The sequence below is a fragment of the Microtetraspora sp. AC03309 genome (assembly GCF_020826795.1).
Classification (GTDB): Bacteria; Actinomycetota; Actinomycetes; order Streptosporangiales; family Streptosporangiaceae; genus Microtetraspora; species Microtetraspora glauca.
This window is the reverse complement of the sequence record NZ_JADDIL010000031.1, coordinates 1-57,052: the sequence shown is the minus strand read 5'-3', so window position 1 is coordinate 57,052 and position 57,052 is coordinate 1. Positions and strand designations below refer to the sequence as shown.

At 68.6% G+C, this 57,052-nt stretch carries 54 protein-coding genes, 2 tRNA genes and 1 riboswitch (1 of these 57 cut by a window edge); of the genes, 34 read left to right on the top strand and 22 right to left on the bottom strand.

Translation table 11 applies throughout. The annotated features are described in order from the left end of the window. Positions 1 to 1,640, bottom strand: partial view of a prolyl oligopeptidase family protein gene (locus IMZ11_RS19820; RefSeq protein ID WP_228643584.1) — the 5' portion only. The gene continues 418 nt to the left of window position 1, outside the view; the window shows 1,640 of its 2,058 coding nt (coding positions 1-1,640); it begins with the start codon at positions 1,638 to 1,640; its stop codon lies off the left edge, out of view. A gap of 316 nt (positions 1,641 to 1,956) precedes the next feature. On the opposite strand from IMZ11_RS19820, the gene IMZ11_RS19815 reads away from it, so the two are divergent. Together IMZ11_RS19815 and IMZ11_RS19810 are read left to right on the top strand one after the other, a co-directional pair. Further along, positions 1,957 to 2,466: an HNH endonuclease gene (locus tag IMZ11_RS19815; protein ID WP_061260520.1), complete on the top strand. Its 510-nt coding sequence runs from the start codon at positions 1,957 to 1,959 to the stop codon at positions 2,464 to 2,466. A 12-nt stretch (positions 2,467 to 2,478) separates the two neighbouring features. Next, positions 2,479 to 3,306 (top strand): GNAT family N-acetyltransferase, encoded by an 828-nt coding sequence (locus IMZ11_RS19810; protein ID WP_228643582.1) that lies wholly within the window; start codon positions 2,479 to 2,481, stop codon positions 3,304 to 3,306. 11 nt (positions 3,307 to 3,317) lie between these two features. Here the strand turns inward: IMZ11_RS19810 and IMZ11_RS19805 are convergent, their stop codons facing one another. Beyond that, entirely contained in the window at positions 3,318 to 4,505 is a 1,188-nt protein-coding gene (locus IMZ11_RS19805; protein ID WP_228643580.1) for an MFS transporter, read from the bottom strand. Between the two features lie 128 nt (positions 4,506 to 4,633). Between IMZ11_RS19805 and IMZ11_RS19800 the strand changes: the two genes are divergently transcribed. After that, the gene (locus tag IMZ11_RS19800; RefSeq protein WP_228643578.1) at positions 4,634 to 5,083 is read left to right on the top strand and encodes a MarR family winged helix-turn-helix transcriptional regulator; all 450 of its coding nucleotides are present in this window, start codon (positions 4,634 to 4,636) and stop codon (positions 5,081 to 5,083) included. A 21-nt stretch (positions 5,084 to 5,104) separates the two neighbouring features. After that, complete coding sequence (locus IMZ11_RS19795) at positions 5,105 to 5,314, top strand: zinc ribbon domain-containing protein (protein WP_082777529.1); 210 nt, start codon at positions 5,105 to 5,107, stop codon at positions 5,312 to 5,314. Positions 5,315 to 5,320: 6 nt separating this feature from the next. Here IMZ11_RS19795 and IMZ11_RS19790 read toward each other — a convergent pair whose 3' ends face one another. From IMZ11_RS19790 to IMZ11_RS19780, 3 genes are all read right to left on the bottom strand, one after another. Next, entirely contained in the window at positions 5,321 to 5,803 is a 483-nt protein-coding gene (locus IMZ11_RS19790; protein ID WP_228643576.1) for a YafY family protein, read from the bottom strand. Positions 5,804 to 5,973: 170 nt separating this feature from the next. Further along, entirely contained in the window at positions 5,974 to 7,812 is a 1,839-nt protein-coding gene (gene ilvD, locus IMZ11_RS19785) for a dihydroxy-acid dehydratase (RefSeq protein ID WP_228643574.1), read from the bottom strand. Positions 7,813 to 7,878: 66 nt separating this feature from the next. Beyond that, positions 7,879 to 8,583, bottom strand: a complete 705-nt coding sequence (locus IMZ11_RS19780; protein WP_228643571.1) for a nuclease-related domain-containing protein — start codon at positions 8,581 to 8,583, stop codon at positions 7,879 to 7,881. 259 nt (positions 8,584 to 8,842) lie between these two features. Between IMZ11_RS19780 and IMZ11_RS19775 the strand changes: the two genes are divergently transcribed. Genes IMZ11_RS19775 through IMZ11_RS19765 form a run of 3 tightly spaced genes read left to right on the top strand, consistent with a single transcriptional unit; the run spans position 8,843 to position 10,974 of the window. Then, the gene (locus IMZ11_RS19775) at positions 8,843 to 10,264 is read left to right on the top strand and encodes an amidase (protein ID WP_228643569.1); all 1,422 of its coding nucleotides are present in this window, start codon (positions 8,843 to 8,845) and stop codon (positions 10,262 to 10,264) included. 51 nt (positions 10,265 to 10,315) lie between these two features. Next, positions 10,316 to 10,609, top strand: coding sequence for a hypothetical protein (locus tag IMZ11_RS19770; RefSeq protein WP_061260503.1), 294 nt, complete (start codon positions 10,316 to 10,318; stop codon positions 10,607 to 10,609). Between the two features lie 5 nt (positions 10,610 to 10,614). After that, entirely contained in the window at positions 10,615 to 10,974 is a 360-nt protein-coding gene (locus IMZ11_RS19765; protein WP_228643567.1) for a DUF5130 family protein, read from the top strand. Here the strand turns inward: IMZ11_RS19765 and IMZ11_RS19760 are convergent. The 4 genes from IMZ11_RS19760 to pepN all read right to left on the bottom strand — a co-directional run bounded on the left by IMZ11_RS19760 (position 10,971) and on the right by pepN (position 16,704). Continuing rightward, positions 10,971 to 11,945, bottom strand: coding sequence for a hypothetical protein (locus tag IMZ11_RS19760; protein WP_228643565.1), 975 nt, complete (start codon positions 11,943 to 11,945; stop codon positions 10,971 to 10,973). The genes IMZ11_RS19765 and IMZ11_RS19760 overlap by 4 nt on opposite strands. A 25-nt stretch (positions 11,946 to 11,970) precedes the next feature. Beyond that, positions 11,971 to 13,389: a DUF2207 domain-containing protein gene (locus IMZ11_RS19755; RefSeq protein ID WP_228643563.1), complete on the bottom strand. Its 1,419-nt coding sequence runs from the start codon at positions 13,387 to 13,389 to the stop codon at positions 11,971 to 11,973. A gap of 2 nt (positions 13,390 to 13,391) precedes the next feature. Beyond that, the gene (locus IMZ11_RS19750; protein WP_228643561.1) at positions 13,392 to 13,943 is read right to left on the bottom strand and encodes a LemA family protein; all 552 of its coding nucleotides are present in this window, start codon (positions 13,941 to 13,943) and stop codon (positions 13,392 to 13,394) included. A gap of 196 nt (positions 13,944 to 14,139) precedes the next feature. Then, a complete protein-coding gene (pepN, locus tag IMZ11_RS19745) occupies positions 14,140 to 16,704 on the bottom strand; it encodes an aminopeptidase N (RefSeq protein WP_228643559.1) in 2,565 nt (854 codons plus the stop codon). Between the two features lie 163 nt (positions 16,705 to 16,867). Between pepN and IMZ11_RS19740 the strand changes: the two genes are divergently transcribed. Both IMZ11_RS19740 and IMZ11_RS19735 read left to right on the top strand, forming a co-directional pair. Further along, a complete protein-coding gene (locus tag IMZ11_RS19740; RefSeq protein WP_228643557.1) occupies positions 16,868 to 17,488 on the top strand; it encodes a DsbA family protein in 621 nt (206 codons plus the stop codon). A gap of 128 nt (positions 17,489 to 17,616) precedes the next feature. Then, a complete protein-coding gene (locus tag IMZ11_RS19735; RefSeq protein WP_228643555.1) occupies positions 17,617 to 19,023 on the top strand; it encodes an aldehyde dehydrogenase family protein in 1,407 nt (468 codons plus the stop codon). Here IMZ11_RS19735 and def read toward each other — a convergent pair. Continuing rightward, entirely contained in the window at positions 19,020 to 19,508 is a 489-nt protein-coding gene (def, locus tag IMZ11_RS19730) for a peptide deformylase (protein WP_061260486.1), read from the bottom strand. The genes IMZ11_RS19735 and def overlap by 4 nt on opposite strands. Positions 19,509 to 19,628: 120 nt before the next feature. Between def and IMZ11_RS19725 the strand changes: the two genes are divergently transcribed. Continuing rightward, positions 19,629 to 20,096, top strand: coding sequence for a ribose-5-phosphate isomerase (locus IMZ11_RS19725; RefSeq protein ID WP_061260588.1), 468 nt, complete (start codon positions 19,629 to 19,631; stop codon positions 20,094 to 20,096). 6 nt (positions 20,097 to 20,102) lie between these two features. Here the strand turns inward: IMZ11_RS19725 and IMZ11_RS19720 are convergent, their stop codons facing one another. Continuing rightward, positions 20,103 to 20,264 (bottom strand): hypothetical protein, encoded by a 162-nt coding sequence (locus IMZ11_RS19720; protein WP_228643553.1) that lies wholly within the window; start codon positions 20,262 to 20,264, stop codon positions 20,103 to 20,105. A 9-nt stretch (positions 20,265 to 20,273) separates the two neighbouring features. After that, positions 20,274 to 21,521 (bottom strand): GNAT family N-acetyltransferase, encoded by a 1,248-nt coding sequence (locus IMZ11_RS19715; protein ID WP_228643551.1) that lies wholly within the window; start codon positions 21,519 to 21,521, stop codon positions 20,274 to 20,276. 121 nt (positions 21,522 to 21,642) lie between these two features. On the opposite strand from IMZ11_RS19715, the gene IMZ11_RS19710 reads away from it, so the two are divergent. From IMZ11_RS19710 to IMZ11_RS19645, 14 genes are all read left to right on the top strand, one after another. Further along, on the top strand, positions 21,643 to 22,755 hold the full coding sequence (locus IMZ11_RS19710; RefSeq protein ID WP_228643549.1) for a PP2C family protein-serine/threonine phosphatase: 1,113 nt from the start codon (positions 21,643 to 21,645) through the stop codon (positions 22,753 to 22,755). A 75-nt stretch (positions 22,756 to 22,830) separates the two neighbouring features. Next, on the top strand, positions 22,831 to 24,135 hold the full coding sequence (locus tag IMZ11_RS19705; RefSeq protein WP_228643547.1) for an RIP metalloprotease: 1,305 nt from the start codon (positions 22,831 to 22,833) through the stop codon (positions 24,133 to 24,135). 520 nt (positions 24,136 to 24,655) lie between these two features. Continuing rightward, positions 24,656 to 26,182, top strand: coding sequence for an FGGY family carbohydrate kinase (locus IMZ11_RS19700; RefSeq protein ID WP_228643545.1), 1,527 nt, complete (start codon positions 24,656 to 24,658; stop codon positions 26,180 to 26,182). Continuing rightward, positions 26,179 to 26,985: an SDR family NAD(P)-dependent oxidoreductase gene (locus IMZ11_RS19695; protein ID WP_228643543.1), complete on the top strand. Its 807-nt coding sequence runs from the start codon at positions 26,179 to 26,181 to the stop codon at positions 26,983 to 26,985. Before IMZ11_RS19700 ends, IMZ11_RS19695 begins: the two co-directional genes overlap by 4 nt. Before the next feature lie 48 nt (positions 26,986 to 27,033). Further along, positions 27,034 to 28,053: an ABC transporter permease gene (locus tag IMZ11_RS19690; RefSeq protein WP_228643541.1), complete on the top strand. Its 1,020-nt coding sequence runs from the start codon at positions 27,034 to 27,036 to the stop codon at positions 28,051 to 28,053. A gap of 62 nt (positions 28,054 to 28,115) precedes the next feature. Continuing rightward, positions 28,116 to 29,072: a substrate-binding domain-containing protein gene (locus IMZ11_RS19685; protein WP_228643539.1), complete on the top strand. Its 957-nt coding sequence runs from the start codon at positions 28,116 to 28,118 to the stop codon at positions 29,070 to 29,072. Beyond that, positions 29,072 to 30,565 carry a sugar ABC transporter ATP-binding protein gene (locus IMZ11_RS19680; protein WP_228643537.1) on the top strand — a complete coding sequence of 498 codons (1,494 nt, stop codon included), beginning with the start codon at positions 29,072 to 29,074 and terminating at the stop codon, positions 30,563 to 30,565. Before IMZ11_RS19685 ends, IMZ11_RS19680 begins: the two co-directional genes overlap by 1 nt. Positions 30,566 to 30,626: 61 nt before the next feature. After that, positions 30,627 to 31,598: a sugar-binding transcriptional regulator gene (locus IMZ11_RS19675; RefSeq protein ID WP_228643534.1), complete on the top strand. Its 972-nt coding sequence runs from the start codon at positions 30,627 to 30,629 to the stop codon at positions 31,596 to 31,598. A 113-nt stretch (positions 31,599 to 31,711) separates the two neighbouring features. Beyond that, positions 31,712 to 32,695, top strand: coding sequence for a thiamine pyrophosphate-dependent dehydrogenase E1 component subunit alpha (locus tag IMZ11_RS19670; RefSeq protein ID WP_228643532.1), 984 nt, complete (start codon positions 31,712 to 31,714; stop codon positions 32,693 to 32,695). Next, positions 32,692 to 33,699 (top strand): alpha-ketoacid dehydrogenase subunit beta, encoded by a 1,008-nt coding sequence (locus tag IMZ11_RS19665; RefSeq protein ID WP_228643530.1) that lies wholly within the window; start codon positions 32,692 to 32,694, stop codon positions 33,697 to 33,699. Before IMZ11_RS19670 ends, IMZ11_RS19665 begins: the two co-directional genes overlap by 4 nt. A gap of 34 nt (positions 33,700 to 33,733) precedes the next feature. After that, positions 33,734 to 33,973 (top strand): biotin/lipoyl-containing protein, encoded by a 240-nt coding sequence (locus IMZ11_RS19660; protein ID WP_228643528.1) that lies wholly within the window; start codon positions 33,734 to 33,736, stop codon positions 33,971 to 33,973. 4 nt (positions 33,974 to 33,977) lie between these two features. After that, the gene (locus IMZ11_RS19655; protein WP_228643526.1) at positions 33,978 to 34,649 is read left to right on the top strand and encodes a dihydrolipoamide acetyltransferase family protein; all 672 of its coding nucleotides are present in this window, start codon (positions 33,978 to 33,980) and stop codon (positions 34,647 to 34,649) included. Continuing rightward, entirely contained in the window at positions 34,541 to 35,461 is a 921-nt protein-coding gene (locus IMZ11_RS19650) for a hypothetical protein (RefSeq protein ID WP_374462383.1), read from the top strand. Before IMZ11_RS19655 ends, IMZ11_RS19650 begins: the two co-directional genes overlap by 109 nt. 37 nt (positions 35,462 to 35,498) lie before the next feature. Continuing rightward, positions 35,499 to 36,077, top strand: coding sequence for a 1,4-alpha-glucan branching protein (locus tag IMZ11_RS19645; RefSeq protein ID WP_228643522.1), 579 nt, complete (start codon positions 35,499 to 35,501; stop codon positions 36,075 to 36,077). Positions 36,078 to 36,140: 63 nt separating this feature from the next. On the opposite strand, the gene prfH is transcribed toward IMZ11_RS19645, so the two are convergent. Next, a complete protein-coding gene (gene prfH, locus IMZ11_RS19640; protein ID WP_228643519.1) occupies positions 36,141 to 36,800 on the bottom strand; it encodes a peptide chain release factor H in 660 nt (219 codons plus the stop codon). Beyond that, positions 36,797 to 37,987 carry an RNA ligase RtcB family protein gene (locus tag IMZ11_RS19635; RefSeq protein WP_228643517.1) on the bottom strand — a complete coding sequence of 397 codons (1,191 nt, stop codon included), beginning with the start codon at positions 37,985 to 37,987 and terminating at the stop codon, positions 36,797 to 36,799. Before IMZ11_RS19635 ends, prfH begins: the two co-directional genes overlap by 4 nt. Before the next feature lie 389 nt (positions 37,988 to 38,376). On the opposite strand from IMZ11_RS19635, the gene IMZ11_RS19630 reads away from it, so the two are divergent. Next, on the top strand, positions 38,377 to 39,360 hold the full coding sequence (locus IMZ11_RS19630; protein ID WP_228643515.1) for a hypothetical protein: 984 nt from the start codon (positions 38,377 to 38,379) through the stop codon (positions 39,358 to 39,360). A 180-nt stretch (positions 39,361 to 39,540) separates the two neighbouring features. On the opposite strand, the gene IMZ11_RS19625 is transcribed toward IMZ11_RS19630, so the two are convergent. From IMZ11_RS19625 to IMZ11_RS19615, 3 genes are all read right to left on the bottom strand, one after another. Beyond that, on the bottom strand, positions 39,541 to 40,203 hold the full coding sequence (locus tag IMZ11_RS19625; protein ID WP_228643513.1) for a hypothetical protein: 663 nt from the start codon (positions 40,201 to 40,203) through the stop codon (positions 39,541 to 39,543). Between the two features lie 286 nt (positions 40,204 to 40,489). Then, a riboswitch (cyclic di-AMP (ydaO/yuaA leader) is annotated at positions 40,490 to 40,668 on the bottom strand. Positions 40,669 to 40,739: 71 nt separating this feature from the next. After that, the gene (gene galT, locus IMZ11_RS19620; RefSeq protein WP_228643511.1) at positions 40,740 to 41,831 is read right to left on the bottom strand and encodes a galactose-1-phosphate uridylyltransferase; all 1,092 of its coding nucleotides are present in this window, start codon (positions 41,829 to 41,831) and stop codon (positions 40,740 to 40,742) included. After that, on the bottom strand, positions 41,828 to 42,631 hold the full coding sequence (locus IMZ11_RS19615; RefSeq protein WP_228643509.1) for a DeoR/GlpR family DNA-binding transcription regulator: 804 nt from the start codon (positions 42,629 to 42,631) through the stop codon (positions 41,828 to 41,830). Before IMZ11_RS19615 ends, galT begins: the two co-directional genes overlap by 4 nt. Positions 42,632 to 42,780: 149 nt before the next feature. Here IMZ11_RS19615 and IMZ11_RS46740 point away from each other — a divergent pair, with 149 nt between their 5' ends. Then, a complete protein-coding gene (locus IMZ11_RS46740) occupies positions 42,781 to 42,858 on the top strand; it encodes a 50S ribosomal protein bL37 (RefSeq protein WP_373282358.1) in 78 nt (25 codons plus the stop codon). Between the two features lie 117 nt (positions 42,859 to 42,975). Here IMZ11_RS46740 and IMZ11_RS19605 read toward each other — a convergent pair whose 3' ends face one another. From IMZ11_RS19605 to IMZ11_RS19595, 3 genes are all read right to left on the bottom strand, one after another. Continuing rightward, the gene (locus IMZ11_RS19605; protein ID WP_228643505.1) at positions 42,976 to 43,671 is read right to left on the bottom strand and encodes a hypothetical protein; all 696 of its coding nucleotides are present in this window, start codon (positions 43,669 to 43,671) and stop codon (positions 42,976 to 42,978) included. A 93-nt stretch (positions 43,672 to 43,764) separates the two neighbouring features. Then, complete coding sequence (locus IMZ11_RS19600; RefSeq protein WP_228643503.1) at positions 43,765 to 45,498, bottom strand: SpoIIE family protein phosphatase; 1,734 nt, start codon at positions 45,496 to 45,498, stop codon at positions 43,765 to 43,767. A gap of 94 nt (positions 45,499 to 45,592) precedes the next feature. Beyond that, positions 45,593 to 46,480 (bottom strand): LLM class flavin-dependent oxidoreductase, encoded by an 888-nt coding sequence (locus IMZ11_RS19595; RefSeq protein ID WP_228643501.1) that lies wholly within the window; start codon positions 46,478 to 46,480, stop codon positions 45,593 to 45,595. Between the two features lie 165 nt (positions 46,481 to 46,645). Here IMZ11_RS19595 and IMZ11_RS19590 point away from each other — a divergent pair, with 165 nt between their 5' ends. Beyond that, positions 46,646 to 47,335, top strand: coding sequence for an SDR family NAD(P)-dependent oxidoreductase (locus tag IMZ11_RS19590; RefSeq protein ID WP_228643499.1), 690 nt, complete (start codon positions 46,646 to 46,648; stop codon positions 47,333 to 47,335). 110 nt (positions 47,336 to 47,445) lie between these two features. Here the strand turns inward: IMZ11_RS19590 and IMZ11_RS19585 are convergent. Beyond that, positions 47,446 to 47,519: transfer RNA gene (locus tag IMZ11_RS19585), tRNA-Pro, on the bottom strand. An 89-nt stretch (positions 47,520 to 47,608) separates the two neighbouring features. On the opposite strand from IMZ11_RS19585, the gene IMZ11_RS19580 reads away from it, so the two are divergent. Then, positions 47,609 to 47,679: transfer RNA gene (locus tag IMZ11_RS19580), tRNA-Gly, on the top strand. Between the two features lie 229 nt (positions 47,680 to 47,908). Here the strand turns inward: IMZ11_RS19580 and IMZ11_RS19575 are convergent. Continuing rightward, positions 47,909 to 48,385, bottom strand: a complete 477-nt coding sequence (locus IMZ11_RS19575; RefSeq protein ID WP_228643497.1) for an ATP-binding protein — start codon at positions 48,383 to 48,385, stop codon at positions 47,909 to 47,911. Positions 48,386 to 48,649: 264 nt separating this feature from the next. On the opposite strand from IMZ11_RS19575, the gene IMZ11_RS19570 reads away from it, so the two are divergent. From IMZ11_RS19570 to IMZ11_RS19545, 6 genes are all read left to right on the top strand, one after another. Then, positions 48,650 to 49,516 carry a helix-turn-helix transcriptional regulator gene (locus IMZ11_RS19570; protein WP_228643495.1) on the top strand — a complete coding sequence of 289 codons (867 nt, stop codon included), beginning with the start codon at positions 48,650 to 48,652 and terminating at the stop codon, positions 49,514 to 49,516. Positions 49,517 to 49,714: 198 nt separating this feature from the next. Beyond that, positions 49,715 to 51,085 carry a trigger factor gene (tig, locus tag IMZ11_RS19565; RefSeq protein WP_228643493.1) on the top strand — a complete coding sequence of 457 codons (1,371 nt, stop codon included), beginning with the start codon at positions 49,715 to 49,717 and terminating at the stop codon, positions 51,083 to 51,085. A 200-nt stretch (positions 51,086 to 51,285) separates the two neighbouring features. Beyond that, positions 51,286 to 51,930: a ClpP family protease gene (locus tag IMZ11_RS19560; protein WP_228643491.1), complete on the top strand. Its 645-nt coding sequence runs from the start codon at positions 51,286 to 51,288 to the stop codon at positions 51,928 to 51,930. Beyond that, a complete protein-coding gene (locus IMZ11_RS19555) occupies positions 51,927 to 52,589 on the top strand; it encodes an ATP-dependent Clp protease proteolytic subunit (protein WP_061260451.1) in 663 nt (220 codons plus the stop codon). The genes IMZ11_RS19560 and IMZ11_RS19555 overlap by 4 nt, the downstream gene beginning before the upstream one ends. A gap of 194 nt (positions 52,590 to 52,783) precedes the next feature. Next, a complete protein-coding gene (clpX, locus tag IMZ11_RS19550; protein WP_061260449.1) occupies positions 52,784 to 54,067 on the top strand; it encodes an ATP-dependent Clp protease ATP-binding subunit ClpX in 1,284 nt (427 codons plus the stop codon). Positions 54,068 to 54,140: 73 nt separating this feature from the next. Continuing rightward, a complete protein-coding gene (locus tag IMZ11_RS19545; protein WP_228643489.1) occupies positions 54,141 to 56,729 on the top strand; it encodes a valine--tRNA ligase in 2,589 nt (862 codons plus the stop codon). The last annotated feature ends 323 nt before the right edge of the window (positions 56,730 to 57,052 follow it).

Here is a 57,052-nt window from a genome sequence, read left to right as displayed (position 1 = left end):
ACCAGGAGACCACCGTTGGAACCCCCGGAGATCCCGAGCCGGTCGGCCGTGGTCACGCCGGTGGCGATCAGGTGCTCTGCCGCCGCGTGCAGGTCGTCGAAGACGTTCTGCTTGTCGCCGAGCATGCCGTCACGATGCCACTGCTCGCCCTGTTCCCCGCCGCCGCGCAGTTGGGCGATGGCGTAGACCCCGCCCGCCTCGACCCAGGCCAGGATCGCCGCGGAGTAGCCCGGGGTCATGGTGATCCCGAAGCCGCCGTAGCCGTACAGGATGGTGGGCCGGGGGCCGGAACCGTCACGGGAGATCACCAGCATGTGGACCTCGGCGCCGTCCTTGGACCGGTAGACCACCTGCTCGGTGGTGACCGAGGGCACCTCCACCGCTCCCGGAGAGGCGGCCCAGAGCGTGGTCTCGCCCGTACGCGCGTCGAACCGGCGGATGCTCGGGGGCGTGGTGTTGTCCGTGTAGGAGAACCATGCCTCGTGGCCGCCCTCGGGCCGCTCGGTGATGCCGCCGATGGAGCCGAGCCCCGGGGTCGGCACCTCGCCGATCCGGACGCCCGTCTCCAGCGAGTGGATCGAGATCTCGGAGATGGCGTGCCGGGTCCAGCCGGCGAGCATGACCGGCTCGTCCAGGTCGTCGAGGATCGCGAAGTCGGAGAGCACGGCCTCGGGGTCCTCGGGGATGAGGTCCCGCCAGTTCTCGAACGCGGGGGTCTCCGGGGACGTCACGCAGATGCGGGCACGCGGCGCGTCACGGTCGGTGAAGACGTACAGCCGGCCGTCGCGGCCGAAGTACAGACCCGTCTGCGCGTCGACGTCCTCCTGGACGGTGACCAGTTCGGGCGCGTCGTACGGCGTGGCGGACAGGTCGGCCACCCACAGGTCGTTGCGCGGGGCCGTGCCGCGGGACGCGGAGACGGTCAGCCAGCGTCCGTCACGGGAGACCGAGACGTTGTAGTAGTTCGTCTTCTCCAGCCCGTCGCCGAAGATCAGCACGTCGTCGTCGGGTGAGGTGCCCACCCGATGCAGGTAGACGCGCCGGTGGAACTGCTCCTCGCCCTCGGGGACCTCGGACGGAGCCAGCTTGCGCACGTAGTAGAACGCCTCACCGCCGGGCAGCCACGCGATGGGGGAGTAGCGGCACCGGTCGATCGGGCCCTCGATGACCTCGCCGGTCGAGACGTCCATCACGTAGAGCCGCGACTCCTCGTCGCCGCCGACCGAGATCTGGTACGCGAGGCGCCGGCCCTCCTTGTCGGGCTGATAGGAGTCCAGCGTGGTCAGCCCCGACGCGTCGAGCGCCATCGGATCGAGCAGCGCCCGCTCGCCCCGCTCGTCCGCGACGTACAGGACGGCGTGCTCCTGCTCCGGGGTGCGGCGCATGAAGAACCGCAGGTCGCCGCGCCAGGTGGGCGGCCCGACCGAGCCGGACTTCAGCAGCGCGGCGACACGCTCGCGGAAGGCCTCGCGGCCCGGAAGCTCTGTGCTCTTGAAGAGGACGTCCTGCGCGTCCAGCCACTCCTTGGTGGCCGGATCGTCCGCGTCCTCCAGCCAGCGGTACGGGTCGGGGACGGAGGTTCCGTGCAGGTCATCGACGATGTCGTCACGCTGGGCGGGTGGGTAGGACTGTCGGGTCATGCCTCGCACTTTAAGGCAGGTCGCCGACAGGAGCGTGCGGCTCGGCGGGAGTAAAAAGAGCCCCGAAAGGGGATAAACAGCAACAGGCGTCCCAATCGTGAACCTCGCTCGCGCTTTATGGGGTGGCGGATGGGCCGCAGCAAAGGCCACACTTTGGTGGAGGGCGGTGCCGTGGTGACCATCCGCTGGACCGTCCGGCGGAGGTCCCTGTGACGGAAGCACCCGGGTCCCAACCGACGGGACCACAACCAGGGCGCACAGCTGTGCTCCCGCGCCATCTCATCCCGGCTCCCGAGATGGCGACGGAGGTCGGCTGATGCGCCAAGTACTCCTTCTCAACGCCACCTACGAACCGCTCACCACGCTGTCCCTGCACCGGGCGGTGATCCTCGTCCTGCGGGACAAGGCGGAGGTCGTGCACCGGGACGGCCGGGGCGCCGTGCTCCGTTCGGCGTCCCGCACGCTCGACGTCCCGTCCGTGATCCGGCTGAGACGCTATGTCCGCATCCCCTACCGGTCCCGTATCCCGCTCACGCGGGCCGCGCTCATGCGGCGGGACGACTTCCGCTGCGCGTACTGCGGCCAACGCGCGGAGACCATCGACCACGTCATCCCGCGCTCCAAGGGAGGCCCCCACACGTGGGAGAACTGCGTCGCCTCGTGTATGCCGTGTAACCACCGCAAGGCGGACAGGTTGCTGGAGGACCTGGGGTGGACGCTGCGCGTCGCCCCGGTGGTGCCACGCGGCGCCCATTGGCGGCTCATCGGAGCACAGCTCGACGGTGATCCGCAGTGGGCGCCCTACCTCGCCGAATCCGCCGCCTGACGCCGGATCCGGATGATCGACGGCCTGACCTGGACGTTCACCGCCGACGCGGAGGTGTACGCGGCGGCAGCCGAGCCCTGGCTGCTCCGTGACCCGGTGCGCAACACGGTCCTGCTGACCGTGCTCCGGGGTGTGCGGAGCGGCCAGTTCTCGGAGGATCCGCTCATGGCGTGGCGCACCGAGGGCGGCTCCGTGGAGGGGGCGGTCATCCATACCGCCCCCTATCCGCTGCTGCTCGGCGTCGTGCCCCTGGACGCCCTTCCGTCGCTGGCGACCGAGCTGATCGCCCTCGGCAGATCGCTGCCGGGTGTCACCGGTCCCCTCGACCAGGCGGAGGCGTTCGCCCGAGCATGGTGGGAGCCGGAGCGGGGCCGCCGGTCCGAGCGCCTCTACCGGCTCGGTTCCCTCGTCCCGCCCTCCGTCCCCGGAGTCGCCCGTACGGCAGTCGTCGCCGACGCGCGGCTGGCCACCCAGTGGTTCCGGGAGTTCCAGGAGGAGGCCGACGTGGACGTGGCGGCCGACGCCACTCCCGTCGTCTCCGCCAGGATCAACAGGAACGAGCTCGTGTTCTGGGAGGACGGCGGCCGTCCCGTCTCGCTCGCCGGCGTCTCGGCGCCCATCGCCGGGATGTCACGCGTGGGGCCGGTCTACACCCCGCCGGCGCTGCGCCGCAGGGGGTACGGCGCGGCCGTGACGCACGCCGTCACCCGTAAGGCGTTGGACGAGGGGGCCACCGAGGTTCTGCTGTTCGCGGACCTGGCCAACCCACGGTCCAATTCCGTCTACCAGGCGCTGGGCTACGAGCGGGTGGCCGACTACGCCAGTCTCCGCTTCCGCTGACGGCCCGGGGCTCAGACGGGCTGGGCCTCGCGCCGCCGGATGCCGGTCACCGCCGTGGCGCGGCGGTCGAGCAGCCCGGAGATCACGGCCACGCCGAGCGCGGTCGCGGCGAGCAGGGCGCCGACCCAGTTGGGCGCCGTGTAGCCGAGCCCGGCGGCGATGACCAGCCCGCCGAGCCAGGTGGCCAGCGCGTTACCCACGTTGAAGGCGGCGATGTTCACCGCGGAGGCGAGCGTGGGCGCGCTCCTCGCGTTGTCGAGCATGCGCGTCTGGAGTGGCGCGACCGTGGCGAAGCCGAATCCGCCGAGCAGGAAGATCGTGATCATGGCGGGAATCCGTGCCTGCGATGTGAAGGTGAAGATCCCGAGGACAACGGCGAGGCCCGCGAGAGTGCCGTAGAGGCTCGGCATCAGCGCCCGGTCCGCGAGCCGCCCGCCCAGCAGGTTGCCGATCACCAGTCCCGCCCCGAAGAGCACGAGCAACCAGCTCACCGCGCCCTCGGAGAACCCCGCGACCTCCGTCATCATCGGCGCGATGTAGGTGAACGAGGCGAAGACGCCACCGAAGCCGAGTACGGTGGCCGCGACCGCCAGCCACACCTGGGGATTACGGAACGCGGCGAGCTCCGCGCCGACGTGGGCCGTCTCCGGCCGCCGGCCGCTGGGAACGAGCGCCGAGATGCCGATCAGGCCGAGGACGCCGAGCGCGGTCACGACCCAGAAGGTGGCACGCCAGCCGAAGCTCTGCCCGATGAAGGTCCCCATGGGGACGCCGATGACGTTGGCCAGGGTGAGGCCGGTGAACATCAGCGCGATGGCGCTGGCACGCCGGTCCGGCCGGACCAGGTCGGCCGCGACGACGGAGCCGACTCCGAAGAAGGCCCCGTGGGTGAGGGCCGCCACGATCCGGCCGGCCAGCATGATCCCGTACGTCGGCGCGAGCGCGGAGAGCGCGTTGCCCACGATGAAGATCGCCATCAGGGTGAGGAGCAGGTGCTTGCGCCGCATCCGGGTGCCCAGGACCGTCATCGGCAGGGCGCCCGCGGCGACGGCCAGCGCGTACCCGGAGATCAGATATCCGGCCACGGGGATCGTGACGTGGAAGTCCGACGCGACGTCGGGCAGCACGCCCGCGATGACGAATTCCGTGGTGCCGATGCCGAACGCGCCGATGGCCAGCGCGATCAGGGCGAGTGGCATGAGCCCTCCAGTGCCGTGCGACAAGTACAGGCGCCGACAATAATTGCACGCGCCTGATATTTGCAAACGCGGGCTATTGTCGTTGTGGGCTATATTCGGGACGGCGGCAACGGACAGGGAGGCGCAGGATGGCGATCTCGGATGACGCCGTGGAGGCCCGCGCACAGGGCTGGCGCGTTCTGGCGGCGCTGCACGCCCGGCTGGAAAGCCGCATCGAGCGGGCTCTGCAGGCCGGACACGGGCTGGGGGTCAGCGAGTACACCGTGCTGGACGTGCTCGCCCGGCAGGACGGCTGGCACATGCGCATGCAGCAGCTCGCGAACGCGGTGGTCCTGAGCCAGAGCGCGACGACGCGTCTGGTGTCCCGGCTCGAAGGTCAGGGGTATCTCACCCGCTATCTCTGCGACACGGATAGGCGCGGCATCTACACCGAGGTCAGTGAGGCCGGCCGGAGGCTGCTCGCCGACGCGCGCTCGACCCATGACAGGGCACTGCGCGAGGCGCTCGACGAGGCGTTCGATCTGCCCGAGTTGCGGCCGCTGGTCCAGGCGCTGACCCGGCTCGACACCACCGCCTGATCGAGGCCGTACGCTACGGGCATGCCTCGTTATGACTATCGCTGCCGTGCCTGCGGATCGACCTTCGAGCTGAACCGGCCCATGGCCGAGGCGAACGCCCCGGCGTCCTGCCCCTCCGGGCACGAGGACACGGTGAAGCTGCTCTCCACCGTCGCCGTCACCGGCGGCGCCGCCGCCCCGCGTCCCAGCGGCGGCGGCGGCGGTTGCTGCGGTGGCGGTTGCTGCGGCTGACCGGCCCTACGCCGCCTTGCGGCGCTGGAACGGGAGGTACCGCTCGGGAAGGTGCGGGCGGGACGGGAGGTCGGTGGGTTCGACCGCGACGATGCGGTCGAACCGGAACGCCCGGATCCCGCCGCGCATGCGGCACCAGCCCACGAGGTACCAGTAGTCACGGTGCGCCAGGCAGGTGACCGGCTCGATGTCGCGCGTGGTCATCCGTCCGGCGGCGTCGTGGTACTGGATCCGGATCACCAGCCGGGCGGTGATCGCGTTGGCGATCACCCGCGCGCGCCTGGCGACGTCGGTGGCGAGCGGGGTGGTCAGGGTGGTCAGAGTGGTGGCGATGACGTCGTCGTCCAGGTCGAGATGCTGGAACGCGTGGCGCAGCCCGCGGCGGGCGGTGACGGACTGCGGGCCGGCCCCGAGGTGGGCCAGGGACAGGGCCAGTGCGGCGAGCTCTGCGGTCGTCAGGGATTCGGTGTTCCTAATGACGTTGGCCATACCAGAATTTTAGATCTCAGGACTGACATTTTTCGAACGCGTTGTCGGCGGCGACGGGAATGTACCTCCCAAGAGACCCCGTACAGCCGGCCCTCTGAACGCCGAAGGGGATCGAGGTGGTCGCCTCGATCCCCTTCGATGAACGTGAACGGTGATGACCTGACGCGGCCCTAGCGCGAGAGCTGCGAGAGATCGCGCGAAGCGCCGGTGGAGGCCGAGGTCGTCAGCGCGGCATAGGCCTGGAGCGCGGCGGACACCGGGCGCTGGCGGTCACGCGGACGGTAACCGCCGAGCTCGGCGAGCAGCTTCTCGCGACGGGCGGCGAGGTCGCTCTCGGCCACCTTCAGCTCGATGGACCGGCCGGGGATGTCGATCTCGATGAGGTCGCCGTTCTCGACGAGCGCGATGACGCCGCCCTCGGCCGCCTCCGGAGAGGCGTGGCCGATGGACAGACCGGACGTGCCACCGGAGAAACGGCCGTCGGTGATCAGCGCGCACGCCTTACCGAGGCCCTTGCCCTTGAGGAAGCTCGTGGGGTAGAGCATCTCCTGCATGCCCGGGCCGCCCTTGGGGCCTTCGTATCGGATGACGACCACGTCACCTGCGGTGACCTTGCCGGTGAGGATGCCGTCGACGGCGTCCTCCTGCGACTCGAACACGACGGCGGGGCCGGAGAACCTCCAGATCGACTCGTCCACGCCGGCCGTCTTCACGATGCAGCCGTCCGGGGCGATGTTGCCGTACAGGACGGCGAGGCCGCCGTCCTTGGTGTAGGCGTGCTCGGCGTCGCGGATGCAGCCCTCGGACCGGTCGAGGTCGAGCGAGTCCCACCGGGCGTCCTGCGAGTACGCCTTGACGGTGCGGACGTTGCCGGGTGCGGCGTGCCAGAGCTCGATCGCGTCCTCGCGGACGTCGGGGGACGTGGGATCCCAGGCGGAGAGGTAATCGGTGAGCGAGGAGGCGTGGATGCTGTGCACGTCGCGGTGCAGCAGCCCGGCCCGGTCGAGCTCGCCGAGGATGCCGGGGATGCCTCCGGCGCGGTGCACGTCCTCGACGTGGTACTTCGCGGTCGCGGGAGCGACCTTGCACAGGCAGGGCACTCGCAGCGAGAGCTCGTTGATCTCCTTGAGGCCGAAGTCCACACCGGCCTCGCGGGCCGCGGCGAGCAGGTGGAGGATCGTGTTGGTCGAGCCGCCCATGGCGACGTCGAGGGCCATGGCGTTCTCGAACGCGTCGCGAGTGGCGATGCTCCTCGGCAGCACCGACTCGTCGTCCTGCTCGTAGTAACGCCGGGCGATCTCGACGACCGTTCGGCCGGCATCCTCGAACAGGGCCTTGCGCGCCTTGTGCGTGGCCAAGGTCGTCCCGTTGCCCGGCAGGGCCAGGCCCATCGCCTCGGTGAGGCAGTTCATCGAGTTGGCGGTGAACATGCCGCTGCAGGAGCCGCAGGTCGGGCAGGCGTTCTCCTCCATCTCGAGGAGGGCCTCGTCGCTCACGCTCTCGTCGGCCGCGGCGATCATCGGGTCGATCAGGTCGAGCTTGCGGCCGGGAGTCTTGCCGGCCTCCATCGGGCCGCCGGAGACGAACACCGTCGGGATGTTGAGCCGGAAGGCGGCCAGCAACATGCCCGGGGTGATCTTGTCGCAGTTGGAGACGCAGATCAGCGCGTCCGCGCAGTGGGCGTTGACCATGTACTCGACCGCGTCGGCGATGAGCTCGCGCGAGGGCAGGGAGTACAGCATGCCGCCGTGGCCCATCGCGATGCCGTCGTCGACCGCGATCGTGTTGAACTCGCGGGGGATGGCCCCGGCCTCGCGCACCGCGGCGGCGACGACGTCGCCGACCTCGCGCAGATGGACATGGCCGGGGACGAACTGCGTGAAGCTGTTGGCCACCGCGACGATGGGCTTCCCGAAGTCACTCCCGGCTACACCGGTCGCCCGGAGCAGGGCCCGGGCACCGACCATGTTTCTGCCGTGTGTGACCGTACGAGACCTGAGGGCTGGCATGACGTCGCTCCCATCGAAGACAGTGAGTCCTCAAATGGTACGGCCGCCGCCGGGGAAACCTGACCCTCAGCTCTCCGGATAACGGGCAGGCAGGACGCGCTCCGCGGCCCGGTAGATGGATTCGATCTCCGCCGTCGTGAGGGACTTCTCCCGCTTGGTGATCCACTTGCGGACCAGGCTGCCGGAGAAGACGTCCACCTCGCGTACGTTGAGGATCCGCCACGGGATGGCCGGCCCGTAGATCGCCAGTGAGGGGACCACTGGGATCTCGCGGCCGAGGGCCTTGCCGATCAGCTCGCTGGCCTGGGACGCCTCCCAGCGCGCCTCGTCGAGACGCGGTTTCTGGTTGAACGGCCCATGGAACAGCTTGCGGTGCGACTGCACCCGAACCGGCAGCCGCTTGTCCCACTTCTCGGAGTCGACGGCGTACACACCGGTCGGGCCGATCACGAGATGGTCGATCTGCGCGTCGCTGCCGGGGACGGCGCGGGCGTGGAGTGTGCGGTAACCGCCGCGTTCCAGCCGTTTGAGCTGGGCCTCGGTGCGCCGCTCCGCCGCCGAGGGACGCCGCCACGCCGGCACGGAGGAAACGCTCCTCGCGCGGTACGCGGTGTCGGCGATGGCCGCGACGATGGCGGCGGTGAGCCCGATGCGCCAGCCGCCGAGCAGGAACCCGACGACCACACCGGCGGCGAGGGCGATCAGAGCGCGTCGCCGAAGGTGGTGGTATTGGGGCTGCCGGACGAGACTCTTCAGCGAGGCCCGCTCCACCGGGGCGTATGTGGACGCAGGAGCTTCAGGCTGCGTCGAGGGTCGCTCTGACGACTGGTCACTCACCCAGATCGGTGACGTATCGTGACCGTCTTCTGGCGCTAGGCCGGTATCCACATCACTCACGGTAGTTGAGCTCTCGGCGGGTTGCCTAGTGTTGGGTGGTTCATACTTTTGTGGCTGGCTTCATCGGATTGGCGGGCCCGACAGATGGGTATCGTCTCTAGATATCTTCGCGCCGCGGGCCTACCGTTTGGTAGTGGCCCACATTCACGATCTTACTGCGCTGGAGCAGGCGGCAGCCGTACGAACCCGGGAACTGTCGCCGGTCGAGATCACCGAGCACTATCTGGAGCGAGCCGATCGGCTGGACGGCGAGGTGGGCGCCTTCGTCACCCTCACCGCGGACCGTGCTCTGGACGAGGCGCGCAAGCAGGAGGCGCGGGTCCTGGAGTCCACCGACCCGCCTCCGTTCCTCGGCGTGCCGATCCCCATCAAGGACCTCAACCTGGTGAAGGACGTGCCGATCTTCTTCGGCTCCGCCGCCTATGAGGGCTTCACCGCGCCCGTGGACGACAGCGTCGTCGAGCGGCTGCGCGAGGCCGGCACGATCATGCTGGGCAAGACGAGCACGCCCGAGTTCGGGCTGCCGTGCTACACCGAGACCGCCGTGAGCCCGCCGGCGCGTACCCCCTGGGACCTGTCGCGGTCGGCCGGCGGGTCGAGCGGGGGCGCGGCCGCCGCGGTCGCGGCCGGTCTCGCCCCGGCGGCGCAGGGTAGCGACGGCGCGGGCTCCATCCGCATCCCCGCCTCGGTGTGCGGCCTGTACGGCATCAAGCCGACCCGGGGTCGCATTTCGTTCGCGCCGATCATCCCTGACCTCGCGGGCCTCTCCACCAATGGCCCCATTTCACGAAATGTCGCCGACGCGGCGGCGTTGCTGGACGTGATGGCCCACAACAATCCCGGCGACCTGTACTGGGCCCCGCCGCCGCAGCGCGGCTCCTTCTCGGCCTACGTCGGTGCCGACCCGGGCCGCCTGCGGATCGCGAGATACGCCACCCCGGTCGTGCCCGACGCGGACGTGCACCCGGAGGTGTTGGCCGCGTACGAGAGCGCGTCGGCGGTTCTCGAGTCGCTGGGACACGAGGTGGTCGACATCGCGCCGCCGTTCGGCCCCGACGTGGTGCCCGAGTTCGTGAAGATGTGGTTCACGTTCGCCTGCATGCACCCGGTGGCCGAGGGCATGGAGTCCCGGCTGCGCCCGCTCACCGCGTGGTTGCGGGAGCGCGGGTTCGCGACCCCGGCGCCGGACTTCCTCAAGGCGCAGTCCGCCCTGCAGCTCGCCACCCGTTTCGCGTTGCTCGTCACCGACGAGTACGACGCCGTGCTGACGCCCACCGTCACCCGGCCTCCGGCCCCGGTGGGCTGGTTCGAGGACGTGGACACGCCGGAGGAGACCTTCGAGCGGATGAAGCGCTTCGCCCCGTTCGCCGCCCCGTACAACATCAGCGGGCAGCCGGCGGTCAACCTGCCGCTGTACTGGACGCCGGACGGCCTGCCGATCGGCGTGATGCTGGCCGGCAGGTTCGGCGACGAGGGGACGCTCATCTCGCTCTCGGCCCAGATCGAGGCGTCCGTAGGAGGTTTCTGGGGCGAGCGCCGCCCGCCGATCTGGTAACACGCCGAGGGCGGCTCGACCCGCTCTCACGTGCGGAGTTACGTTGATGAGGTGCACAGTGCGCTTCAGATCGCCGGATTCCTCATCGGGGTGTCGATGGGACTGTTCCTGCTGATCACCGTGCTGGTCCTCGCGCTCGGGCGCCCGGCCAGGAGCCGGAGCGCCTCGGACGGGGTGGTCTGGTTCGGTGGTCCCGGGAAGACCGAGCACGGCGCCGACACCTCCATCCTCGTGCTCACCGGTCGGCCGCCGCACTGGCTGCCGTCCACCGACGTCCACTGGAGGGCACTGGCCAGGGCCGCGGAGCCGCGCGCCCATACCGGTGGCGCCTCCGCGGGGTGGTGATGGCCGTGCGGGCGCTGACCTCATTGCAGAACGACGACATCCGAGCCGCGCTGAAGGCCGCCGAAGCCCGCACCGGGCTGCGCTTCGCCGTCTACATCGGGCCGGCGGAAGGTCCGAGGCGGGAGTACGCCGAACGGCTCCACGCCGCGCTGGGCGAGGTCGCCGAGCGGGCCGTGCTCATCATGGTGGACGTGAACGACCATGGCCTGGAGATCGTGACGGGAGAGCGGGCCAGGAGGTTCATCCCGGACGGCGAGTGCCGCCTCGTGGCCGTCTCCATGGCGGGCGCCTTCGGCGCGGGCGACCTCGTCGGCGGTCTCGTCACCGGCATCGCCGGCCTCGCGGAATGCGCCGCGCGGGTCTAGCGCTCCTCGAGCAGCTTCACCAGGTGGGCCGACACGTCCGCCAGCAGCGTGGCCGGCCGTACGGGCGAGGCCGCGACGGCGGAGAACAGAGCCGGCAGGCCGGGCAGGGCGAAACCGTCCTCCTCGGTGGCCCGGTGACCGACGTCGTTCTTGTCCAGCGCCGAGCGGCTGCGCTGCCACGCGTCCAGGACCTCTTCGGGGGACGGCACGCCGAACCCGTGGCCGACCGGTGCCGCATGGCGCAGCCGTACGAGCGGGGTGTCGGCGAAGGCCAGCGCCACGCGGGCGCGGAGCGCGAGATCGTCCGGGTCGGGCACCCAGTCCATGGCCGTGCAGGGTGTGCGGCATCGGGCGACGCAGGTGGCGAGGGCGCCGGCGACCTGGCTGTGCTGCCGGTCGAAGTAGGCGCGCCAGCCCTGGCCGGGTTCGAGCGCCACGCGGAGCGAGCGCTCGACCGCCGACTGCTCGGATCGGGTGTGGTCGCAGTCCCGGTCACCGATCGACCCGAACCTGCTGTCCGGCGCGCGCAGCCCCTCGGGCCAGCGCACGGGGTCGCCCGCGTGGCCGAGGGCGGGCTCGAAGGCGAGCAGGGGGAGATACTCGCTGGCGATGTGGACCGCCGAGATCATGGCGCTGAGGTCACGCCGCTTCCAGCGGATCTCGATCACTTCGAGGAGCAGCGCGTACGAGGGGCGCAGCGACTCCAGGGCGCCGCGCGGCTGCTCGCGGGGCGTCTGTGGCATGTGGCAGGCCCGGGCGCGGCGGCGCAGGTCACCGGGGACGCTGCGGGCGTCGTTCTCGTCGGCGAAGTCCTCCGCGTCCAGGGTGAGCAACCGCTGGCCGAACTCGCAGACGGAGGCCACCGCGTCGGTGACCTCACCGGGACCGAGCACCTCGGGGACCAGCGCTCCCACATCACCGAACGAATACCGCTGCGCGAGCGCGATCAACAGGTCCCTGGCCGACTTCACCGAATCACCTTCTCATGGGCCGCCGTCACTCCTGTCCGGGGTCGAAGATCCGGACCTCTCCGAGGTTCTCCGGCGCGTCGATCCGGTGCTCTCCGGTGTCGTCGTACCTGGCCGTCCCTTGCAGCCGGGAACGCTCGACGACCTCGATCGCGTCGATCCAGCCGAGCTTCCTGCCGACGCGGGCGCGCACCTTCTCGCCTTCCGAGAGGGGATGCCACATGGCGGCGCTGATCCCGTACGCCTTGACCTCGCGAGCCCGGCCGTCGTCGATCGCGCACCAGTAGGCGTACTTGGGGTCGTTGTTGCCCTTGGTGCCGGCCTGGAACCGGCGGAGCCGGACGATCTGGCCCTGGATCTCGGCCTTCCCGGTAAGGTCCATGATCGCGTAGACCAGGGGCACACCCGCCACGACGGCCCCGACGGCGAGGAACCCGGGCCGGACGAGCGTGTCCGGCCACAGGTCGACGGCGGACAGGACCAGCAGCACGATCCAGGTCCAGAATCCGGCGAAGAAGCCCGCGACCAGAGCGTAGAACAACATCGGCAGCGGCTCCCTCGCCCACAGCAGGCGCCGGGGGTAGCGGACGTCCACCACGTGCCACATGCCGCCGTAGTCGGACCAGGCGCGCCTGTCGTCCGCCGGAACGCTGACCGGGAGACTGGTCACGGCACGCGGCGCGAGGCCGAGCGCCGCCGCGTAGGCGAGGTGCCGGCCCCAGATCGTGACCGACGCGGCGGGCTGCTCGGAGAACCTGCCGGTGCCGGCCAGATGCTCGCGCACGCCCAGCCACTGTCCCGCGGCCTCGGCGCCGCGCCGCGTCCCGCGCTCGCCGTTGAGTCGGCCCATCAGCGCCACGAGCGCGCCGAAGGCCAGGATGCCCGCGCCCAGCCCGCCGTCGTGCTCCTTGTCGCTCACCGTCACGGCGACGGCGACCGCCACAGCGGGTACGGCCGCCGCCGCGGTGAGCAGCACGGCCTGCGCCCTGCTCCACCGGGATCGGGACAGGCCCTCGGCCCTGGCTTCCGCGATGACCTTCTTGCGGAAGCTCTTCCACCACCGGCCGAGGTTCCGCGAGCCCTCGGCGAGCGCGCCGGTCGCCACCACGCCGTCGACGGCGAGTGATCGGACGTGGTCGTAGACGAGCTTCTCGTACGGCCTCAGGTCGCCGGGGTCGCGGCGGAGCCGTACGAGGGAGAGTTCGGGCCCGATCTCCTCGATCCGTACGGCGCCCCTGGCGGCGAGGTCGAGCAGCGTGGCCGAGGTGGCCTCGTCGCACAACCGCCAGTCGCCCGTGATCAGGTCGACGACGGCGGGGGAGTGCGCGGCGAGCTCGGCGGTCGGCGGGACCGGCACGACGTCGGGGTTGCGGGTGGCGACGGCCAGCGCCGCCAGGAGCAGCAGCCAGAGCGCGACGGCCGCCGCCGCGGCCAGCCAGGGGAGCACGGCTAGAACCGCACCTGGACGGAGCCACGCTCATCGCCGGGGGCCTGGAAGTACTCGCGGGCGGCGAATCCGGTCATGCCCGCGACGATGTTGGCCGGGACCGTCTGGATCGCGTTGTTGTAGGTGAGGACCGCGTCGTTGTAGTACTGCCGGGAGTAGGCGATGCGGTTCTCGGTGTCCGACAGCTCCTCCTGGAGCTCGGAGAAGTTCTGGCTGGCCTTGAGGTCGGGGTAGGCCTCGGCGAGCGCGAACAGGCTCTTCAACGCGCCGGAGAGCGCGTTCTCGGCCGCCGCCTGCTCACGGGGCGTCTGGGCGCCGACCGCCTGCGAACGCGCCGCGACCACGGCTTCGAGCGCCTGCCGCTCGTGCGAGGCGTATCCCTTGACGGTCTCGACGAGGTTGGGGATCAGGTCGTGGCGGCGCTTGAGCTGCACGTCGACCTGAGCCCACGCGTTGTCGACCGCGCCGCGTTTCCTGACCAGGCCGTTGTAGAGGGATATCGCGGCGAGCACGAGCAGCACGGCCACGACGGCGACGACGATGAGCGTGATCACGGAGGGCCTCCTGGGGGTCGGGCACACGGTAGACGCGGCCCGCCGCGCTGTAAACGGCTCGACTTCGCAATGTCACCCCCGGCGGCTTGCATCGCGCTTGCGCCGGGCTTTCACCACCCGCCCGCGGCACGCACGCGAAAGGCCCCGGCGGTGAGGCCGGGGCCTTTCTACGTCGAACCGGCAGGCGGATCCGCGATCAGGCGGAGGCGTCCTTCGCGCGGGCGCGCAGCGCCCGGCTGATGCCGTCCGCACCTTCGAGGACCAGTCGGCGCAGGGCGTGCGGCGGCTGGTCCGCGGAGATGTAGTCCTGGGTCCGCGCCACTGTCTCCGGCCGGATCAGCATGGCCGGGTAGCAGCCGATCACGAAGTTCTGGGCGCTGTCGGACGTCCAGGACTTCCAGATGCGGCCGACCTCGTCGAAGTACTTCTCGCCGTACGGCTCGAGCAGTTCGACGTGGGCCGGGTCCATGAAGCCCGCGATCGTGGACCGCAGCACGGCGCCGCTCAGGGTGCCGCCGGTGATGGCCGACCAGGTCCCGGCCTTGGCCTCCGGCGTCGGGATCGCCGCCCGGCACATCGCGGCCGAGCGCTCGCCCTTGGCCGTGGCGTCCCGCTGGAGCTCGGCGTCGATGTCCGCGGCGTCGAGCACGCCGCCCGAGACCAGGGAGTGCGTCAGGGTCCAGCGCAGGTCGGCGTCGACCGCGAGCCCTTCGGGGGTGGCGGTGCCGTCCAGGATGCCCTTGACGAACGCCAGGTCCTCGGTGGAGGTGGCCACCGAGGTGAACGCGGTGACGTAGGCGAGCTGGTGGTCCGAACCGGGTGCCGCCGAGGCGATCAGGCCGCGCAGGGCCGTGGCCAGCTCGGTGAGGCCCTCCTCGATCCACGCGGGGTCGGCGTACTGCTGCACGGCGAGGCGGGCCTGGCGCAGCACGGCCTGCACGACCGTGATGTCCTTCACCGAGTCGATGCCGGAGACGACCAGCTTGACGTAGTCGCGGGTGGCCATCTCGGCGTCGCGGGTCATGTCCCACGCGGCCGACCAGCACAGCGCGCGGGGCAGTGAGTCGGCGAACGCGGTGATGCCGCCGTTGATGAGGGTCTCGAGCGACCGCTCGTCGAGCCGGATCTTGGCGTAGGTCAGGTCGTCGTCGTTGACGAGGACCAGGTCGGGACGGGCCTCGCCGACCAGCTCGGGGACGGCCGTGCGGGCGCCGACCACGTCGAGCTCGACCCGGTTGGTGCGGGTGAGCACGCCGTCGACCATCGAGTAGAGGCCGATCGCGACCCGGTGCGAGCGGAGCGTGGGGTGCTCCTGCGGGGCCTCCTGCAGCACGTCGAACGTGAGGAACCGGCCCTCGTCGTCGGTCGTGAAGGACGGGCGCAGCGTGTTGACCCAGGAGGTCTCCAGCCACTCCTTCGACCAGGAGGACAGGTCGCGGCCGGAGGTGCGCTCCAGGGCCGAGAGCAGGTCCTGCAGGGAGGTGTTGCGCCAGGCGTGCTCGTTGAAGTAGTCGCGGACCCCGGAGAGGAAGTTGTCCAGGCCGACGTAGGCCACGAGCTGCTTGAGCACCGAGGCGCCCTTGGCGTACGTGATGCCGTCGAAGTTGACCTCGACGGCCTGCATGTCCGGGATGTCGGCGGCGATCGGGTGCGTCGAGGGGAGCTGGTCCTGCCGGTAGGCCCAGGCCTTCTCGACGTTGGCGAAGGTGGTCCACGCGCCCTGGCCCCAGCGGGTGGCCTCGGACTGGCACAGGACCGACATGTAGGTGGCGAACGACTCGTTCAGCCAGAGGTCGTCCCACCAGCGCATGGTGACCAGGTCACCGAACCACATGTGGGCCATCTCGTGCAGGATCGTCTCGGCACGGCGCTCCACCATGGCGTCGGTGACCCGCGAGCGGAAGACGTAGTCCTCGAGGAAGGTGACGGCGCCCGCGTTCTCCATCGCGCCCGCGTTGAACTCCGGCACGAAGAGCTGGTCGTACTTCCCGAAGGGGTAGCGGACGTCGAAGACCTGGTGGAAGAAGTCGAAGCCCTGCTTGGTGACCTCGAAGATGTTGTCGGCGTCGAGGTACTGGGCCAGGGACTGGCGTACGTAGATGCCGAGCGGGATGCCGTCGTGGTCGTCACGGACCACGGCGTACGGGCCGGCGATCAGGGCCGTGATGTAGGTGGACATGACCGGCGTGGGCGGGAAGTGCCACCGCCGGGACGCCTGCAGCACGCCGTGACGGCCCTCGTGCGCCTCCAGTTCCTCGACGGAGTCGGGCGCGCCGTTGGACACGACCTCCCAGTCCGCGGGGGCGAGCACGGTCAGCTCGAAGGTGGCCTTCAGGTCGGGCTGGTCGAAGCAGGCGTACATCCGGTGGGCGTCCGCCGTCTCGAACTGGCTGTGCAGGTAGACCTTCTGGTCCACCGGGTCGACGAACCGGTGGAGGCCCTCGCCGGTGCGCATGTAGGACGCGTCGGCGTCGACGCGCAGCTCGTTGTGCTCCGCCAGTCCCGGCAGCGGGAGACGGCCCTTCTCCTCGTCGTAGGTGCTCACGTCGAGTGCCACGCCGTTCAGCTTGGCCGACCTGACGTGCGCGCCGTGCAGGTCGATGAACGTGTCCGCCCCGGGCCGGTTCGAGGTGAAGTGGACCGTCGTGATGCTCTCGAACCGGTCCTCGCCCTCTGTCAGGTCGAGCTCGACCGCGTAGGACTGGACGGTCAGCAGCCGGGCGCGCTCCCGGGCCTCGTCACGGGTCAGATTGCCTGCCACATCCGCTCCTCATCACACGTCCCGCCGCGCCTTCGCGGGGGGATGACCTGATCCTGCCATGCCATGACGACGAAAATCGCCTTCAATTCGCCCGCTGGAATAGCGAGATCCGGTTTCCGGTTACGGACCGATGCAACCACATTGCCCAGTGAGAGGCTCGTTCATGTCTGACAGGAAGATCGTCGACTTCTGGTTCGATCCCTTCTGCCCGTGGGCCTGGGTGACGTCTCGCTGGATGATCGAGGTGGAGAAGCTGCGCCCGGTGGATACGCGCTGGCGCATCATGAGCCTCGCCGTGCTCAACGAGGGCAAGGACATCCCGCAGGAATACCGGGAGAAGCTCGCCAGGGCGATGGAGCCGGTGCGGGTGCTCGCCGCGGCCGCCGAGAAGTACGGTGACGAGGTCCTCGGCGCCCTCTACACCGAGCTCGGGACCCGGTTCCACAATGAGGGCAGGCGCAAGCGGCCGGAGACGTGGACGGACACCTTCGTGGAGTCGCTCACGGCCGCGGGGCTGGACCCGGAGCTCGCCGGGGCCACGGAGTCCGAGGAGTTCGACGACGCGATCCGCGCCTCCCACAACGAGGGCATCGAGCTGGTCGGCCAGGAGGTCGGCACGCCGATCATCGCCGTCGACGGTGTGGCGTTCTTCGGCCCGGTCGTCTCGCCCATCCCGCGGGGCGAGGACGCGGCCCGCCTGTGGGACGGCGTCCTGCTCGTGGCGGGCACGGACGGCTTCTTCGAGCTCAAGCGGTCCCGTACGCGCGACCCGATCTTCACCTGACCTCATATTTCGGGGTAATGCGGATTTTGATGTCCTTGTCAGGCTCTGTTGTGCTTTCGCGTTAGCCTGGACGCCGCGCCGGGGGCGCACCCTCACTACCTGACTGTTCTCGCGCAAGGATGAGGTTCATGCGTCAGCTGTACGTGAACGGAGCCTGGGTTTCGTCCACCTCGGGTGAGGGGGTCGATGTGATCAACCCCGCCACCGAGGAGATCGTCGACCGCGTCCCCGCCGGTTCACCGGCCGACGTCGAACCGGCGGTGGCCGCGGCCCGTGCCGCCTTCCCCGCCTGGTCCCGTACACCCCCCGCCGAACGGGGCAAGATCCTCGCGGCGGCCGCCGGGCTGCTGAGGGAACGGGCCGACCAGGTGGCCACGACGATCGCCACCGACATGGGCGCGCCGTACCCGATCGCGTTGCGTGTGCAGACGCTGATGCCCGCCGGCGTGCTCGCGACGTACGCCCAGCTCGCCGAGGAGTACGACTTCGACGGGTCGAGGATCGGCAACTCTCTGATCGTCAAGGAGCCCGCCGGGGTCGTGGGCGCGATCACGCCCTGGAACTATCCGCTGCACCAGGTGATCTGCAAGGTCGCCCCGGCGCTGGCGGGCGGATGCACGGTCGTGCTCAAGCCGAGCGAGGTGGCTCCGCTCGCGGCGTACGCGCTGGCCGACGTCTTCCACGAGGTCGGCCTGCCGCCTGGCGTCTTCAACATGGTGAGCGGGCACGGCCCCGTCGTCGGCGAGGCGCTCGTCACCCACCCGGACGTCGACATGGTCTCCTTCACGGGCTCGACCAGGGCCGGCCGGCACGTCGCGGCACTGGCCGCCGAGACGGTCAAGCGGGTCGCGCTCGAACTCGGCGGCAAGTCGGCGAACATCATCCTCCCCGACGCCGACCTGGAGGCCGCGGTCAAGGTCGGCGTGGCCAACGCCTTCCTCAACTCGGGCCAGACCTGCTCGGCCTGGACCCGGATGCTCGTCCACTGGGACCAATACGACGAGGCGGTGCGGCTCGCGGTCGAGGCCGCGCGCACGTACACAGTGGGCGACCCCTTCGCGGAGGAGACCCGCCTCGGGCCGCTCGTGTCCGCCGCCCAGCGCGACCGGGTGATCCGCTACATCAACAGAGGCCAGGAAGAGGGGGCCCGCCTCGTGCTCGGCGGCACCGACGCGCCCCTCGAACGGGGTTACTACGTCGAGCCCACGATCTTCGCGGGGGTGGCGCCCGGCATGACCATCGAGCAGGAGGAGATCTTCGGGCCCGTCCTGGCGATCGTCCCCTTCGACTCGGAGGACGAGGCCGTCCAGATCGCCAACGGCACGCCGTACGGGCTGGCCGGGGCCGTGTGGGCGGGCACCGAGGAACGTGCGCTCGGTGTGGCGCACAGGCTGAGGACCGGCCAGGTGGCCGTCAACGGCGGCAGGTTCAACCCGCTCGCGCCGTTCGGCGGGTACAAGCAATCGGGGATCGGGCGCGAGATGGGCGAACTCGGCCTCGAGGAGTACCTGGAGACGAAGGCGATCCAGCTCTAGGGGGTCTGCAGGAGGATCTTCCTGCGGTCGTCCTTGGGCAGCCTGTCCACGTAGAGCAGGCCGTTGAGGTGGTCGAACTCGTGCTGGAAGCAGCGGGCCAGCATGCCGCGGGCCTTGACGGTCACGGGCCGGCCGAGCCGGTCGAGTCCGCGCAGGGTGACACCGGCGGCCCTGGCGGTCGGCGCGTACAGCGGCTTGCCGGTCTCCCTGCCGGGAACGGACAGGCACCCTTCCTCCTCGACGACCTCCTCGGGGTCGTCGATCGTGAGCTCGGGGTTCACCACATGGCCCTTGCGGTTGCTGATGTCGTAGACGAAGAGCCGCTTGCCGACGCCGATCTGGGGGCCGGCGAGGCCCACGCCGTCGGCCATGTACATCACCGAGAACATCTCGTCGATGAGGCGGCGCAGCTCCCGGTCGAAGTCGGTGACCGGCTCGGCCGGGGTGCGCAGGACGGGGTCGCCCACATAACGGATCTCGCGCATGACTCTCCTGGTCTGTCGGCCTCCGCGTCGTCCCGGTAAGGAGTCACGGGGGTAGTGAGTTGTTACTTTAGTGGAGGCCCCTGAGTCATGTCTTCGGCGAGCACCTGCGAGACTGAGGGGGTGCGTGTCTACATCGGTGCCGACCATGCCGGCTACGAGCTCAAGAACCACCTCGTCTCCTGGTTGAAGGAGCAGAACCACGAGGTGGTCGACTGCGGTCCGTTCGTCTACGACGCCGAGGACGACTATCCGGCGTTCGTGCTGCGCGCCGCCCAGGGGGTGGCGGGCGATCCGGGCAGCCTCGGCGTGGTGCTCGGCGGCTCGGGCAACGGCGAGCAGATCGCGGCCAACAAGGTCCGAGGCATCCGCGCGGCCCTCGCCTGGAACGACGACACCGCGAAGCTGGCCCGCGAGCACAACGACGCCAACGTGATCAGCCTGGGCGGCCGGATGCACCCCGTGGAGGACGCGGTGCGCTTCGTCGAGATCTTCCTCTCCACGCCCTTCACGGGCGCGGAGCGGCACGCTCGCAGGATCGCCCAGCTGTCCGACTATGAGACGACGGGCGAGTTGCCGCCGCTGCCGTAGCCGGCGTTACTCTCCCAGCCGTTCCTTGCCGCGGCGCACCTCGCGCCGCGGCATCTCGTCGCGCAGGAGGCGCCGCTCGGCGGCCTCCTGCTGTTCGGGCGTGGGACGGGACACGTCCCGTGCCCGCATCGCGATGACCGCCGTGATCTGCAAGCTCTGCAGCGCCATGCGGCAAGCCTAGAAGATGAGACTGCCCCATGGGCGAGGCTCCCACGACATGGCGGTGGACAGCTCGCGCAGCGCGCCCTCGCTATGCTCGGTGACCAGCCCCGCGGCCCCCACGGCGAGAAGCGGCCGTCCGCCCAGGTAGGCGGCGCCGAGCGCGGTGACGGGCACGGTCAGGTCGGCGGGGTCGCCGGTCCGCTCGCAGGACGCCTTGCCGGTGACCGGTCCCGGGCTCGCGACCAGCCGGTAACGACCCGCGTTCCACGGGCACAGCCGGTCCTCGACCTCGATCACGACGTCCACTGGAGCGGCGTAGGCACGCCCGGCGAGCGCCCGGCCGACGTCCACGAGCCGGATCCAGAGGTCGTCCAGCCAGCCCGCGTTCAACTGCCGGGGCTCGGCCAGGAGATGCATGAGCGGATCGTCCACCGGACGGCCCCACGCGTGCAGCCGGACGCACAGATCCCGGTCCAGCACGCTGCGCCACACCAGCGCGTACGCCGCCGGATCGGTGGCGAACAGATCGTCCACCAGGACCTCGCCGTCGGGGACGTTGTGGTCGGTCCATCCGCCCTTGACGCGGAAGAGGGCGTAGCCCCGCGGCCCGGAGTCGTCCTCGACGATCAGGCAGCGAAGCGGGCCCGCGCCCCTGCGCTGGAACTCCTCGTCGCCGAGGACGTCGAGACGCCAGCGCGCGTCGGACCTCGCGTAGAGGCCCGGCCGGGTCGTCCGTACCGCCTCGAAGACCCGCTCCACGTCGGCGCGGGCGGCCTCGGCGGGTACGGCGAGGCGCACACGGAGGGAGGGGTCCACCGGCGCGTCGCGTACGAACGCCGAGCGGTGCGTCGGGATGCGGAAGAAGAGGTTGTCGGCGGCCCTGCCGTACCCGAAGCGGCCGTAGATCGCCGCCTCGGAGGCGTAGAGGGCGGCGACGGACTCGCCGCGCTCGTGGACGTCGTTCAGCTGGCGGGTCATCAGCGAGGTCAGGATCCCCCGGCGGCGGTGCGAGGGCAGCACCGCGACCGCCGTGACCCCGGCGACCGGTACGGGACCGCCGGGCACCGTCATCGTGAGGCTGGCCACGGCGGTCGCGCCGACGATCAGGTCTCCGTCGAAGGCGGCCAGCGAGCGGTCCAGCTCGAGGAACTCCCGAAACCGATCATGCTGCTCGGGAGACAGGGGGGAGTTGAAGGACTCCCGATCGACTGTGGCGAATGCCGGCCATTCGGACTCTGTGATGGGACGAATCTGGACAGTCACCCGCTCACAGTAGGAGCGTGTAAAGGGTGAGGGCCAGCGAATATCCCTCCGTGCTTAGTGATCTAGGCATTGGTCAAGTGGCTGCCCTCATCGCCGACGGGCGGATACAGTCGAGGTCATCATGAGTTCCCGTCGGGCGCCGCTCATCCCTCCACGGCTCCGTGCGTTGCTAGTGCGTGTGCCGCTTCTGGTGCCGCTTGTCCGCTTTCTAAGGAAGAGTTCGTCGAAGGATCGCCACCGCCTGATCATCCTCGTCGTCGCCACGCTGCTCATAGGCGTTCTTGACGTCGAGGTCTCCGCGCACTGGTTCTCGCCGGCCCTGCTGGTGCCCGTGATGCTCATCGGCGGCCTCCAGCTCCGACTGCGCAGCCTGGGCGTCCTGCTCTGCGCGGTCGTCGCCTCGCTCGCCTACATGGCGGTGGCCGGGGGCGTCATGCAGCTTGGGCCGGGGACGCTCATCACCGCCGGCTTCACCGCGGTGCTCGCCTGGATCATGGCACGTACCCGCGGCAAGCTCGGCGTCCTGGGCCTGCGCGGCGACGCGATGCTGCTGGAACTCCGTGACCGGCTCAAGCGGCAGAGCGAGTTGCCCCACCTCCCCAAGCACTGGGGCGGCAAGGTCGTGCTCAAGCAGGCCGGGGGCTCGTCCTTCGGCGGTGACTTCGTGGTGTCCGTACGGCAGGGCGACCGGGTGGAGGTGGCGGTCGTCGACGTCTCGGGCAAAGGCGTGGACGCCGGGACCCGCGCGCTGATGCTCTCCGGCACCTTCGGAGGGCTGCTCGGCTCCGTCGACGACTTCCTGCACGCGTGCAACACCTACCTGCACCGGCAGCGCGGCGACGAGGGGTTCGTCACCGCCGCCCACCTGAGCCTCGACCTGTCCACGGGGGAGTACGTGATCACCTCCGCGGGCCACCCGCCCGTGGTCAAATTCGACGCGGGAACGGGCACCTGGCACGTCGCCACGGCCAAGGGCGTGGTGCTCGGCGTGGTGCCCGACCTCCATTGCGAGCCCGACAGCGGGGTGCTGCGCAAGGGCGACGCGCTCATGCTCTACACCGACGGGCTGATCGAGCAGCCGGGCCGCGACATCGACGCCGGCCTCGACCGCCTGCTCGGCGAGGCCGAACGGCTGCTGCCCACCGGATACCGCGAAGGCGCCCGGCAACTCGTCAACTCCATGTCGGCCGGGCATAACGACGACTGTGCCCTCGTCCTGATCTGGCGCCCCTGACGGCGGGGACGGTGGGCTACCCTCAAAAAGGCAACGCAGGGAAAGAAACCTTCTCCTCCACGGGGGTACGCGCTGATGAACTGGCTATTCTTAGCCGGATTCCTTGTCCTCTTCGGAGGGCTTCTCCTCTCCATCGCGTTGCACGAGATCGGACATCTCGTTCCCGCCAAGATCTTCGGCGTCCGCGTCACGCAGTACATGGTCGGCTTCGGCCCCACGATGTGGTCCCGCAGGCGCGGCGAGACCGAATACGGCGTGAAGTGGCTCCCCTTCGGCGGATACATCCGCATGATCGGCATGTTGCCGCCCCGGCCGAACGACGACCCGACCAAGCTGCGCAGCGTCTCGACCGGGCCGTGGCAGGGCCTCATCGAGAACGCCAGGGCCGTCGCCTCGGAGGAGATCCGCCCCGGCGACGAGTACCGCGTCTTCTACCGCAAGCCCTGGTGGCAGAAGGTCATCATCATGTTCGGCGGCCCGGCGATGAACTTCGTCCTGGCCTTCGCGCTCTTCGCGATCGTCTTCATGGGCTTCGGCGTCCAGGTGTCCAAGCCGGTCGTGTCCACGGTGTCCCAGTGCGTGGTCCCGGCCACCCAGACCGAGCAGCGCGAGTGCCGTTCCAGCGACCCGGTGACCCCGGCGGCCAAGGCCGGGCTGCTTCCCGGTGACCGCATCACGTCCGTCGGCGGCACGCGGGTGAGCACCTGGGAGGCGGCCACCGCGCTGATCCGCGCGCACGGCGCCGGCCGTACCGACCTGGGCGTGGTCCGGGGCGGGAAGGAGATCACGGTCGGCGTCGACCTGATCGCGCAGGACCGCCCGTCCGTCGACGACCCGAGCAAGATCGAGAAGAACGTCGGCTTCCTCGGCGTCGCTCCGACCATGGTGATCGAGAAGCAAGGGCCGGGCTTCGTCGTCACCCAGATGTGGGACTTCACCCAGCGCACCGCCGTCGCCATGGTCAACATCCCGAAGAAGATGGTGGGTGTCTGGCAGGCGGCATTCTCCGGGGAGAAGCGCGACCCGAACGGGCCGGTCGGCATCGTCGGCGCGGGCCGGTTCGGCGGCGAGATCGCCGCGTCGTCGGCGCCGCTGGAAAACAAGATCATCATCTTCATCAACCTGCTCGCCGGGCTGAACCTCGCGGTCGGCATGTTCAACCTCATCCCGCTGCTCCCGCTCGACGGCGGCCACATCGCCGGCGGACTCTGGGAGGGGATCAAGCGCGGCTTCGCGCGGATCAGCCGCCGGCCCATGCCGGGGTACGTGGACGTCGCCAAGGCGCTGCCGCTCACGTACGCCATGGCCGCCCTGCTGCTGGTCATGGGCGGGCTGCTGGTCTACGCCGACCTGGTCAACCCCATCCGCCTGTCCGGCTGACCGGTCGACTCGCCGCCTCACGCCCGGCCCGGCGTGAGGCGGCGTCGAACGGCCCCGCTCGGGGTGGCCGCCGAGGTTCACCCCGCTGCGGGTGGCCGGGCCTGCTCGTCGCCTTCGAGCGGCGTTATGACGCGACCCCCCGGCCCTTCGGTTGAAGTTCGCCTCGGCCGACCTCGGACGCAGCCCTCTGTCGCGGTCCGCGACTGCTTCACGTGCTTCACGCGCTTTACGCCTGAGCCGCTTCAGCGCGGCCATGGGCACCTCACGTCGTTCGGCGATCGGCAAAACCATCAGGTCACCGGGCGTATGCGTGCCGGGCGGCGCTCCTCACCGCATCGTCTTCCGTGAGTGAACTCTTTGGCGGCGTGACTGTTGACACACTCATCCGCTCGCTGCGACCATCTACTGACCAGCCATTCATTATTGAATATTTATGCAGATGGCTTGTGCGGTACAGCGGGCGACACGATCGTGCGCTGCTCCCTCGCAATTCGTGTGACATTCGGCAGGAGAGATCATCGTGGCTGACGCCAGCATGTCCAGGGGTGTCCCCGCGGTCGCCGCCATCGATCAAGGGACGAGTTCCAGCAAAGCGGTCGTGGTGGGCGCCGATGGCAGAGTCCTCGGCAGGTCCTCGGTCGGAATCGGCCGAGCCGACCCCGCTCCGGGCTGGGTGGAGCAGGACGCGACCGAGATCCGCGAGAGCGTTGTCGCGGCGCTCGTGACCGTCCTGGACTCCGTAGATGTCGAACTCGTCGGTATCGGTCTGTCGAACCAGCGCGAGTCCGCCGTCATCTGGAGCCGTAGGACGGGCGAGCCCCTCGGCCCGGTCCTCGGATGGCAGGACCGGCGCACGGCGCATCGGGTACGCCCACTGGAGGAGTCCGGCTGGGCCGCCAGAATCCGCGCGAAGACGGGCCTTCCGCTCGACCCCATGTTCTCCGCGCTCAAGTACGAATGGCTGCTGGACCAGGTCGATCCCGGTCGCGATGCGGCCCGTCGGGGCGAGATCGCGCTCGGCACGATCGACTCCTGGCTGATCTGGACGCTGACCGGCGAGCACCGCATCGAGATCGGCAACGCCAGCCGTACCCAACTCCTCAACCTGGAGACGCTGTCGTGGGACAGCGAGCTGCTCGAACTGTTCCACATCCCGCGCGTCTGCCTGCCGCGCATCTCGGCGTCGGCCGACGCGACGGCCCCGCTCATTGACATCCCCGGCGTTCCCCGGGGCACGAGCATCCATGGAATCCTCGGCGACTCGCACGCCGCTCTGTACGCCCATGGAGTGCGCGCTCCCGGCCAGGTGAAGGCGACCTACGGGAGCGGCAGCTCGATCATGGGTCTCGCCGGTGTCAACGACGGCGTGCCCGGCGCCCGCGTCCTGGACGGCCTGGCCACCACCATCGCGTGGGCCGATCCCGCTCCGGCCTTCGCCTTCGAGGGGACGATCCTTTCGACCGGCGCCACGCTCCTGTGGCTCGCGAAGATCCTCGGAATCGACCCGGCCCAGCTCAGCGCGCTCGCGCAGTCCGTCCCCGACACCCAGGGCGTCGATCTCGTACCGGCCTTCGCCGGTCTGGGGGCACCCTGGTGGGACGAATCGGCGGTGGCGCTGGTCAGCGGCTTCGGGCTGGGCACCGGCCCGGGCCATCTGGCCCGCGCGGCGTTCGAGTCGGTGGCGTTGCAGACCGAGGACCTGTTCTCCGCGGTCGAAGAACGTCTTGGCTCACCGATCGAGACGGTGCTCGCCGACGGCGGGCCCAGCCAGAACGACTGGCTCATGCAGGTGCAGGCCGATCTGAGCCAGCGGCGCGTGGTTCGCAGCAACATCGCAGAACTCTCCGCCACCGGTGCCGCCCATCTGGCCGGCGTCAGCTGTGGGTTGTGGACGGCGGACGAGTGCCTTCGCCTACCCCGGGACCGCTCGCCGTTCGACCCCTTGGTCGAGAGACCCGACGCCGTCGCTCGCCGTCAGACGTGGCGAGCGGCGATCGAACGCTCCCGATTCCAGCCCGATATCCCCAGAAAGCAGAGCAACGAATGAACGAACAGGCATCGGACATCTTCGCCGGGCACTTCGCCGGTAAGAAGGTGCTGGTGACAGGCGCCGCCCGTGGCATGGGATGCACGATTTCCCGTTCCTTCGCGGAGGCGGGAGCCGCGGTACTGCTGGTCGACCGTGATGATCAGGTGCACGAGACGGCGAAGCGGATGCGGGCCGATGGGCTCGACGCGCGTGCCTGTACGGCCGACGTAACCGACGATGCGGCCGTCAAGGCGGCCGTCGCGGTGGCGGCCGAGGAGTGGGGGCGTATCGACGTCCTCGTCAACAACGCGGGCGTGATCAGTGTCGAACGACTCACCGACCTGACGACGGAGGAGTTCAAGCGCGTCCTCGACGTCAATACGGTCGGCCATTTCATCGTGGCGCGAGAGGCCGTGTCGCTGCTGCGCGAGAGCGGCGGCGGTGTGATCCTCAACGCCGCGAGCGCCCAGGCGAGGGAGGGGTTCATCTTCACCCCGCACTACGCGGCCAGCAAGTTCGGGGTCGTCGGCATGACGCAGTCCCTCGCCAAGGAACTCGCCGAGGACAACATCCGAGTGAATGCGTACTGCCCCGGCATCGTCATGACCGATATGTGGGGCTACCTGGATGGTGCCTGGGGCGCCAAGCTCGGGGACTACCGGCCCGGCGAACTCGTGGCGGAATGGATCCGCGACATACCGCTGCAGCGACCTGCCACCGAGGCGGATGTGGCCAACCTCCTGCTCTTCCTCGCCTCCGATGCCGCCTCCTACATAACCGGCCAGACGATCAACGTCGACGGCGGAATGTCAATGGACTGACATGGACCATCCGAACATCCGTACGCCCCATTGGAGCCAGAAGTGGCCATGACTCAGAATCCCGCGAGCGTCGACTCCCGAGCCGATGACGGCCGGCGGTCACGGCGCGGCGCGGTCAAAGGCGTAGCGTGGGTCCTCGACGGAGTGGGCGGCCCGTTCCTGGGCCTGGTCGTGCTCGTCGTCATTATGGCGATCTTCGCGCCCAACTTCGCCAAGCCCATCAACCTGATCAACATCCTCGACCAGGTGACCGTGCTCGGGATACTCGCGCTGGGCGCCACCTCCGTCATCATCACGGGCGGCATCGACCTGTCGGTCGGTTCCGTGTTCGCCCTGTCGGTGATGGTTCTCGGCTGGCTCTCCCACGACGGCGGGCTGCCGTTGTGGATCGCGATGGTCGCCTGTGTGGCGGTCGGCGGCCTCGCCGGGCTGGTCAACGGCCTCGCCGTCACACTGACGAAACTGCCGCCGTTCATCGCGACGCTCGCCATGATGTCGGTCGCCCGAGGTCTGGCCAACATGACCACGGACGGACGTCAGATCGCCGGCTACCCCGAATGGTTCTACTCACTGGCATCGACCAGGTACGGCGGCTTCATCTCGATCACGTTGATGGCGCTGATCGTGCTCTACGTCATCGGGTGGATCATCCTGAAATATCGGCCCGGTGGCCGTGCGGTCTACGCGGTCGGCGGTAGCCCGGAAGTCGCCCGCCTGGCCGGCATCAAGGTCAAGGCCGTGACGACCTGGGTGTACGTCGTGGCCGGCATCACGGCCGGACTCGCGGCCATCGTGCTCGCCAGCCGTCTCGACTCCTCCCAGCCCAGTGCGGGAGAAGGGCTCGAACTCGACGTCATCGCCGCCGTCGTCATCGGAGGCGCCAGCCTCGCGGGCGGGGTCGGCCGGATCACCGGCACGATCGTCGGCGTGCTCATCGTCGGCGTCATGCACAACGGACTCAACCTCCTCGGCGTGTCGCCGTTTCTTCAGCAGGTCATCATCGGCGTCGTCATCGCCGCCGCCGTGTTCACCGACGTTCTCCGGCGCCGCAAGGCACGAAGCACATGACCGCCGGACGACAAGAGATCTGGAACGTTCCCGTAGGAATCGCCAGGAAAGGAACCCCCCGAATGTACAAAACATGCCGGCCGGTAAAGATGTTCGTCGGACTGATGACCGCGGCCGTACTGTCCACGACGCTCGGCGCGTGCGCGTCGAGCACCAGTGCCGACGACAGCGGGATCACGATCGGTCTCGCGATGCCCAACCAGCAGTCCCCCTTCTATGTGGCGATCCGCAAGTGGGTCGAGGACGAGGCCAAGCGCGAGAACGTGAAGGTCCTGGTCGCGGACGCCAAGAACGACGCCGACGACCAGGTCAGCCAGGTCCAGGACTTCATCACTCGGGGGGTCGACGGGCTCATCTACATCCCGGCGGGCGCCGCCGCGGCGACGGTTCCGGTACGCGCGGCGAAGTCGGCCGACATCCCGGTCGTCACGGTCGACCGCAACCCCAAGGACGCCCCCGGCGATACGTTCATCGCGACCGACAGTGTCGCCGCCGCGCAGGAACTCGGCGAGTGGGTCGTGAAGAATTCCGGCGACAGGGGCAAGCTCGCGATCATCCAGGGCCAACTCGGCACTACGCCCGAGGAAGCGCGTGACGAGGGGTTCAAGAAGGGCGTCGAGGGCAGCGAGATCAAGGAAGTCGCACGCCAGGCTTCCAAGGCGTGGCTGCAGGACGAGGGCTACCAGATCACCACGGACCTCCTCCAGGCACACCCGGACATCGACATCATCTTCGGGCGGGCCGACGGGCTCGCGCTCGGCGCGGCACAAGCCGCGCGCAACGCGGGAGCCAAGGACATGCTCGTCGTCGGATTCGACGGAGACCCCTCGGGCCTTGAGGCGGTGAAGAGCGGTCTGCTCTCCGCGACCGTCACCCAGCAGACGACGCTCATGGGCAAGCTCGCCGTCCAGTCGACGCTGAAGCTGATCAAGAAGGAGCAGGTGCCCGCCGAGCAGCTGCAGAAGGGCATCTTGACGACCGGGGAGAACGTCGATCAGTACATTGCGAACCACCCGTGATGAACAAGCCCGCTCCCGGCCCGATACTGACGATTAGAGGAATCTCGAAGTCGTATCCGGGCACCACCGCACTGCGTGGAATCGACCTTGAGGCGCGGCCGGGCGAGGTGATCGCCCTCCTCGGTGAAAACGGCGCTGGAAAGTCCACCCTGTCCGGTATCATCGCCGGTGCGATCCAGCCGACCACGGGCACCATGACATGGCAAGGCCGACCGTATTCGCCCGCGACGCCGCGCGACTCGATCACACGGGGCATCGGCATGATTCATCAGGAGATGCGGCTGCTACCCGATCTGACCGTGGCCGAGAACGTCGCGGTCGGTCGATGGCCCACCCGTGCCGGGTTCCTCAGCGGGAAGACGATGTTTCGGCAGGCGCAGGAGCAGCTGCGCAAGGTCGGGTTCACCGGCCGCATGAATCAGCCCGTCCGGGAGTTGAGCGTCGCCGGCCAGCAGCAGGTGGAGATCGCCAAGGCGCTCATGCTGGACGCCTCGCTGCTCATCCTCGACGAGCCGACCGCCGCCCTCGGCGAGACGGAGACGACCGCTCTGCTGGAGTGCATTCACTCGCTCAAGGCGCAGGGTGTCTCGTTCCTCTATGTCAGTCACCGTCTCGCGGAGATCGCGCAGATAGCGGACCGCGTCGTCGTGCTCCGTGACGGGGAGAAGGTCGCGGAGCACGACAGCGGGAAGATCGCCCCGGACACACTGGTGCGGGAGATGGTCGGACGCAGCGTCGACCGGCTCTTTCCGGAGTTCGACGCCCCGCGCGACGAGGTCGTTCTGTCGGTCGAGGGCATCTCCGACCGGGCCGGCCGATTCGACGACATCTCACTCACCGTGCGTGCCGGAGAGGTCCTCGGCATCGCGGGCATCGTCGGCGCTGGACGCACTGAGCTGGTACGCTCCATCGCCTCCCTGGAACCACTCCGCTGCGGTGAGATCAAGGTCGACGGTGTGCCGCTCCCTCCGAACGATCCGATCGCGGCCAAGGCGGTGGGAGTCGTCCTCATTCCCGAAGACCGCAAACGACAGGGCGTCATCCTCTCCGACACCATCGAAGACAACATCGCGCTGCCGAATCTCGCCGCCATAACGAGGTACGGCTTCGTCACCCGCTCGGGCGTCACCGAATTCGCCCGGAAAGCCGCCGCACGATTCGGCATCAAGGGTGACATCGGGGACTCGGTGGCGACGCTGTCCGGCGGTAACCAGCAGAAAGTCGTCCTGTCCAAGTGGCTCTCGTCGGATCCGAAGGTCATCATTCTCGACGAGCCGACCCGGGGCATCGACGTCGGCGCGCGCGCGTCGATCTACGAGATCATTTCCGAACTCGCACAGCAGGGCAAGGCGATCATCGTGGTCTCCTCGGACCTGGAAGAGGTGCTCGGTCTCGCGCACCGGATCATGGTCCTTGCCCAAGGACAGAATAAAGGGATCATGGATGCGGCGGACGCGACCGCCGATCGCGTCATGGCATACGCCACCCAGTGAACATGTGCCACCGCGGACCAGAGCAATCGGTGACATCGATGGTGCAGAAAGGAGTAGCCACGTGATTGGGAGGACGGGCAACGAGAGTCGCGACTCCGTGGCCATGATCGTGCAGGTTGCGCGGATGTATCACGAGCAGAACATGACCCAGCCGGCGATCGCCGAGCAGCTGCGCATCTCCCAGTCTCGTGTGTCGCGGTGGCTCAAGCAGGCGGTGGAGATGGGGATCGTGCGCACGGTCGTGTTGCCGCCCGAGGGCGTCCACCCGGAACTGGAGGAGCATCTCGTACAGAAGTACGGGCTGCGGCAGGCGCTCGTCGTCGAGAGCAGTGGTGACGAACGCTCCACCATGTGGGCACTGGGAGCGGCGGCGGCGACCTACCTTGAGGCGACGCTCGCGAACGGCGCGCGAGTCGGGTTCTCCTCATGGTCGGAGACCCTGCTGGCGACCGTCGACTCGATGGTGCCCCTCAAACATCGGCGCGCTGAATCCATCGTGCAGATCATGGGCGGAGTGGGACAACCGGAGGCACAGCTCAAGGCGACAGAGCTCACGTTCCGGCTGGCCCGCATCGTGGGCGGCACCCCCATGTTCCTGCCCACACCGGGCATCGTGGCGACGCCGTCCGCGCGCGAGGCGCTCTTCCAGGACCCGAACGTCGTCGAGACGGCGCAGGCTTGGGAAAACCTCACCGATGTTCTCGTCGGCATCGGCAGCGTCACGCCGTCGCCATTGCTCCGGGTTTCCGGAAACGCCGTGTCCGAGGCGCAGATGCGGACGTTGCGCGAACTCGGTGCGGTGGGTGACGTGGCGATGCGTTTCTTCGACTCCGATGGCCGCCCGATCGAGACCGAGTTCAACGACCTGGTCGTGGGTATCGGCGTCGAGGCGCTGCTGAAGACGCCGCGACGTGTGGGCATCGCCGGTGGCGCGCGCAAATTCGAGGCCATCCGCGGAGCCCTTCGCGGGGGATGGGTCGACGTCATCGTCACTGACCTGACGACCGCGCAGGCACTCATCGCCGAGAGCTGACCGGAAGAACCCGGCGTAGAACCCGGCGTAGAACCCGAAAGGTGCGACCTGACCCTTCGACGGTAACATTGAGAATAGCAATTCGACATTGAATATCTATGCAAGGGGGTTGTGTGGGCACCGACATATCAACGTCCACGCTGCTGGAGATGCAGCGGCGGATGACGCGCATTCGGCGCTTCGAGGAGCGCGCGGCGAAGATGGTCAAACGCGGCCTGATTCCTGGAGCCGTGCACACGAGCATCGGCCAGGAGGCTCAGGTCGTCGGCGCCTGCATGGCGCTCGATGACGACGACTACATGACGGGGAACCACCGCAGCCACGGTCATCCCATCGGCAAGGGTTCTCCTCTGGGTCCGCTGATGGCAGAGCTCGTGGGCAAGGCCACGGGAGTGTGCCGGGGGAAGGGCGGGTCGCTGCACCTGGCCGATTTCTCGGTCGGCAGCCTGGGCGAGTCCGGCATCGTCGGATCCTCCATCCCGATCGCGGTCGGCTCCGCTTTCGCATCGAAGCTCCTTGGCCGCCCACGCGTCTCACTCGCGTTCTTCGGCGATGGCGCCGCCAACCAGGGAGTCCTCTACGAGGCCATGAACATGGCGGGTGTCTGGAAGCTGCCCGCCATCTTCCTGTGTGAGAACAACCAGTACGCGCTCAGTACGCCGGCGCACACCGTGACCTCCGGCAACATCTTCGAGCGCGCGACCGGGTTCGGCATCCCCGGCGTCCGCGTCGACGACGGACAGAACGTGATCGCGGTGTACGACGCTGTGAAGGCCGCGGCTGACCGCGCCAGGTCGGGCGAGGGCCCGAGCCTCGTGGAGATCATGACCTACCGCTTCAACGAGCACTCCGAGGGCCTGCGCATCGATGACTACCGCGACAAAGAGCAGGTCAGTGAGTGGCTCCGCCGTGATCCGCTGGATTGCCTCACCGGGCGGCTACGCGATCGCGGAGTCACCGACGCGCAACTCAGGGCGCTCGACGCGGAAGTCATCGACGAGGTCGATCGTGCGGTCGAGTTCGCGAACGAAAGTCCCTATCCCGATCCGTCCGTCGCATTCGAGGACCTGTACACCGATGAGGTGACCGCCGTATGAGCGTCATGAGCTACCTCGGAGCCATCGGCGCCGCGCAGCGCGAGGCGATGGAGGCCGATGAGCGCGTCATCATCGTGGGCGAAGACGTCGAGGCAAACGTCTACGGCACGACGGGCGGCGGAAAGTCGCGAAGCAGCGAAGGCGACTTCCTGCAGTTGTTCGGCCGTAATCGCATCAGGAACACCCCGATCTCCGAGGAAGGGATCGTGGGCATCGCGGCCGGTGCCGCGATGACAGGGCTGCGCCCCATCGTCGACCTCTCCTATTCGAGCTTCCTTTACATGGCGATGGACCAGTTCGTCAACCAGGTCGCGAAGAGCCGCTACATGTTCGGTGGCCAGGCGTCCATGCCCGTCGTCTTCCGTTCGGCGATGTTCTACGGCCTCAACACGGGCGCGCATCACTCGGACCGGCCGTACCCGATGTTCATGAACGTCCCCGGGCTGAAGATCATCGCTCCCGCGTCACCCGCTGACGCGAAGGGGCTGCTCCGCGCCGCCATCGATTCCGATGACCCGGTGCTGACATTCGAGGCCGTGAAGCTGTGGGGGCTGAAGGGCGAGGTCAGCGACCAGGCCTTCCGAATCCCTCTGGGAGTCGCGCGGACGGTCAAGGAGGGGACCGACGTCACCCTCGTCGCCATCTCCGGTTCGGTGCCCGACGCGTGCGCAGCCGCCGACCGCCTCGCGGAGGAAGGCGTGTCGGTCGAGGTCATCGACCCGCGCACGCTCGTGCCCTTGGACACGGCCGCGATCCTCACCTCCGTCGCGAAGACCGGGCGGCTCGTCGTCGTCGAACCGGCCCACCGTACGTGTGGGGCCGCGGCCGAGATATCCGCCCTCGTCGCGGAGGAGGTATTCGACGCGCTCAAGGCTCCCATCGTGCGGCTCACCGCGCCGGACATGCAGATCCCGTTCAGCCCGAGCCTTGAGCAGCAGATGTACCCCACACGCGATGGCATCGCCGCCGCGCTCCGGCGGGTGACCGGTCTCATGCCGGCGTGACGGTGTTCGGACATACAGGAAAGGAAGCTGGAAAATGAGGGTTGAAGTACTGCTCCCGCAATGGGGAATGGGCATGAGCGAGGGGACGGTGTCCTGCTGGCTCAAGAAGGTCGGCGAGCGGGTCGTCGAAGACGAGCCACTCGCCGACGTCGAGGCCGAGAAGGTCGAAGAGACCGTGGAGTCTCCTGCGACAGGCATTCTCACCGAGATCCTTGTGCCTGAGGGAGAGACCGTGGAAGTCCGCGCGGTCATCGCCGTCATCGAGACGGACTGAGACGATGACCGTTGACGCGAGCGGCCCCGCCGTGCGCGGCGTGGTTCCGCTGACCGGTATCAGGCGGGCCGCGGCACGCAAGATGATCAAGGCGTGGGAAGCGCCGGCCTTCACTCTGACGATCACCGTGGACATGTCGGCCGCGCTCGCGGTGAAGCAGCGTGACGCGGGGGCGACCGTGACCGACAGGCTGATCGAGTGCTGCGCACGAGCACTGGTGAAGAACCCGCAGCTCAACGCGTGGTACGACGACATGGCCGTCACACAGTTCGATGAGGTCAATGTCGGTGTGGCGGTCGCGACCGACGCGGGCCTCATGGTTCCCGTCGTCCAGAGGGCCGACCGACTCGCGCTGTCGGAGATCAGGGATGCCCGCCGTGATCTGGTCTCCCGGGCACGGGAGGGCCGGCTCGGCAGGACCGACGTGACGGGGGGCACCTTTACGATTTCCAACCTCGGTATGCAGGGCATCGACCGGTTCACTGCGATCCTCAACGTGCCGCAGGTGGCGATTCTCGCGATCGGCGCGACCACAGAGCGGTACGTTCGCCGTGACGGCGTGGAGGCGTGGGTCCCCCAGGCCGACTTCACCCTCACCTGCGATCACCGAGCAGTCGACGGCGCGACGGGCGCCGCGTTCCTCACGGAACTGCGCGCCCTGATCGAGACACCTTGATCCCCGTGCCCCCCGCCGATCTGACCGATCCCTCAGCAGGAGACCCGTTTCAGCACGTTACGGGTCTCCTGCGGGAGTTCTCGCAAGGAGAGCGGACATCCCCCATTCTCCATATCCGTCGGTTACGGCCGGTCGTCGCCTTCAGCCGTCGTGACACGAGGAACCCTCGGTTCGAGTTCGCCGCGGCGGCGGCCATGGCGCATGGCTTCGCCGCCCACGTTCGCCCGGTCGGCGGATCGGCCGCCCCCCTGCATGAGGGCAGCCTGGTCCTCGATCACTTCGGCGTCGACCCGGACGGCGTCGTGTCTCCGCATCACCGCTTCACCGCGGTCGCGGAGGCGCTGCGCGCCGCCCTGGCCTCCCTCGGTCTGGATGCTCGCGTCGGTCCCGTACCCCGGGAGTACTGCCCGGGCGACCACAGCGTCAACGCCCGGGGCCGAGTCAAGATCGCCGGTATCGCCCAGCGAATCCGGGGGCGCTCCTGGCTGGTCAGCTCCGTCGTGCAGGTCCACGGCGGCCCCGCCCTCCGCGAAGTAGCACTGGCCTGCTACGACGCACTGGACCTGGAACTGGACCCCTTGACGATCGGCACGGTCGAGGAGGAAACCGGCATCCCCGACCTGCGCACCGTCGCAGCCGAGATCACCACGGCGTACGTCACGCGCGGACTTGTAGGCCCCGACGAGATCATTGACACCACCAGACCCGAGCGCACTCGTCCAGACGCCATCGGTCGCCGACTGCCGCACCCGTCACTCACCCCCGCTCGGGACGCACCGCCGTCACCTATAAGGTCGATCACAGTTCGTTAGGGGACAGGCCCAGTCCCACGCGCGTGAAGGAATTCGCATGGCCAACATCCACCACACCACCCTGACGCCCACCAAGCTGGAGCTGCTCACCGAGTGGTTGCCGAAGCAGAGCTGGTATGCGGGCGACGCGGGAACGCCCGAGCTGGTGAAGGCCGGTGGGTTCCGGTTGGACGATCCGGAGGGTGAGGTCGGGATCGAGCTCATGGTCGTGGTGGACACCACCGAGCAGGAGCCAGTGGCGTACCTGGTGCCGATGAGCTATCGCGGTGCGGCTCTGGAGGGTGTCCCCGGCGAGGCGCTGATCGGCACCTCTGAGCACGGGGTGCTCGGCCTCCGGTGGATCTATGACGGTGTCCACGACCCGGTGGTGATGGCGCAGTTGCGCGCGCTCCTGCGCGGCGACGCGATGCCGCAGCACCAGAGCAAGAGCGACACCCCGGACTCGACCGTCACCGTGCACGGAATCGGCCCCACCGACGGGATCGAGGTGCGGGTCAACCGCGTCCTGCGGCCGGTCGAGGACGCGGAGGGGTCGTCCGGACACGTCGTCGCCGGGTGGACCTGGCCAAACGGAACGGCTGCGCGCGGCGTGTTCGCGGCCGTCCCGCGGTGGTAAGTCCTCAACGCAGGCCAGAAGCCGGCCCCAGCGGACCTGGGAGGATCGGACGGGGGCGGACTGTCATGGTCGTCGGCGCGTCTGCTCCTGTGAGGCCAGGTCCTGCTTCGGCATTTCCGGGCGTTCGATGCGGATGGGGTTACCGCGTACGAGCTCATCGTGGACGCGCCAACAGGCGGCGGTGACGGCGCGCCCTGCCGTCTCGTCGCCGTCCTCGATGCGCTGTCGTAGCAGCCGCATGGCGATGCGGCGGTTGAGGCTGAACTGCCGCTCGGTGTCGACCACAACGACGATCCCCGACGGCCGGTGGGTCGCCCGTACCGCCGTGCTGGCTTTGTTTCGATGTTGACCGCCGGGGCCGCCGGTGCGGCAGGCGACGATGTCGACGTCCGCTTCCTCGAACGTCGTGCGCGGGGTGTCCACCTGGCACGGTTGGGCGATGACATACCAGTTCTTCCGGCCTGTGCCGGTCCGGTATGGGCTGGGAGCCTGCCAGCACAGGGTCCCGGTCCACGAGGCGGCGAATGCCTCAGCACCGGCTCCCGATATCTGGATCAGGACCGATCGGTAGGTATCGGGCCGGTCACCGGGAACGGTCTGGGCCCGATGGGTTTCCAGGTTCTGCCGGGAGGCGTCGGATTCCAGGCGGCGCAGCAGCCGGGCCAGCGCCCAGGCGCACTCCTGCGGGCCACGCCCGGCCGACAGGAGCAGGTGGACGCTCACTGCCGGCCTCGCTTGCGGCGCTGGTCCCGCTGGGGTGTGGATCCGAGATCGGGTGTCTTGTAGGTGACCAGAGGAACCGTGGTGGCCACGGGCGTGGCCAGGTCATGGTCGACGAGGTCGGCGATCACCTGCTCGATGCGCTTGTAGGCCGTCGGCGCCTCCTCGAAGAGCAGCTGGCGGTCTCCGCACACCACCAGCGACCCCACCGGTGTGCGGCGCAGCTCCTCGACCGTGTGCTTGGCCCGGCCCCGGCGCAGGGCGTCCGCACGCGACATCTTGCGGCCCGCGCCGTGCGCGACGGAATGGTTGGCGTCCGGCCCGGCGTGGGCAGCCACGAGGTAGGAGGGGGTGCCTCGCGTACCGGCAATGCACACGTCGCGGCCGTCACCCGGCGCCGCCCCCTTGCGGTGCAGGTAGACCCCGTCGCGAACCTCGACCAGGTTGTGGCACTGGTCGATGAGCGGCTCGGCGGGCTCGGCCCCCAGGGCATGGGCGACCCGGGCGGCCATCAACCGCCGGTTGAGCGATCCCCAGCGTACGGCTTCGTCGTGCATCGCCAGGTAGGCGTCGGGATCAGGGGCGGGGCCCGCGCCGTGGACCGCGGTATGCGCCCGCAAGATCCGTTCGCCCAACCCTCGGGAACCGCTGTGGACGATGAGAACCAGGTCGCCGTCGGCGAGTCCGAGACGGCTCGCGTGGTCCGGCTCGAAGACGGCCTCGATCCGCGCCAGCTCGACGAAATGATTGCCCCGGCCGACCGTCCCGAAGCCCTCGACGTGACCAGCGGGGATGTCGCCCTTCACAACGGCCCAGGCCGGGTCGTCGGCATCTTGCTCGGGATCCAGCGCGCGATCGAGGTCGGGAAAGCGGGCGGCGAGCTTCTCGGGTACGGCGCGCTTGAGCTTCATGGGGAACACGGCGATGCCGCAACCGATGTCGGAGCCCACCAGGAACGGGTACAGCACGGTCGATGCCATGGCGGCGCCGATGGGGGCGCCCTTGCCAGGGTGCAGGTCTGGCATGGCGGCGACGTGCATCATGCCGTCGAGGGCGGCCACCTGGTGGCACTGCGCGAGGGCGTCGGACTCGATCCAGCTCGCGGGGGAGGCGAACACGGTGACGGTGGCCGGACCCATGGCCGTGGTGGACGGCAGCGGGGACTCCTGCCGGGAGTGTTGCTGAGACAAAAAGGCTCTCTTCCCTTAAAGGGCATGGGCTGACAGCGTTGCGGGGCGCGTCGGCGCCGTGGCATCTCGGAGTGGCGCGGTGCTGTCCGTCAGAGCGTCATGGACACCACGTTCCCTGAGCCAACCAAGCGAGGCAAACGATTTTCGGTCGTACGGGCCTGTATGCCTGCACTCCGCCACCGAACGGGTCGGCACACTCGACCGGCGCGTCAACCGCTCAACAACCTGACCGCCTTCAACCTCCGCGAGCATCCCCGCCGTCTCATCGCCGTGTGCCTGCGCCTCGGAGCCGGCGAGCACGCTCGCCTCATTAACCATCATGAACCCGGGCGAATCGGTAGTCTGCGGCAATGTCATTCGATCATCGATCTATTGGCGCGATAGCGCTGGTGGCGGCCGCCGCGCTCACCACAGCCGATCCCTCGGCCGCGCAGGCGCACAAAGCGCCCACGACCACGGCAGATCGCGTCTTACGGGTCTACAACAACAACATCGAGAACCTGGTCAGGAACAACGCCGACGGCTCGTGCACCCGGGTCTCGGGTCCGGACCACCTCACGTCGATGCTGGTCGACGACAACGGCAAAACCGGCACCTCAGACGTGCAGGCACCCGACCTCCTGATCGTGCAACAGGTGCGTGGCACCGGACAGGCCACGGCGTACGCCGATCAGCTCTCGGCCAAGTTCGGCTATCCGGCGGGCACCTACAAGGCGATCGTGGCCTGGGACGACCCCGAGGTGTGGGGCGGCACGCACAAGTGCAGCCAGCAATCGCTCGGAGACCTGAAGAAGAAGCAGACCAACGGGATCCTCTACAACACCAGAACGTTGAGCCTCGCGGCGGGCAACATCTCGAAATACTGGAGCGCGGGCTGGCTGAAGCCCGGAACGTCCTACCGCGACGGGGCCGGGTGCACGCTGTACAAGCCGCCGAGCAACGACGCGAGCAGCGCCAACGAACACAAGTGGAAGCGCACGAGCGCCATCGCCGCGAAGTTCACCATCAAGGCGACGGGAACACCGGTGTTCGCCGCGACCATGCACCTCCCGGAACAGAACGGGGCGAACGCCTGCGCGGGTGCGGGCTCCGCGGGCATCGCGAAATCCGGCATCCATATCGGCGCGGACGCCACGAGCCTGATGAAGGCATCGACGATCCGCGTGATCGGGATCGACGCCAATCGCACGGGTATCGCCCCGACAACGCTCGGCGGCTTCGGCATGACCGGTTACGGAACGAAGGCGACCTCCGGCTCCAGAAAGATCGACTACTTGTTCATCAAGGGCACCGTGCAACCGTCGAGCATCGGCCACACAGTAGGCAGCACGAAGTCGAACCATCTCGCGCTGTACGGATTCGTCAAGTTCTGAATGGGTGAACCCGTCGGCCCTCCTGAAGGTGACCGCCGCCCCGCGCTCGGGCAAGGCGGCGATCGGACACGGACGTGCGATCGAACCAGGTCGCCGCCCTCCCACCGAAGACCCACACGACCTGCCAGAACGTCTGTACGTCCGATGCAAATAGCGCATCGGATGCAATATGCGTCTTTTTCAGTACATCGAGATGTGGACGTGGTCGTAGTGGTTCGCGGTGATGCCGCCGCGATCGGACATGGTGCGCCACCCGGGGCTGCCGAGGTTGTAGATCCGCTGCTGCCAGATCACGTACTTCACGCCCAGCTTGGAACCGTTCTTGATGGCCCAGACGGCGAGGCTGTCGCCGAGGGCCTTCATGCCCGGGCTCGGCATGGAGCCGCCCGAGCTCATCATGAAGTCACAGGCCCGGCCGAGCGGGTGCTCGCCCGAGGTGTCGACGCGGTAGCAGCCGACGGTGTAGCGCAGATCGAAGTACTTACCGACCTCCGCCTTCATCAGGCGGGTCCGGGGCGTGATGTTGTCGCCGCCGGAGGGGAGTTCCGGGGCCCAGCCGCCACCGGCGAGCTTCCCGGGCGCGATCGGGATGAGCTGGTCGAGCTTGTTCTTGATGTCGTCGATCAGCTTCTCGGCGGCCTTGCGCTGCCCGGCGACCTCCTGCGACCGCGTCTTGATCTGCTCGATCAGGGCCGCCGCCGCGTCGGCCGCGGCCTTGCGCTCCTTCGTGAGCGCGGCGACCTGCGAGACCAGTACGGCCTGCTCGTCCTGGATCTGGGTCAGGACGGCGGAGTTCCGCAGGTCGGTGCCCAGCAGGCCCAGGTCATGCGTCTGGTAACGCACGCCGGCGATGCTGATCATCTGCTGCCTGGCCGCCTCGAAGTCGGACTCCGCCTTGGCCAGCCGTTCCTTGGCCGCTTTCTCCGACTCCTGCGCCTTGGCGAGCTCGACCCGCTTGGCGTTGTAGTCGGCGATCAGCTTGTCGACCTTCGTGCGCAGCTCGGCGAGTTGCTTCCTGAGCTGGCTCTCGCTCGGCTTGGGAGCGGCGTGGGCCCCTGAGGCCGTACCGAAGACGAGGGCAGCCGCGGCCAGAGCCGCGGCGGCCGCCGGAAACGCGCGGGGCAGAGCCCACTCCTCTCCATCTGCCGGCCGGGTTAGCTGACGGGTTCGGGCTGGAGGAGCCCTGGCACTGGCGTGCCTTCACCCCAGGTACACGGCGATTGCTCCCGGAATCGGGGGATGGATCGCCACAACGTCGTGGGTCCCCGGCTCCCGGGCGAGGCGCCCGGGATTAGGCGCACCGGCTGTGGCAGCCGGTGCGATGGATAGTAGTGGTAAAGCCCGGGTCATTGCTACTTAAAGTTGCAATCTACTAGTGATCAACTCGTTATCGGATATTCACGCAACATCCGGGCGGCGTCCTCAGGGGCTACGTCGTTGACGAACGCCCCCATCGCGGACTCCGATCCGGCCAGGTACTTGAGCTTGTCCGGCGCCCTCCGGATGCTGAACAGCTGGAGGTGGAGGTAGGCAAGATCGCGCCGATAGGTAACCGGAGCCTGATGCCAGGCCGCGACGTACGGCATGGCCACGCCGAACAGCGCGTCGAGTCGGCGCAGCACCCCGGTGTAGAGCGGCCCGAACGCGGCGCGCTGGTCCGGGTCCAGCGCGGGCAGGTCCGGCACCCGCCGGTGCGGGTAGACGTGGATCTCGAACGGATAGCGGGCGGCGGCCGGGACGAACGCCGTCCAGTGCTCGTTGGACGCCACGACGCGGGGACCCGTCCGCTCGGCGGCCAGCACGTCGGCGAAGAGGTTCCCGCCCCTGTGCCGCGAGGCGACGCCGAGCATGTGGCGGGTACGCGGGGTGACGTACGGATAGGCGTAGATCTGCCCGTGAGGATGGGGGAGGGTGATGCCGATCTCCGCGCCCCTGTTCTCGAAGCAGAAGACCTGCTCGACGCCCGGAAGGGCGGACAGCTCGGCGGTGCGGTCGGCCCACGCCTCCACGACGAGTTCGACCTGCGCCGCGCCCAGCGAGCCGAAGGACGCGTCGTGGTCGGACGTGAAGCAGACCACCTCGCACCGCCCGACACCGGGCCGCGCCGCGCTCAACCCGCCGGGATCGGCGAAGCCGCCTCCCAAGGGGTCGCCCCCTGTGGAACCGTCCCCTGAGAAGCTGAACGAGGGGAAGCGGTTCTCGAAGACCGCGACGTCGTAGTCGGAGGGGATCTCCGAACCGGGATGGGCCGGACACAGCGGGCACTCGTCGGTGGAGGGCAGGTGGGTCCGGGTCTGGCGGTGCCCCGCGATGGCGATCCATTCGTCCATCAGCGGGTCGTAGCGCATCTGCGAGGCGCGTGGGCGCGGGGGTAGTTCGCGCGGATCGACCGCGCCGCGGTCCGCGTCGTCCCGCCGGTCGTAGTAGAACAGCTCCCGGCCGTCGGCGAGGTGGGTGATCGTGCGCTTCACGGGGCCGGTGCCTCCGGCTCGTCGGCGCCGGGATCCGCCAGCACCAGCTCGCCCACGTGCTCCGACAGCGCCGCGCGGGCCTCGCCGGACAGGCCGGTGTCGCTGACCACGACGTCGGCCTGCTCCAGGCGGGCGATCGTGCTGATGCCGATCGTGCCCCACTTGGTGTGGTCGGCCAGGACGACGAGGCTCTGGGCGGCCCCGACCAGCTCGCGGTCGGTCTCGGCCTCCAGCAGGTTGGGCGTGGTGAACCCGGCCTTCACGCTCATCCCGTGGACGCCGAGGATCAGCATGTCGACGTTCATCGAGCGGATGGCCGCGACCGCGACCGGCCCGACCAGCGCGTCGGAAGGGGTGCGTACGCCGCCGACCAGCACCACGGTCTGGTCGGGCCGCCCGGCGCGGTGGAACACGTCCGCGACCTTGAGCGAGTTGGTGATGACGGTCAGTTCGGGCACGTCGGCCAGATGGTGCGCGAAGGTCCACGTGGTGGTTCCGGCCGACAGGGCCACCGAGCTGCCCGGCCGGACGAGACGCGCGGCGTGGCGGGCGATGGCCTCCTTCTCGGCCTGCTGACGGGCCGACTTGGCGGTGAACCCGGGTTCCTCCGTCGATCCCGCGCCGACGATCGTCGCGCCCCCGTGGACCTTCTCGACCAGCCCGCGGTCCGCGAGGGCCTCCAGATCTCGGCGTATGGTCATGTCGGAGACGCCGAGATCCCGCACCAGCTCGGCGACGCGTACGCCGCCGGTCCTGCGGACCCGCTCAAGAATCGCCTGCTGCCGTAGCTGGGCAAGCATCACCGCTCCAATCAACAGATTCCAACAAATTATGCCACACAGAGCGGGCGTCGATGTTGAATCATGGTGATATGAGTGGCGCGCTATACGGCACCTGGCGTGGTGATGAAGAGTGGGGGCGCAAGCCGTACGACGAAAGGCGGTTCCGCATGGGCAAGAGAGCGCGCAAGTCGAAGGCACGGAAGAAGAAGCAGGCGAACCACGGCAAGCGGCCCACCGGGCGTTAGCCGACCGGCGCCGCCCACAGCCGGGTGGCGAGGAGCAGCGTCTGCTGGTCGGCTCCGGCGGGCACGTGCCGGTGACCTCCTGTCACTCCGGCCTGCCGGTAGCCCTCCTCCTGCCGGTCACGCCGCGCGGCGACGACACGGGCGGAAGTCGGCGGCGGCGGCCGTCAGCAGGCCCAGGACCATGAGGCCGCGCAGCCCGATGTCGGGGAACCGCGTCATGGTGTCGAAGTACTGCTCGGCGGCGACCAGATCGAGCCCGTGCGACGCGACAGTGCTCATGTAGAGGCTCCTGGCCACGGAGAAGACCGCCGCGAGTGCGAGGGTGCAGGCGGCGACGCCCAGCCCCGCGCCCAGCGCGGCCCGGCGGCGGCTGCGCGCCAGAAGGAACCCCGCGGCGAGCGACGCCACCGAGGCCACGGGGATGATCCAGCCGACCGAGGTGTAGGCGAACCGGCCGGAAGTGATCGCCCGTAGCCCCTTGCGCGCCACCCTGCCGGCATCGATCCACAGGCCCTGATAGACGGCGCTGCGAGACAGCCGCGGCATCTTCTCATCGACCAGGCTCCGGACGTGGGCCAGCTTCACGTCGACCTCCATCGGAAGCCCCCGCTGTTCGAGCGCGGCGGCCGCCTCGTCGACGCTCCACACCTCACTCGCCGTCCACACGGCCACCAGGGCGACCGGTGCGAGCCCGCAGCCCAGCGCGATGAGGATGATCGCGACCGCGGACGCGAAATGACGGCACGGCCGGCGCGACGCCGCGACCTGCCCGCGCGGACGGAGCTGCTCGGTGTGCTCGCCCGCGTCGCTCACCCCACTGCTCCCCGTCCCGTACGGCAGGTGTCTTCCGGGGAAAATACCCCCGGGAGGGCGCCGAACCTGGAAAGGGCGGGTCAAGAAAGCGGCTCAGGGGAGGTGCTGCTCGACCCAGACGATCTTGCCCTGCGGCGTCGGGCGGGTTCCCCACCGGTAGGCGAACCGCTTGATCAGCAGCAGGCCGCGCCCGGTGTCGTCGTCCGGTGAGGGGGAGCGCGGCGCGGGGGCCGTGGAAGAGCCGTCCGAGACCTCGCACACCAGCGTCCGGCCGCGCAGCAGACGCAGCTCGATCGGGGGCCAGCCGTGCTTGAGCGCGTTGGTCACCATCTCGCTGACGATCAGTTCGGTGGTGTCCGCGAGGCTCGCGAGCCCCCACGCCGCCAGCGTGCTCCGTACGAACCTGCGGGCGGTGCGGACGAACCGGGGATCGTCGGACAGCGGGAAGGACGCCATCTCGTCGGGGTCGAGATCGCGTACCCGGGCCAGCAGCAGGGCGATGTCGTCACGCTCGTGCCCGGGACGCTGGCTGTTGATCGTCACGTCGCACATGTCCTCGAGGTCCTGGAGCGGCCCCGCGAGCAGGTGGCGCAACGCCATGATCCCCGCGTCGATGTCCCTGCGCCTGCTCTCCACCAGTCCGTCGGTGTAGAGAGCGAGGACACTGCCGGCCGGGAGCGTCAGCTCACGCGTCTCCAGCGGCTCGCTGCCGATGCCGAGCGGCAGGCCCGGGGACATCTCGATGATCTCGGTGGAACGGTCCGGATGGATCAGGACGGGAGGCACGTGCCCAGCCCTGGCGATCGAGCAGTTCCGCGTGATCGGGTCGTACACCGCGTACACACAGGTGGCGATCTGCGTCGGGTCGAGGTCCTGGCTCATCAGGTTGAGCCGGAAGAGGACCTCGTCGGGAGGGAGGTCGAGGCTGGCCAGCGTGCGCGCGGCCGTGCGGAGCTGGCCCATGGTCGCGGCGGCCCTGGTGCCGTGCCCCATGACGTCGCCCACGACCAGGGCGGAACGGCATCCGGGCAGCTGGATCACGTCGTACCAGTCGCCGCCCACCCCCATGAGGTCGCTGGCGGGGAGATATCTGGAGGCGATCTCCATGCCGAGCGGCTGGGGCAGGTCGGCGGGCAGGAGGCTGCTCTGCAGCGTCAGCGCGGTGCGGCGCTCGCGCGTGTACAGGCGGGCGTTGTCGATGCAGACGGCCGTACGCGCGGCGAGTTCCTCGGCCACGGCGACGTCCTGCTCCTCGAACGCGGGGCCGCCCGGCCGCCGGGTGAAGACCGCGCATCCCAGCACCCGGCCGCGCGCGCTCAGCGGGACGGCGAGGAAGGAGGCACCGATGAGGAGCTTCGCGATGAGCGTCTCGCGGCCGAAGCCGAGCCCGATCAGCCGCGCCGTGTCGGGATCCAGCTGGGGGTACATGAGCGGCTTGCCGGTCGCCATGCACTGGGCCTGGGGAAGCGTCGGGTGATAGACCGTCACCTCGTCGAGCGGGATCGCCCGTACCCACTCGTGCGGATCGTCGTCGGCCACGCCGAGGGCCACCCGCCGTACCAGCGCCGTGTCGTCAAGCGGCCGGGACGGGAACTCGCCGTCGACGACCAGCCGGTCCTGGATCAGGATCTCCGCGGTGTCGGCGAAGCGCGGAACGGTGACGTCCATGAGTTCGCGGCTCGTCTCCTCGAGATCCAGCGTGGTGCCGATCCGGCGGCTGGCCTCGTTCAGGAAGGTCAGCCGCTCGTTCGCCGAGACCGCACTGCTCCGGCGCCACGCGGACTGGTTCTCCTGGGAGGGGTCCTTGATTAGGCAGTTGCGGTTCAATCCGTTCTCCGGGGAGGCAGAAGATGTCCCCGAATCGTAAAGAGAAGATCCGCCGCATTTCAGCCGTTTGCCAGATGACGGTGAAGCCGCGTGATCACTCGCCGCGTTCGAGCGCGACCCGCTCCCGTACGGCGGGCACCACCTCGGCGAACCTTCTGAGCTGGGTCTCCTGATCACCCTCACCCCAGAAGACGAAGGTGTCCATGCCGTAGGCGACGGCGAGGTCGGTCAGTTCGTCCGCCCACTGGTCGGCCGGACCGCGAAGGAACCCCTCCGAGGCGCCGTCCGTGATCGTGCCGTTGACGTTGTAGAGCCTGCGGATCTCCTGAGGCCGGCGTCCCGCCGCGACGGCCGCCTCGTCGATGCGGGCGTTGAGCTCCGGCAGCCGTTCCGGCGAAGCCCAGCTCGACGAGGGCAGCCAGCCGTCCGCCGACCTCCCGGTGAGCGCGAGGGCACGGGGTCCGCCGACGCCCAGCCAGATCTCCATCGGATGAGCGGGGGCGGGCCCGCCCTTCGCGCCCTTGAGCCGGTAGTGGACGCCGTCGACCCGCAGGTTGGAGCCCGCGCTCCACACCGCCCTGATGACGGAGACGGCCTCCTCCAGGGCGCCGATGGCGTCCTTCGGGGCGCGCCGGGGCCCGCCGTACGCCTCGATGGCGTCCCAGAACGCCCCGGCGCCGAGACCGAGCTCGACCCGCCCGCCGCTCAGGAGGTCGAGGCTGGCCGCGGCCTTGGCGAGGACGGCGGGCTGCCGCAGCGGAAGGCTGGCCACGTCGGGGAACACCCTGATCCGCTCGGTCCCGGCGGCGATGACGCTGAGCAGCGTCCAAGTGTCCACATACCGCTTCTGGTACGGATGGTCCTGCACGCCGAGCAGGTCGAGCCCGAGCCTGTCGGCGGTCTTCGCTGTCTCGATCAGGGGGTCGTCGACGTTCGGAACGAGGAAGTAGCCGAACTCGACTTCCCTGCCATAGTCACCCATGCCCGCCAGAACCGGGCCGGCGTCACCGTTGTTCCCGGCTTGTTCCCGGCTGACCAGCGATCCAAGTGCCCCTAGTCCCGGCTGGCCGATGATCCAAGTGCCCCTTTGGCCGTTTCCAAGCGGCTGCTCCCAGAGTGTGCGCCTTCGACACAAGGAGGATGGACTGTGAAGATCGCACTGGTAACCGGGGCGGGACGCGGTATCGGCAGGGAGATCGCCCGGCAGTTGGCCGAGCAGGGGATGACCGTGTTCGCCGGGGTACGCGACGATAGCCACGCCCCCGAAGGCACTCGTCCCGTTTTGCTCGACGTCACCGACGCGGCGGCGGCCGCGAACGCGGCCAAGACGATCGGTGAGGAGTTCGGGCGGCTGGATGTGCTGGTCAACAACGCCGCGGTGTGCGGCGACTTCGGCGTGTCCCCGGCGGACGCGACGGGCGAGCACATGCGGATCACTTACGAGGTGAGCGTGTTCGGCGTCGTCACGGTCACCCATGCGATGATCCCGCTGCTTCGGGCGTCCGGCGAGGGCAGGATCGTCAACATGACGACCCGCCTTGCCTCGGTCGCCCTCACCTCAGCGAGGGAGGGCCTCAACGCCGAGTGGCGGATGCTGGCCTACAACTCGGCGAAAAGCGCGCTCAACGCGTTGACGGTCCTCTACGCGAACGAGCTGAGCGAGTCCGGCATCCTGGTCAACGCCGTCGACCCCGGCCACTGCGCCACCGACCTGACCGGCCACACCGGCACCCGTATGGCGGCCGAAGGCGCGGCGATGGCGGTGCGGATGGCGACCATCACCGGAGACGGCCCGACCGGCACATTCAGTTCGGAGGAGGGTCAGCTGCCCTGGTAACCGAGGCTTCCTCGGTGGCGTCGATCGCTGCTCGCGAACATTAGGAGGGGAAGGGCAGAGGGAGCTCGAAGGCCCGATTTCGGAGATCGACCTTCTGGCTGGTCAGAGAGTCGGGGCGACAGGATTTGAACCTGCGACTTCTTGCTCCCAAAGCAAGCGCGCTACCAAGCTGCGCCACGCCCCGCGGCGTCGGTTGCGCGAGCGCTCCGGAACTCCGGTACGCTTACGCCCTGACGACCGGATGAAGTCTAGACCAGATGGAGACCGGCGCGCGCGGACGTAGCTCAATGGTAGAGCCCCAGTCTTCCAAACTGGCTACGCGGGTTCGATTCCCGTCGTCCGCTCTCATGATGAAGGCCCAGGTCATCCCGCTCGTGGGAGCCTGGGCCTCTCTTTATGTCCTGGCCTGTCCGCTCTGATGAGATTCCATGGGATTTCACCATCCGGCCCCGAGCCCGTCCGGGATGTGACCGGACTCAGGAGGGGCGAAGGCATGTGGACGACGATCGCCGGTTCGCGGCCTTCGTCGCTGACCGCGCCGTCGCGCCGCACGTCCCGCGCGGCGGTTCCGGATCAGTGGGCTGTGCGGAAGAGGGCCCAGACGGCCTTGCCGCCGTTGTCCAGCGCGTCCCAGCCCCACGCCTGGCTGTACGTCTCCACGATGTAGAGGCCCCGGCCGTGCTCGGAGATGAAGTCGGGTTCCTTGGGGGTGGGAACCTCGTCGCTGGGATCGGCCACCGCCAGGAGGATGTCCGCCGAAAGGCGGATCAGCGTCAAGGTGATCGGCCGCTCGTCGGATCCCTTGCCCGGATACAGGGCGTAGCGCACGGCGTTGGTCACCAGCTCGGACACGACGAGAGCGGCGTCGTCGCACAGTTCCGAGAGGCCCCACTCGTCGAGAGTCGAGCGGGTGACGTCTCTGGCGGTCTTCACCGAGTCGGCCTGCGGGCCGAGGGGGCAGATGGCGGTGTCGGCCTCGCGTGCGGACCGCAGCAGCTCTCCGACGCTCCGGCGGGGTAACTGGGCGGAGGGCATGGGCTTCTCCAACATCCTGCCCGTACCTCCCGCTTGCCGCTTTTGACGTCAGTGCACCATTAGCCCAATATGCACTACGCCATGATGGGACACCTGACCGGCCCCTGCAAGACCCAAATGCACGTGCAACTGCCTCGTGCAGCAGCACACGACGCTTTCCGGGGCGACACACGGGTCAGACCTTGTCATCGTGGCTGGAAGTGGTGACACTGTGTGGGCTGAGGTGTCGTCCAGATCTTCCCTCGGCGCATGTCACGCTTCGAGTGAGAGGGAGGCGCCGTGACACAGACCCAGCCGGGCTCCGGGCCTACGGCGCTTCGAATCCTCCTCGGTTCCCAGCTTCGCAAGCTTCGGGAGAACAAGGGCATCACGCGTGATGAGGCGGGCGACCTCATCCGCGGCTCCGAATCCAAGATCAGCCGGATGGAGCTCGGCCGGGTCGGGTTCAAGGAGCGCGACGTCGCCGACCTGCTCAGCTTCTACGGCGTGGAGGAGCCCGAGGCGCGGGCCGCGGTCATGGACCTGCTGGAGCGGGCCAACGAGCCCGGCTGGTGGCACCGCTTCAACGACGTGCTGCCGACCTGGTTCCAGGCGTACGTCGGGCTGGAGGAGGCGGCGACGCGGATCCGCACCTATGAGGTGCAGTTCGTGCCCGGCCTGCTCCAGACCAAGGAATACGCGCGAGCCGTGATCACCGCGGGCGCGGTCGGAGCCGCTCCTGAGGAGATCGCCCGTCGGGTGGATCTCCGGCTGGGGCGTCAGCGCGTCCTGGACGGCGACAGCGGTCCGATGTTCTGGGCGGTGATCGACGAGGCGGCCCTGCGCCGCCCGATCGGCGGCATCGAGGTCATGCGGGGCCAACTCCAGCACCTGATCGACCTGATGAACCAGACCAACATCACGATCCAGATAATGCCGTTCAGCTTCGGGGGACACGCCGCGGAGGGCGGCGCGTTCAGCATCCTGCGGTTCTATGACGCGGACCTGCCCGACATCGTCTATGTCGAGCAGCTCGCCAGCGCGCTTTACCTGGACAAACGGGATGAAGTCGATCGATACGGCGAGGTCATGGAGCGGCTCTGCGCCGTCAGTACCACTCCCGACGAGACCACCGGCATGCTGCGACAGATCATGCTCGACCTGTGATCAGTCGCTCCTAGGTGCGTCTCTGCTCTAGACTGCACCTTGGCGCTGGACACCCGCCACAGTGGAGCCTGCCCAGAGGGTCGTGCCAAGGCGGCGGTGCTTCGTGCCGCTCACGTGGGCGCGGCGCGCGTAACGTGCCGCGGTAGCCGTGCTTGGCGCGCCCGCGATCACCAAATGCTTGATCAAGGAGACCACCCCGTGAAGACCGCTGTCGAGGAGCTCAGCCCGACCCGGGTGAAGCTCACCGTCGAGGTGCCGTTCGAGGAGCTCGAGCCGAGCCTGCAAGCCGCCTACAAGAAGGTCGCCCAGCAGGTGCGTGTCCCCGGCTTCCGCCCCGGCAAGGTGCCCGCCCGGATCATCGAGCAGCGCTTCGGCCGCGCGGTGGTTCTCGAGGAGACGCTGAACGACGCCCTGCCCAAGCTGTACGGCCAGGCCGTGGACGAGACCGACGTGTTCCCGGTCAGCCAGCCGGAGATCGAGGTCACGAAGATCGAGGACGGCTCGCAGGTCGAGTTCACCGCCGAGGTGGACATCCGTCCGGCCTTCGACGTCCCGGCGTACGACGGGACCGAAGTCGTCGTCGACGTCGCCGAGGTGTCCGACGAGGACATCCAGACCCAGCTCGACGCCCTGCGCCAGCGTTTCGCCACGCTGACCGGCGTGGAGCGTGCCGCCGCGCGCGGCGACTACGTCGTCATGGACCTGCGTGCCGAGATCGACGGCAAGAACCTCGACGAGCAGCAGGCGTCGGACGTGTCGTACGAGGTCGGCGCCGGTTCGGTGCTCCAGGGCCTCGACGACGCCCTTGAGGGGCTGTCCGCGGGCGAGGAGAAGACCTTCCGCACCACCCTGGTCGGCGGCGAGAACGCCGGCGACGAGGCCGACGTGATCATCAACGTGAAGTCGGTCAAGGAGAAGGTGCTGCCCGAGCTGGACGACGAGTTCGCCCAGCTGGCCAGCGAGTTTGACACGCTGGACGAGCTGAAGGACAGCATCCGCGAGCAGGCCCGCCGCAACAAGCTGATCGAGCAGGTCATGCAGAGCCGTGAGAAGGCTCTCGACGCCCTGCTGGACCAGATCGACATCCCGCTGCCGGAGAGCGCGCTCAAGGCCGAGATCGACTCGCGCAAGCACAACCTCGAGCACCAGATCGCCGAGAGTGGCCTGAGCCGCGAGGCGTACTTCCGTCTCTACCAGACGACCGAGGACGAGCGCTTCGCCGAGTTCGAGGCCAACTCCGCCAAGGCGCTGAAGGCGGGCTTCGTCCTCGACAAGATCGTCAAGGCCGAGGACATCGGTGTCAGCGAGCAGGAGCTCACCAACTTCGTGGTGCGCCGCGCCATGCAGCTCGGTGTCGCCCCGAACACCCTGGCCCAGCACCTCGCCGACAACGACCAGCTCACGCTGGCCATGATGGAGATCGTCCGCGAGAAGGCCAAGACGGTCGTCGGCGACGCCGCCAAGGTGACCGACGAGGCCGGCAACGAGGTGGACATCAAGGCCATCTACGCCGAGCTCAACCCCGAGCAGGAGGGTGGCCCGGAGGAGGACGAGGAGTCCGCCGAGTAGGCACCTGCCAGCAAGGCTCGACCCGACCCCCGTCACGCTCCGGCGCGGCGGGGGTCTGGCGTCCCCGCAGTACGGCTCCGGCGGCCCTCCCGCCCATGCGCCGTCAGCGAACAGCAGCGCGAGGGGGCATGAGCTGACGGCGCCGCGCGTTAAGGTCACAAGCAAAGCCAATCGACTTCGACGCATCGGAAGGTGACGCTGTGACCAGCCCGCCGACCTTCTTTCAGCCCACGAGCTTCGGCCCTGAGTCGCGCGGCCGTGAGAACGGTTCGTTCCGCCTCGAGGACCAGCTCTACCAGCGGCTGCTCCGTGAGCGCATCGTGGTGCTCGGCACCCAGGTCAACGACGAGGTCGCCAACCGGCTGTGCGCCGAGCTGCTGCTCCTTGCCGCGGACGACTCGGACCGGGACATCTGGCTGTACATCAACTCCCCTGGCGGCTCGGTGACGGCCGGCATGGCGATTTACGACATGATGGAATACGTGCCGAACAACGTGTGCACGGTCGCGATGGGTCTGGCCGCTTCCATGGGCCAGTTCCTGCTCTGCGCCGGGGAGCCGGGCAAGCGGTACGCGCTGCCCAACGCCCGCATCATGATGCACCAGCCGTCCGGCGGCATCGGCGGCACCGCGGCCGACATCGCGATTCAGGCCGAGCAGATGCTCTACGTGAAGAAGACCCTGGCCGAGCGGATCGCGTTCCACACCGGCCAGCCGCTCGACCAGATCGAGCGCGACTCCGACCGTGACCGCTGGTTCACGGCCGAGGAGGCCAAGGACTACGGCTTCATCGACCACGTCGTGCGTAGCGCACGGCAGGTGCCCTCTGAGGGCGCCGTCTCATGAGTGGAGCTACCGAAGTGAATGAGCTGATCCGGCCGGGAGATATCAACGGCCGTTACATCATCCCTTCGTTCGTCGAGCGTACGACGTACGGCGTGAAGGAGATGAACCCGTACAACAAGCTGTTCGAGGACCGCATCATCTTCCTCGGCGTGCAGATCGACGACGCTTCGGCGAACGACGTCATGGCGCAGTTGCTCACCCTGGAGTCGCTCGATCCCGACAGGGACATCAGCATCTACATCAACTCGCCGGGCGGGTCGTTCACCGCGATGACGGCGATCTACGACACGATGCAGTTCGTCCGTCCGGAGATCCAGACGGTGTGCCTCGGGCAGGCCGCGTCCGCCGCGGCGGTGCTGCTCGCCGGTGGCACGCCCGGCAAGCGATTCGCGCTGCCGAACGCCCGTGTCCTGATCCACCAGCCGTCCACCGAGGGCGGCGGCCAGGGCAGTGACATCGAGATCCAGGCCCGCGAGATCCTGCGCATGCGTGAGCTGCTCGAGGACATTCTCGCGAGGCACTCGGGCAAGGCGCCGGACGATGTCCGCAGGGACATCGAGCGCGACAAGATTCTCAGCGCCGAAGAGGCGAAGGCGTACGGGCTGGTCGACGACATCATCCCGACGCGGAAGAAGCGCGCCGCGGCGATCGCTTCCTGAGGAAGTCGAACGCACCGGAACGGTGCCCATTTGGGCACGTTCCGGTGCGACTCACCGCCAGGGGGCTCACTGAGGGTCCAGGAGACGGTAACGTCGATACCTGAGCGGGATGACGTTTTCGCACCGAGTCAGAGCGGGTGGCGGACGGAACTGACCGCGTCAGCAGGGCGGTCCCACGCAAAGGAGTATCTGGGGTGGCACGCATCGGCGACGGGGGAGACCTGCTGAAGTGTTCGTTCTGCGGCAAGAGCCAGAAGCAGGTCAAGAAGCTCATCGCCGGACCCGGCGTCTACATCTGCGATGAGTGCATCGATCTCTGCAACGAGATCATCGAGGAGGAACTCTCCGAGTCCTCCGAGCTGAAGTGGGACAACCTTCCCAAGCCGCGCGAGATCTACGAGTTCCTCGACGCCTACGTCATCGGTCAGGACAAGGCGAAGAAGGCGCTCTCTGTGGCGGTCTACAACCACTACAAGCGCGTCCAGTCCGGTGAGCGCGGCCGGGACGACGGCATCGAGCTGTCCAAGTCCAACATCCTGCTTCTCGGCCCGACCGGGTCCGGCAAGACGCTGCTGGCGCAGACGCTGGCCAAGATGCTCAACGTGCCGTTCGCCATCGCCGACGCCACCGCCCTGACCGAGGCCGGCTACGTCGGAGAGGATGTCGAGAACATCCTTCTCAAGTTGATCCAGGCGGCGGACTACGACGTCAAGAAGGCCGAGACCGGCATCATCTACATCGATGAGGTCGACAAGATCGCCCGCAAGAGCGAGAACCCGTCGATCACGCGGGACGTCTCCGGTGAGGGAGTCCAGCAGGCTCTGCTGAAGATTCTCGAGGGGACCACCGCGAGCGTGCCTCCCCAGGGCGGCCGCAAGCATCCGCACCAGGAGTTCATCCAGATCGACACCACCAACGTGCTGTTCATCTGCGGTGGCGCCTTCGCCGGGCTCGAAAAGATCATCGAATCGAGGGTCGGCAAGAAGGGGATCGGCTTCAACGCCATCATCCGCTCCAAGGAGGAGATCGACTCCTCGGACGTCTTCTCCGACGTCATGCCGGAGGACCTGCTGAAGTTCGGCATGATCCCCGAGTTCGTCGGTCGGCTCCCCGTGATCACCTCGGTGCACAACCTCGACCGGGACGCGCTGATCCAGATCCTCACCGAGCCGCGGAACGCACTGGTCAAGCAGTACCGCCGCCTCTTCGAGCTGGACAACGTCGAGCTGGAGTTCTCCGACGACGCGCTCGAGGCGATCGCCGACCAGGCGATCCTGCGGGGCACCGGTGCCCGGGGCCTGCGGGCCATCCTCGAGGAGGTCCTCCTCTCGGTGATGTACGAGGTGCCGTCCCGCCAGGACGTCGCCCGTGTCGTCATCACACGCGAGGCCGTCCTGGAGCACGTCAATCCGACGCTCGTGCCGCGGGACCAGCTCCAGGCGAAGCAGCAGCGCACCCCTCGGGAGAAGTCGGCCTGATCCGGGCTCCGGAGGCTGAACGGCCCTCGGACTGCACGTAGTGGCGTGGGCACGGATACGGACGGCCATAGAATTGGTCACCGTGACAACGCCTGAACTGCCAACCCAGTACGCACCCGCCGACGTCGAGACCCGCAGCTACGAACGCTGGGTATCGGAAGGCTTCTTCACCGCGGACCCGGGCAGCGGGCGTGAGCCGTACAGCATCGTGCTTCCGCCGCCGAACGTGACCGGCTCGCTGCACGTGGGGCACGCCCTCGACCACTCGATCCAGGACGCGCTGACCCGGCGGGCCCGGATGCGCGGCCTGGAGACCTTGTGGGTTCCCGGAATGGACCACGCCGGCATCGCCACGCAGAACGTCGTGGAGCGCGAGATCGCCAAGGAGGGCCTGTCCCGCCACGACCTGGGTCGCGAGGCGTTCGTCGACCGGGTGTGGCGGTGGAAGGAAGAGTCCGGCGGGCGCATCCTCGGCCAGATGACGAAGCTCGGCGACGGCGTGGACTGGTCACGCGAGCGCTTCACCATGGATGAGGGCCTCTCCCGGGCCGTCCAGACCATCTTCAAGAAGCTCTTCGACGACGGGCTCATCTACCGCGCCGAACGCATCATCAACTGGTGCCCGCGGTGCCTCACCGCTCTCTCCGACATTGAGGTCGAGCACAGCGACGACGAGGGAGAGCTCGTCTCGATCCGGTACGGCTCGGACGAAACGGAGATCGTGGTCGCCACGACCCGGGCCGAGACGATGCTGGGCGACACCGCGGTGGCGGTCAACCCGTCGGACGAACGTTACGCCCACCTCGTCGGGCGGCTGGTGGAGCTTCCGCTCACGGGACGCCAGATCCCGATCGTGGCGGACGAGCACGTTGACCCGTTCTTCGGGACGGGCGCGGTCAAGGTGACTCCGGCCCATGACCCCAACGACTTCGAGATCGGCCGCCGCCACTCGCTGCCCTCGATCTCGATCATGGACGAGCGCGGTGTGATCACCACCCACGGTCCCTTCCAGGGACTGGACCGGTTCGAGGCCCGGCCGGCGGTGGTCGCCGCGCTGCGCCAGCAGGGCAGGATCGTCGCGGAGAAGCGGCCCTACCTGCATTCCGTCGGCCACTGCTCACGCTGCAAGACCGTGGTGGAACCCCGGCTGTCGCTGCAGTGGTTCGTCAACGTCTCGCCGCTGGCAAAGGCCGCCGGAGACGCCGTGCGGGACGGCCGGACCCGGATCCACCCGCCGGAGCTGGCCAAGCGCTACTTCGACTGGGTCGACGACATGCACGACTGGTGCATCTCACGCCAGCTGTGGTGGGGGCACCGCATCCCCGTCTGGTACGGCCCCGAGGGTGAGGTCGTGTGTGTGGGGCCGGACGACGAGCCTCCCGCCGGTTACGTCCAAGACCCTGACGTGCTCGACACCTGGTTCTCCTCCGGCCTCTGGCCGTTCTCCACGCTGGGATGGCCGGAGGCCACACCGGAGCTGAAGCGGTTCTATCCGACGTCCGTCCTGGTCACCGGATACGACATCCTCTTCTTCTGGGTCGCCAGGATGATGATGTTCGGTCTGTACGCGATGGACGGGCAGCCGCCGTTCCGTACAGTGGCGCTGCACGGCATGGTGCGTGACCAGTTCGGCAAGAAGATGTCCAAGTCGTTCGGAAACGTGGTGGATCCGCTCGACTGGATCTCCCGATACGGCGCCGACGCCACCAGGTTCACCCTGCTGCGCGGTGCCAACCCGGGATCCGATGTCGCCATCAGCGAGGACTGGGCGGGCGGGTCGCGCAACTTCTGCAACAAGATCTGGAACGCGACCAGATTCGCGCTCATGAACGGCGCGGTCGTGGACGGCCTGCCGTCCGACCTCACCGCCGCGGACCGCTGGGTGCTGTCCCGGCTGCAAGCCGTGATCGCGTCCGTGGACGCCGCCTTCGAGGATTTCGAGTTCGCAAAGATCTCCGATGTCCTGTACCACTTCGCGTGGGACGAGGTGTGCGACTGGTACGTCGAGCTCGCGAAGATCCAGATATCCCAGGGCGGGGAGGTCGCGGAGAACACCAAGCGTGTTCTCGGCCACGTCTTCGACGCTCTGCTTCGGCTGCTGCATCCGCTGGTTCCGTTCGTGACCGAGGAACTGTGGCGTGCGCTGGCCGGAGGCGAGTCGCTGGTCGTCGCCGACTGGCCGGTCGCGGTGCCCGACCTGGCTGATCCGGGGGCCGAGCAAGAAATCGCCGCGCTCCAGGAGCTGGTCACCGAAGTGCGGAGATTCCGTTCGGACCAGGGGCTCAAGCCCGGTCAGAGAGTGGCCGCCCGACTGGCCCTTGCCGGTACGGCGCTCGCCCCGCATGAAGGGGCCATCCGGGCGCTGCTGCGCCTGGACGCGCCGGGCGAGACCTTCACCGCTACCGCGCGCATCGCCGTGGGGCCCGTCGACGTGGAGATCGACACCGCCGGGGCCATCGATGTCGTCGCCGAGCGCAAGCGCCTGGAGAAGGACCTCGCCGCAGCGCGCAAGGAGCACGCCCAGGTGACCGGGAAGCTCGGCAATGAGCAGTTCATGGCCAAGGCGCCGGAGGACGTGGTGGCGAAGGTGCGCAGCCGGGCCGCCCAGGCCGAGGAGGACATCGCGCGCCTCCAGGCCCAGCTGGCCGCCCTCCCCAGCTAGGCTCCGCGACAGCTAGGTTCGGCAGCGGGCCGGCCCGCGCAGGTTTGAGTGACGCTGGAGTGGGAAAGACTCCACAGTTGCCTCAGATGTGCGCGGCCGGTCCCGCGGGCTGGTAAAGTTCTCTCTCGCAGGGCTCACCGGCGCGTCTCACTCCCCTCGGGGAAATGAGTGCTACGGTTCCTGTATCTCCTCTCTCTGATCGGAATTCCGATTGTCCTGGCGTAATTCGACAGGATTGCGGAAGGCCAGTACGTTGGAGGGGTTGCCCCGGAGACGGGGCGGCTGCGATTCCTCTCGGGTTGCAGGGTTCGGGTCAAGTGTTC

Excerpts from the sequence above, each read along its gene's own strand:
- IMZ11_RS19815 (WP_061260520.1), top strand. The coding sequence starts at position 1,957 with ATGCGCCAAGTACTCCTTCTCAACGCCACCTACGAACCGCTCACCACG.
- IMZ11_RS19810 (WP_228643582.1), top strand. The coding sequence starts at position 2,479 with ATGATCGACGGCCTGACCTGGACGTTCACCGCCGACGCGGAGGTGTAC.
- IMZ11_RS19805 (WP_228643580.1), bottom strand. The coding sequence starts at position 4,505 with ATGCCACTCGCCCTGATCGCGCTGGCCATCGGCGCGTTCGGCATCGGC.
- IMZ11_RS19800 (WP_228643578.1), top strand. The coding sequence starts at position 4,634 with ATGGCGATCTCGGATGACGCCGTGGAGGCCCGCGCACAGGGCTGGCGC.
- IMZ11_RS19795 (WP_082777529.1), top strand. The coding sequence starts at position 5,105 with ATGCCTCGTTATGACTATCGCTGCCGTGCCTGCGGATCGACCTTCGAG.
- IMZ11_RS19790 (WP_228643576.1), bottom strand. The coding sequence starts at position 5,803 with ATGGCCAACGTCATTAGGAACACCGAATCCCTGACGACCGCAGAGCTC.
- ilvD (WP_228643574.1), bottom strand. The coding sequence starts at position 7,812 with ATGCCAGCCCTCAGGTCTCGTACGGTCACACACGGCAGAAACATGGTC.
- IMZ11_RS19740 (WP_228643557.1), top strand. The coding sequence starts at position 16,868 with ATGTCTGACAGGAAGATCGTCGACTTCTGGTTCGATCCCTTCTGCCCG.
- IMZ11_RS19735 (WP_228643555.1), top strand. The coding sequence starts at position 17,617 with ATGCGTCAGCTGTACGTGAACGGAGCCTGGGTTTCGTCCACCTCGGGT.
- def (WP_061260486.1), bottom strand. The coding sequence starts at position 19,508 with ATGCGCGAGATCCGTTATGTGGGCGACCCCGTCCTGCGCACCCCGGCC.
- IMZ11_RS19720 (WP_228643553.1), bottom strand. The coding sequence starts at position 20,264 with ATGGCGCTGCAGAGCTTGCAGATCACGGCGGTCATCGCGATGCGGGCA.
- IMZ11_RS19710 (WP_228643549.1), top strand. The coding sequence starts at position 21,643 with ATGAGTTCCCGTCGGGCGCCGCTCATCCCTCCACGGCTCCGTGCGTTG.
- IMZ11_RS19705 (WP_228643547.1), top strand. The coding sequence starts at position 22,831 with ATGAACTGGCTATTCTTAGCCGGATTCCTTGTCCTCTTCGGAGGGCTT.
- IMZ11_RS19695 (WP_228643543.1), top strand. The coding sequence starts at position 26,179 with ATGAACGAACAGGCATCGGACATCTTCGCCGGGCACTTCGCCGGTAAG.
- IMZ11_RS19690 (WP_228643541.1), top strand. The coding sequence starts at position 27,034 with ATGACTCAGAATCCCGCGAGCGTCGACTCCCGAGCCGATGACGGCCGG.
- IMZ11_RS19685 (WP_228643539.1), top strand. The coding sequence starts at position 28,116 with ATGTACAAAACATGCCGGCCGGTAAAGATGTTCGTCGGACTGATGACC.
- IMZ11_RS19680 (WP_228643537.1), top strand. The coding sequence starts at position 29,072 with ATGAACAAGCCCGCTCCCGGCCCGATACTGACGATTAGAGGAATCTCG.
- IMZ11_RS19665 (WP_228643530.1), top strand. The coding sequence starts at position 32,692 with ATGAGCGTCATGAGCTACCTCGGAGCCATCGGCGCCGCGCAGCGCGAG.
- IMZ11_RS19660 (WP_228643528.1), top strand. The coding sequence starts at position 33,734 with ATGAGGGTTGAAGTACTGCTCCCGCAATGGGGAATGGGCATGAGCGAG.
- IMZ11_RS19655 (WP_228643526.1), top strand. The coding sequence starts at position 33,978 with ATGACCGTTGACGCGAGCGGCCCCGCCGTGCGCGGCGTGGTTCCGCTG.
- IMZ11_RS19645 (WP_228643522.1), top strand. The coding sequence starts at position 35,499 with ATGGCCAACATCCACCACACCACCCTGACGCCCACCAAGCTGGAGCTG.
- IMZ11_RS19615 (WP_228643509.1), bottom strand. The coding sequence starts at position 42,631 with ATGCTTGCCCAGCTACGGCAGCAGGCGATTCTTGAGCGGGTCCGCAGG.
- IMZ11_RS46740 (WP_373282358.1), top strand. The coding sequence starts at position 42,781 with ATGGGCAAGAGAGCGCGCAAGTCGAAGGCACGGAAGAAGAAGCAGGCG.
- IMZ11_RS19595 (WP_228643501.1), bottom strand. The coding sequence starts at position 46,480 with ATGGGTGACTATGGCAGGGAAGTCGAGTTCGGCTACTTCCTCGTTCCG.
- IMZ11_RS19575 (WP_228643497.1), bottom strand. The coding sequence starts at position 48,385 with ATGTTGGAGAAGCCCATGCCCTCCGCCCAGTTACCCCGCCGGAGCGTC.
- IMZ11_RS19555 (WP_061260451.1), top strand. The coding sequence starts at position 51,927 with ATGAGTGGAGCTACCGAAGTGAATGAGCTGATCCGGCCGGGAGATATC.